Source organism: Streptomyces sp. 8N616 (genome assembly GCF_052246385.1).
Taxonomy (GTDB): Bacteria; Actinomycetota; Actinomycetes; order Streptomycetales; family Streptomycetaceae; genus Streptomyces.
Genome location: NZ_JBQQBY010000021.1, coordinates 1 through 56,302, shown reverse-complemented (window position 1 = coordinate 56,302; position 56,302 = coordinate 1). Strand labels below are relative to the sequence as shown.

The 56,302-nt window shown below is 72.6% G+C and carries 52 protein-coding genes (1 of these 52 cut by a window edge); 23 read left to right on the top strand and 29 right to left on the bottom strand.

The window, feature by feature from the left end; all coding sequences use genetic code 11:
• Both ACTWQC_RS20450 and ACTWQC_RS20445 read left to right on the top strand, forming a co-directional pair.
• On the top strand, positions 1–180 hold the final stretch of the coding sequence (locus ACTWQC_RS20450) for an amino acid ABC transporter permease (protein WP_443317189.1). Its footprint begins 726 nt before the window's first position; the window shows 180 of its 906 coding nt (coding positions 727–906); its start codon lies off the left edge, out of view; its stop codon occupies positions 178–180.
• A 92-nt stretch (positions 181–272) separates the two neighbouring features.
• Positions 273–500 (top strand): hypothetical protein, encoded by a 228-nt coding sequence (locus tag ACTWQC_RS20445; RefSeq protein ID WP_443317188.1) that lies wholly within the window; start codon positions 273–275, stop codon positions 498–500.
• 8 nt (positions 501–508) lie between these two features.
• Here ACTWQC_RS20445 and ACTWQC_RS20440 read toward each other — a convergent pair whose 3' ends face one another.
• The 5 genes from ACTWQC_RS20440 to ligD form a co-directional block, all read right to left on the bottom strand.
• A complete protein-coding gene (locus ACTWQC_RS20440; RefSeq protein ID WP_443317267.1) occupies positions 509–1,483 on the bottom strand; it encodes an MASE1 domain-containing protein in 975 nt (324 codons plus the stop codon).
• Positions 1,484–1,571: 88 nt separating this feature from the next.
• On the bottom strand, positions 1,572–3,416 hold the full coding sequence (locus ACTWQC_RS20435) for a glycoside hydrolase family 15 protein (RefSeq protein WP_443317187.1): 1,845 nt from the start codon (positions 3,414–3,416) through the stop codon (positions 1,572–1,574).
• Positions 3,417–3,470: 54 nt separating this feature from the next.
• Positions 3,471–4,235, bottom strand: coding sequence for a L,D-transpeptidase family protein (locus tag ACTWQC_RS20430; RefSeq protein WP_443317186.1), 765 nt, complete (start codon positions 4,233–4,235; stop codon positions 3,471–3,473).
• 161 nt (positions 4,236–4,396) lie between these two features.
• Positions 4,397–5,275 (bottom strand): ATP-dependent DNA ligase, encoded by an 879-nt coding sequence (locus tag ACTWQC_RS20425; protein ID WP_443317185.1) that lies wholly within the window; start codon positions 5,273–5,275, stop codon positions 4,397–4,399.
• The gene (gene ligD, locus ACTWQC_RS20420; RefSeq protein ID WP_443317184.1) at positions 5,272–6,168 is read right to left on the bottom strand and encodes a non-homologous end-joining DNA ligase; all 897 of its coding nucleotides are present in this window, start codon (positions 6,166–6,168) and stop codon (positions 5,272–5,274) included. The genes ACTWQC_RS20425 and ligD overlap by 4 nt, the downstream gene beginning before the upstream one ends.
• A 30-nt stretch (positions 6,169–6,198) precedes the next feature.
• Between ligD and ku the strand changes: the two genes are divergently transcribed.
• Together ku and ACTWQC_RS20410 are read left to right on the top strand one after the other, a co-directional pair.
• On the top strand, positions 6,199–7,170 hold the full coding sequence (ku, locus tag ACTWQC_RS20415) for a non-homologous end joining protein Ku (RefSeq protein ID WP_443317183.1): 972 nt from the start codon (positions 6,199–6,201) through the stop codon (positions 7,168–7,170).
• 36 nt (positions 7,171–7,206) lie between these two features.
• The gene (locus ACTWQC_RS20410; RefSeq protein WP_443317182.1) at positions 7,207–7,452 is read left to right on the top strand and encodes a hypothetical protein; all 246 of its coding nucleotides are present in this window, start codon (positions 7,207–7,209) and stop codon (positions 7,450–7,452) included.
• A 37-nt stretch (positions 7,453–7,489) separates the two neighbouring features.
• Here ACTWQC_RS20410 and ACTWQC_RS20405 read toward each other — a convergent pair whose 3' ends face one another.
• The 4 genes from ACTWQC_RS20405 to ACTWQC_RS20390 all read right to left on the bottom strand — a co-directional run bounded on the left by ACTWQC_RS20405 (position 7,490) and on the right by ACTWQC_RS20390 (position 12,953).
• A complete protein-coding gene (locus tag ACTWQC_RS20405) occupies positions 7,490–8,146 on the bottom strand; it encodes a DedA family protein (RefSeq protein ID WP_443317181.1) in 657 nt (218 codons plus the stop codon).
• A gap of 233 nt (positions 8,147–8,379) precedes the next feature.
• Positions 8,380–10,359, bottom strand: coding sequence for an FAD/NAD(P)-binding protein (locus tag ACTWQC_RS20400; RefSeq protein WP_443317180.1), 1,980 nt, complete (start codon positions 10,357–10,359; stop codon positions 8,380–8,382).
• Positions 10,360–10,508: 149 nt separating this feature from the next.
• Entirely contained in the window at positions 10,509–12,209 is a 1,701-nt protein-coding gene (locus ACTWQC_RS20395) for an alkaline phosphatase D family protein (protein WP_443317179.1), read from the bottom strand.
• Positions 12,210–12,311: 102 nt separating this feature from the next.
• Positions 12,312–12,953 (bottom strand): HNH endonuclease family protein, encoded by a 642-nt coding sequence (locus ACTWQC_RS20390; protein ID WP_443317178.1) that lies wholly within the window; start codon positions 12,951–12,953, stop codon positions 12,312–12,314.
• A gap of 190 nt (positions 12,954–13,143) precedes the next feature.
• Here ACTWQC_RS20390 and ACTWQC_RS20385 point away from each other — a divergent pair, with 190 nt between their 5' ends.
• Both ACTWQC_RS20385 and ACTWQC_RS20380 read left to right on the top strand, forming a co-directional pair.
• The gene (locus ACTWQC_RS20385; protein ID WP_443317177.1) at positions 13,144–13,983 is read left to right on the top strand and encodes an ABC transporter permease; all 840 of its coding nucleotides are present in this window, start codon (positions 13,144–13,146) and stop codon (positions 13,981–13,983) included.
• A 273-nt stretch (positions 13,984–14,256) separates the two neighbouring features.
• Positions 14,257–14,838 (top strand): TMEM165/GDT1 family protein, encoded by a 582-nt coding sequence (locus ACTWQC_RS20380; RefSeq protein ID WP_443317176.1) that lies wholly within the window; start codon positions 14,257–14,259, stop codon positions 14,836–14,838.
• 475 nt (positions 14,839–15,313) lie between these two features.
• Here ACTWQC_RS20380 and ACTWQC_RS20375 read toward each other — a convergent pair whose 3' ends face one another.
• A complete protein-coding gene (locus tag ACTWQC_RS20375) occupies positions 15,314–15,982 on the bottom strand; it encodes an HAD-IA family hydrolase (protein WP_443317175.1) in 669 nt (222 codons plus the stop codon).
• Between the two features lie 201 nt (positions 15,983–16,183).
• Positions 16,184–16,969 carry a peptidoglycan-binding domain-containing protein gene (locus ACTWQC_RS20370; RefSeq protein ID WP_443317174.1) on the bottom strand — a complete coding sequence of 262 codons (786 nt, stop codon included), beginning with the start codon at positions 16,967–16,969 and terminating at the stop codon, positions 16,184–16,186.
• A 294-nt stretch (positions 16,970–17,263) separates the two neighbouring features.
• On the opposite strand from ACTWQC_RS20370, the gene ACTWQC_RS20365 reads away from it, so the two are divergent.
• Positions 17,264–19,387, top strand: coding sequence for a DHA2 family efflux MFS transporter permease subunit (locus tag ACTWQC_RS20365; protein ID WP_443317173.1), 2,124 nt, complete (start codon positions 17,264–17,266; stop codon positions 19,385–19,387).
• A 17-nt stretch (positions 19,388–19,404) separates the two neighbouring features.
• On the opposite strand, the gene ACTWQC_RS20360 is transcribed toward ACTWQC_RS20365, so the two are convergent.
• On the bottom strand, positions 19,405–19,737 hold the full coding sequence (locus ACTWQC_RS20360) for an antibiotic biosynthesis monooxygenase family protein (protein WP_443317172.1): 333 nt from the start codon (positions 19,735–19,737) through the stop codon (positions 19,405–19,407).
• 473 nt (positions 19,738–20,210) lie between these two features.
• Between ACTWQC_RS20360 and ACTWQC_RS20355 the strand changes: the two genes are divergently transcribed.
• Positions 20,211–22,304 (top strand): bifunctional glycosyltransferase 87/phosphatase PAP2 family protein, encoded by a 2,094-nt coding sequence (locus ACTWQC_RS20355; protein WP_443317171.1) that lies wholly within the window; start codon positions 20,211–20,213, stop codon positions 22,302–22,304.
• A 72-nt stretch (positions 22,305–22,376) separates the two neighbouring features.
• Here the strand turns inward: ACTWQC_RS20355 and ACTWQC_RS20350 are convergent, their stop codons facing one another.
• Positions 22,377–22,826, bottom strand: a complete 450-nt coding sequence (locus tag ACTWQC_RS20350; RefSeq protein WP_443317170.1) for an ATP-binding protein — start codon at positions 22,824–22,826, stop codon at positions 22,377–22,379.
• A gap of 106 nt (positions 22,827–22,932) precedes the next feature.
• Here ACTWQC_RS20350 and ACTWQC_RS20345 point away from each other — a divergent pair, with 106 nt between their 5' ends.
• Together ACTWQC_RS20345 and ACTWQC_RS20340 are read left to right on the top strand one after the other, a co-directional pair.
• Entirely contained in the window at positions 22,933–23,757 is an 825-nt protein-coding gene (locus ACTWQC_RS20345) for a helix-turn-helix domain-containing protein (RefSeq protein WP_443317169.1), read from the top strand.
• Positions 23,741–23,956, top strand: a complete 216-nt coding sequence (locus ACTWQC_RS20340) for a DUF397 domain-containing protein (protein WP_443317168.1) — start codon at positions 23,741–23,743, stop codon at positions 23,954–23,956. The genes ACTWQC_RS20345 and ACTWQC_RS20340 overlap by 17 nt, the downstream gene beginning before the upstream one ends.
• A 269-nt stretch (positions 23,957–24,225) precedes the next feature.
• On the opposite strand, the gene ACTWQC_RS20335 is transcribed toward ACTWQC_RS20340, so the two are convergent.
• Positions 24,226–25,461: a cytochrome P450 gene (locus ACTWQC_RS20335; protein WP_443317167.1), complete on the bottom strand. Its 1,236-nt coding sequence runs from the start codon at positions 25,459–25,461 to the stop codon at positions 24,226–24,228.
• A gap of 275 nt (positions 25,462–25,736) precedes the next feature.
• Here ACTWQC_RS20335 and ACTWQC_RS20330 point away from each other — a divergent pair, with 275 nt between their 5' ends.
• Positions 25,737–26,909: a steroid 3-ketoacyl-CoA thiolase gene (locus ACTWQC_RS20330; protein WP_443317166.1), complete on the top strand. Its 1,173-nt coding sequence runs from the start codon at positions 25,737–25,739 to the stop codon at positions 26,907–26,909.
• Here the strand turns inward: ACTWQC_RS20330 and ACTWQC_RS20325 are convergent.
• The 6 genes from ACTWQC_RS20325 to ACTWQC_RS20300 form a co-directional block, all read right to left on the bottom strand.
• Positions 26,906–27,871, bottom strand: a complete 966-nt coding sequence (locus ACTWQC_RS20325; RefSeq protein ID WP_443317165.1) for an ECF transporter S component — start codon at positions 27,869–27,871, stop codon at positions 26,906–26,908. The two genes, ACTWQC_RS20330 and ACTWQC_RS20325, sit on opposite strands and share 4 nt — an antisense overlap.
• Positions 27,868–29,622, bottom strand: a complete 1,755-nt coding sequence (locus ACTWQC_RS20320) for an ABC transporter ATP-binding protein (protein ID WP_443317164.1) — start codon at positions 29,620–29,622, stop codon at positions 27,868–27,870. Before ACTWQC_RS20320 ends, ACTWQC_RS20325 begins: the two co-directional genes overlap by 4 nt.
• Entirely contained in the window at positions 29,619–31,049 is a 1,431-nt protein-coding gene (locus ACTWQC_RS20315) for a CbiQ family ECF transporter T component (RefSeq protein ID WP_443317163.1), read from the bottom strand. The genes ACTWQC_RS20320 and ACTWQC_RS20315 overlap by 4 nt, the downstream gene beginning before the upstream one ends.
• On the bottom strand, positions 31,046–31,825 hold the full coding sequence (locus ACTWQC_RS20310) for an SCO2322 family protein (RefSeq protein ID WP_443317162.1): 780 nt from the start codon (positions 31,823–31,825) through the stop codon (positions 31,046–31,048). The genes ACTWQC_RS20315 and ACTWQC_RS20310 overlap by 4 nt, the downstream gene beginning before the upstream one ends.
• 142 nt (positions 31,826–31,967) lie before the next feature.
• On the bottom strand, positions 31,968–33,230 hold the full coding sequence (locus ACTWQC_RS20305) for a prenyltransferase/squalene oxidase repeat-containing protein (protein WP_443317161.1): 1,263 nt from the start codon (positions 33,228–33,230) through the stop codon (positions 31,968–31,970).
• A 298-nt stretch (positions 33,231–33,528) separates the two neighbouring features.
• On the bottom strand, positions 33,529–34,584 hold the full coding sequence (locus ACTWQC_RS20300; RefSeq protein WP_443317160.1) for an MBL fold metallo-hydrolase: 1,056 nt from the start codon (positions 34,582–34,584) through the stop codon (positions 33,529–33,531).
• 160 nt (positions 34,585–34,744) lie between these two features.
• On the opposite strand from ACTWQC_RS20300, the gene ACTWQC_RS20295 reads away from it, so the two are divergent.
• The gene (locus tag ACTWQC_RS20295; RefSeq protein ID WP_443317159.1) at positions 34,745–36,235 is read left to right on the top strand and encodes an aldehyde dehydrogenase; all 1,491 of its coding nucleotides are present in this window, start codon (positions 34,745–34,747) and stop codon (positions 36,233–36,235) included.
• On the top strand, positions 36,235–36,468 hold the full coding sequence (locus ACTWQC_RS20290) for a ferredoxin (RefSeq protein ID WP_443317158.1): 234 nt from the start codon (positions 36,235–36,237) through the stop codon (positions 36,466–36,468). Before ACTWQC_RS20295 ends, ACTWQC_RS20290 begins: the two co-directional genes overlap by 1 nt.
• Before the next feature lie 93 nt (positions 36,469–36,561).
• On the opposite strand, the gene ACTWQC_RS20285 is transcribed toward ACTWQC_RS20290, so the two are convergent.
• Positions 36,562–37,167 (bottom strand): TetR family transcriptional regulator, encoded by a 606-nt coding sequence (locus tag ACTWQC_RS20285; RefSeq protein ID WP_443317157.1) that lies wholly within the window; start codon positions 37,165–37,167, stop codon positions 36,562–36,564.
• A gap of 230 nt (positions 37,168–37,397) precedes the next feature.
• Here ACTWQC_RS20285 and ACTWQC_RS20280 point away from each other — a divergent pair, with 230 nt between their 5' ends.
• The 3 genes from ACTWQC_RS20280 to ACTWQC_RS20270 all read left to right on the top strand — a co-directional run bounded on the left by ACTWQC_RS20280 (position 37,398) and on the right by ACTWQC_RS20270 (position 40,822).
• A complete protein-coding gene (locus tag ACTWQC_RS20280; RefSeq protein WP_443317156.1) occupies positions 37,398–38,774 on the top strand; it encodes a glycosyltransferase family 4 protein in 1,377 nt (458 codons plus the stop codon).
• 252 nt (positions 38,775–39,026) lie between these two features.
• On the top strand, positions 39,027–39,758 hold the full coding sequence (locus tag ACTWQC_RS20275; protein ID WP_443317155.1) for a methyltransferase domain-containing protein: 732 nt from the start codon (positions 39,027–39,029) through the stop codon (positions 39,756–39,758).
• Positions 39,755–40,822, top strand: a complete 1,068-nt coding sequence (locus ACTWQC_RS20270) for a prenyltransferase (protein ID WP_443317154.1) — start codon at positions 39,755–39,757, stop codon at positions 40,820–40,822. Before ACTWQC_RS20275 ends, ACTWQC_RS20270 begins: the two co-directional genes overlap by 4 nt.
• Positions 40,823–40,879: 57 nt before the next feature.
• Here ACTWQC_RS20270 and ACTWQC_RS20265 read toward each other — a convergent pair whose 3' ends face one another.
• The 6 genes from ACTWQC_RS20265 to ACTWQC_RS20240 all read right to left on the bottom strand — a co-directional run bounded on the left by ACTWQC_RS20265 (position 40,880) and on the right by ACTWQC_RS20240 (position 46,562).
• Entirely contained in the window at positions 40,880–41,173 is a 294-nt protein-coding gene (locus tag ACTWQC_RS20265; protein WP_443317153.1) for a hypothetical protein, read from the bottom strand.
• Between the two features lie 71 nt (positions 41,174–41,244).
• A complete protein-coding gene (locus tag ACTWQC_RS20260; RefSeq protein ID WP_443317152.1) occupies positions 41,245–42,279 on the bottom strand; it encodes an LLM class F420-dependent oxidoreductase in 1,035 nt (344 codons plus the stop codon).
• Positions 42,280–42,402: 123 nt separating this feature from the next.
• Entirely contained in the window at positions 42,403–43,233 is an 831-nt protein-coding gene (locus ACTWQC_RS20255; protein WP_443317151.1) for a hypothetical protein, read from the bottom strand.
• A 213-nt stretch (positions 43,234–43,446) separates the two neighbouring features.
• Complete coding sequence (locus tag ACTWQC_RS20250) at positions 43,447–44,391, bottom strand: N-acetylmuramoyl-L-alanine amidase (protein WP_443317150.1); 945 nt, start codon at positions 44,389–44,391, stop codon at positions 43,447–43,449.
• A gap of 23 nt (positions 44,392–44,414) precedes the next feature.
• Positions 44,415–45,065, bottom strand: coding sequence for a class I SAM-dependent methyltransferase (locus ACTWQC_RS20245; RefSeq protein WP_443317149.1), 651 nt, complete (start codon positions 45,063–45,065; stop codon positions 44,415–44,417).
• A gap of 891 nt (positions 45,066–45,956) precedes the next feature.
• Positions 45,957–46,562, bottom strand: coding sequence for a response regulator (locus tag ACTWQC_RS20240; protein ID WP_443317148.1), 606 nt, complete (start codon positions 46,560–46,562; stop codon positions 45,957–45,959).
• A gap of 561 nt (positions 46,563–47,123) precedes the next feature.
• Here ACTWQC_RS20240 and ACTWQC_RS20235 point away from each other — a divergent pair.
• The 3 genes from ACTWQC_RS20235 to ACTWQC_RS20225 all read left to right on the top strand — a co-directional run bounded on the left by ACTWQC_RS20235 (position 47,124) and on the right by ACTWQC_RS20225 (position 50,146).
• Positions 47,124–48,017 (top strand): MaoC/PaaZ C-terminal domain-containing protein, encoded by an 894-nt coding sequence (locus ACTWQC_RS20235; protein WP_443317147.1) that lies wholly within the window; start codon positions 47,124–47,126, stop codon positions 48,015–48,017.
• Positions 48,018–48,116: 99 nt separating this feature from the next.
• Positions 48,117–49,193 carry a Zn-dependent alcohol dehydrogenase gene (locus tag ACTWQC_RS20230; protein WP_443317146.1) on the top strand — a complete coding sequence of 359 codons (1,077 nt, stop codon included), beginning with the start codon at positions 48,117–48,119 and terminating at the stop codon, positions 49,191–49,193.
• An 11-nt stretch (positions 49,194–49,204) separates the two neighbouring features.
• Complete coding sequence (locus ACTWQC_RS20225; RefSeq protein ID WP_443317145.1) at positions 49,205–50,146, top strand: 3-oxoacyl-ACP reductase; 942 nt, start codon at positions 49,205–49,207, stop codon at positions 50,144–50,146.
• Positions 50,147–50,219: 73 nt separating this feature from the next.
• On the opposite strand, the gene ACTWQC_RS20220 is transcribed toward ACTWQC_RS20225, so the two are convergent.
• Positions 50,220–50,384, bottom strand: a complete 165-nt coding sequence (locus ACTWQC_RS20220; protein WP_443317144.1) for a hypothetical protein — start codon at positions 50,382–50,384, stop codon at positions 50,220–50,222.
• Between the two features lie 585 nt (positions 50,385–50,969).
• Entirely contained in the window at positions 50,970–52,127 is a 1,158-nt protein-coding gene (locus tag ACTWQC_RS20215) for a hypothetical protein (RefSeq protein ID WP_443317143.1), read from the bottom strand.
• A gap of 231 nt (positions 52,128–52,358) precedes the next feature.
• Here ACTWQC_RS20215 and ACTWQC_RS20210 point away from each other — a divergent pair, with 231 nt between their 5' ends.
• Genes ACTWQC_RS20210 through ACTWQC_RS20195 form a run of 4 tightly spaced genes read left to right on the top strand, consistent with a single transcriptional unit; the run spans position 52,359 to position 56,259 of the window.
• Positions 52,359–53,399 (top strand): ABC transporter substrate-binding protein, encoded by a 1,041-nt coding sequence (locus ACTWQC_RS20210; RefSeq protein ID WP_443317142.1) that lies wholly within the window; start codon positions 52,359–52,361, stop codon positions 53,397–53,399.
• A 42-nt stretch (positions 53,400–53,441) separates the two neighbouring features.
• Entirely contained in the window at positions 53,442–54,308 is an 867-nt protein-coding gene (locus tag ACTWQC_RS20205; RefSeq protein WP_443317141.1) for a Nif3-like dinuclear metal center hexameric protein, read from the top strand.
• Positions 54,305–55,048 carry a zinc ribbon domain-containing protein gene (locus ACTWQC_RS20200; protein WP_443317266.1) on the top strand — a complete coding sequence of 248 codons (744 nt, stop codon included), beginning with the start codon at positions 54,305–54,307 and terminating at the stop codon, positions 55,046–55,048. The genes ACTWQC_RS20205 and ACTWQC_RS20200 overlap by 4 nt, the downstream gene beginning before the upstream one ends.
• 5 nt (positions 55,049–55,053) lie before the next feature.
• Positions 55,054–56,259: a bifunctional RNase H/acid phosphatase gene (locus ACTWQC_RS20195; RefSeq protein ID WP_443317140.1), complete on the top strand. Its 1,206-nt coding sequence runs from the start codon at positions 55,054–55,056 to the stop codon at positions 56,257–56,259.
• The last annotated feature ends 43 nt before the right edge of the window (positions 56,260–56,302 follow it).

Below are 56,302 nucleotides of genomic sequence, written 5' to 3'. Positions count from 1 at the left end.
TTCACCGTCGTCGCCGTCATGTTCGTCCTGCTGAACTTCGCGCTCACCACCTTCGCGACCTGGCTGGAGGGCAGGCTGCGTCGCGGCAGGAAGTCCACTGGGGCGGTGGTCACCGCAGGGGCGGTCGAGGAACTCGCGACGCCGGGCGAGCACATCGGCCCGGCCGACGAGAAGAAGTGAGGTGACAACGAGGCGAACGAGGTCGTGGGGCCATCGCAGGCGGCAGCGCATCGGCGTAACACTGGACTCGTAGTCCGAAGAAGATGATCCGGATGGACGCCACGACGTACGACCAGCTCGCCGCTGCGACAGCGCTCACGCGGGCTCTGCTCGCGGATGACGACGACGGGGCCAGGGCGATCCTGGAGACGAGTTCCGACGACGACCTGGTCGCCGGGCTCGGTCTGCTCGCCCAGATCCTGGCGCACGCCGCCTTCGGGCCGGAGGCGGACGCGGCGCTGGGCCGCTGCCTGGATGCGATACAGCAGCGCATCGACTAGCGGGGGCCTCAGGCCCGCTTGTCCTCGCCCGGCGAGAGGCGGACCACCACCTCGGCGAGCTGAACGCAGACCGCCTCGATCCTCTCGCGGGTCCGGTCCCGCTCGGTGACGATGGCGGCGAGCAGGAGGGCGGTCAGCGCCGCCGAGCCGTTGAGTGCCTGCAACGTCACCATCTGGGAGAGGAGATCGTGCCCGGAGAACGGGCCCGAGTTGTTCCCCGCCGCGACGATCGCGAGCAGGGAGACGATCAGGACACACGGCGCGGCCCCAGGGAGCTGGAGCCGGAGGGCGGCCCAGATCAGGAACGGGAAGACGAGGAAGAGCACGTCGAGCGTGCCGGTCAGCGCCACGAGCTCCACCGCCGCCGCACCCGCGAGCAGCACCGCCGCCTCCGCCCACCGCCAGGCGGGGACGCGCCCCGGCCGCGCCGTGCGCAGGACGAACAGCAGGGGGGCCACGACCAGCACACCCATCGCGTCGCCCGTCCACCACACCGACCACGCGGGCCAGAACTCGTCCGCCGGCAGCGCCCCGGAGATCACCAGCACGCTGCTGCCGAGGGTCGAGCTGACCAGCATGCCGAGCAGGGCGCCGAGGAAGACCAGCGCCAGCGCGTCCCGCAGCTGGTCCAGCTCGATGCGGAAACCGGCGCGGCGGAGCAGTGCGTACGAGGCGAGGGGCGCGAGCGTGTTGCCCGCTGCGATCGCGAACACCCATCCCGCCGGGCCGAGCGGCACATTGACCAGGAGGGCGCCGATCACGATCCCCGGCCAGCAGCGCAGACCGAAGATCAGCAGGCAGGCGAGGGCGATGCCGGTCGGCGGCCAGAAGGGGGTGACCTGCCCGCGGACGAGCTCCTGCAGCAGTCCGACTTTGGCGGACCCGTAGTACACGCCCGCGACGGCGAGGATCAGCAGGCCGTCGCGCGCATACCGCCGGAGCCCCTGATCCCCCGCCTCAGATGTTCCAGCTGTCCCGGGGATCCCAGCTGTCGCGGGCTTCTCAGGCTGTGCCACGGAGACATCAGACCCCGCCGCCGCACCGTACGCGGGCAGGACACACGGAGGGTGCTCAGCCCAGCGCCCGGTCCAGGTTGAAGGCCGCGCTGATCAGTGCCAGGTGGGTGAAGGCCTGCGGGAAGTTGCCGTGCTGCTCGCCGGTGCGGCCGATCTCCTCCGCGTAGAGGCCGAGGTGGTTGGCGTACGTGAGCATCTTCTCGAAGGCGAGCCGCGCCTCGTCCCGGCGGCCGGCCCGGGCCAGGGCCTCGACGTACCAGAAGGAGCAGATCGAGAACGTGCCCTCCTCGCCGCGCAGCCCGTCCGGACTGGCCTGCGGGTCGTAGCGGTAGACCAGGGAGTCGGAGACCAGCACCTCGCCGAGCGTGTCCAGCGTGGACAGCCACTTCGGGTCGGTGGGCGAGATGAACTTCGCGAGCGGCATCATCAGCACGGACGCGTCGAGCACGTCGTCGTCCTCGTGCTGGACGAACGCATTCCGCTCCACCGACCAGCCCTTGCTCATGATCTGCCGGTAGATCATGTCGCGGTTCCGGGGCCAGCGCTGCATGTCGGCGGGCAGGCCGCGGCGGTTGGCCATCCGGATGGCCCGCTCGATCGCCACCCAGCACATCAGCCGCGAGTAGAGGAAGTTCTTCCGCCCGCCGCGGGTCTCCCAGATGCCCTCGTCCGGCTGGTCCCAGTGGTCGCAGACCCAGTCGACCAGCTCGCAGACGGTGTCCCAGAGGTCGCTGGAGATCGGCTGGCCCCACTTGTCGTAGAGGTAGAGCGAGTCGACGAGGGCGCCGTAGATGTCCAGCTGGAGCTGGTTGACGGCGTCGTTGCCCACCCGTACGGGGGCCGAGCCTAGGTAGCCCTCGAGGTGGCTCAGCTCGCGCTCGGGCAGCTCGCTCCGCCCGTCGATGCCGTACATGATCTGCAGCGGACCGCCCGACGGGCAGGGGCGCAGGCCCACCCGGTCGGACAGGAAGTGCGTGAAGGCCTCGGCCTCGTCGGTGAAACCGAGCCTGAGCAGCGCGTACACGCAGAAGGCCGCGTCCCGGACCCAGACGTACCGGTAGTCCCAGTTGCGCTCGCCGCCGATCTGCTCGGGCAGGCTGGTGGTCGGGGCCGCGACGATCGCGCCGGTCGGCGCGTAGGTGAGCAGCTTCAGGGTGAGGGCGGACCGGTGCACCATCTCGCGCCAGCGCCCGCGGTACTTCGACGCCGACAGCCAGCCCCGCCAGTACCGCACCGTGGCCTCGAACAGCTCCTCCGCCTCGCGCTTCGGGCACGAGCGGATCGTGACGTCCCCGCCCACCCGGTCGAGGGCGAACACCGCCTGCTCGCCCTCGTGCAGCTTGAACAGCGCCCACGCGTCCGGTCCTTGAGTCTCGAGCGGCACGCTGGACGTCAGGGCGAGCGAGAGGGAGCGGGATTCGAAGACGGCCTGGCCCTCCTCCGTGACGCGTACGGTGTGCTGCTGCTCCCCGTAGTCGAAGCGGGGCGCCACCCGCGCCCGGAACGGCAGGGAGCCGCGGACGCACACCACGCGCCGGATCAGGCGGTGCCGGTCGGTCTCGCGCGAGTCGACGGCGTCGGCGATCGGCATGAAGTCCTGGATCTCGCCCACCCCGTCTTCGGCGAAGAAGCGGGTGATCAGGACGTTGGTGTCGGGGAAGTAGAACTGCTTCGTACGGGCCGGCACATCCGCGGCCAGCTCGAAGGAGCCGCCGCGTTCGGTGTCCAGGATCGAGGCGAAGACGCTGGGCGCGTCGAAGCGGGGGCAGCAGTACCAGTCGATGGTGCCGTTCGTACCGACCAGCGCGGCGGTGCGCAGGTCGCCGATCAGTCCGTGCTCGGCGATGGGGAGGTAACGGGGGCTGCCCGTTCTGTAGACCTCACTGGCCACAGGAGTCACATCGGCCTCCCTCCCGCCGGAGTACAGCCACCTGCTCAGCTTATGACGGTTCTGTCAGTACCGGCTGATCGCCGTGGGTCCCGACCGCGTGCCGATCGCGATGTGCGGCCAGGCCGCCGGATCGGCCCAGGCCAGGATCGCGTCCATCGCCGGGCGGGGCACCGACACGCATCCGGCCGTCGCGCCCCGCCCGTTCACATGCAGGAAGATCCCCGCGCCGCGCCCCCTGACCGGCCGCGTGTAGTTGAAGCCGATCACCAGCGCCCGGGCGTACTGGGCGGGGTACGAGGCCAGGCGCTCGGCGTCCTTCGCGGCGCAGTCGCGCGGCAGTGGCTCGACCCACCGGTTGTACGAGGCCGAGCCGGCGTCCTGGCACCACCAGGACCGTCCGGTGACCCTCCGGTACGGGACGGAGGTCCCGCCCGGGGCCTCCTCCGTGCCGAAGGCGAAGGGCAGGTCGTACAGCCCGGTGGGCGTGGTCGAGGTGCCCTGCCTCCTGCTCCCGCCCTCGACCAGGCCGCCCGCTCCGAACCGCGCGGCGGACGACCCGGCCTGCCGCCATCCCCCGTCCCGCTTCTGCCACCAGGTCACCGTGCCGGTCGTGGAGTCCGGGCCGGGGGCCTCGGCGGTGATCAGCTGGGTGCCGCCCCCGGTGTCGGCCATCCGCTCCGGCAGCGGCACGCCGGGCCGGGCGTCGGGCCGGGCGTCGGGCCGGGCGCCGGGCGGGGCGCCCGCGGCGCCGGTCCCGCCGAGCAGAAAAGCCGCGGCGAGTGCGCAGGCGAGGGCGATACGGGCTGTACGGGTGGGTGTCCCCGCCATGTCGGCCTCCCGGGAGACGGAGATGAAACAGACCTCGTGTCCTGGCCTCCTATGTCTCCCGATATATCGCCCGGTGCCCCCGGGCCACAGGCGACGACCCCACGATTCAGCCGTGCGGGCGGGAGTTCCACCCCGGTGGCCCGGCCCGCACCACAACACCGCTACTCCGGACCGCGCAGCCGGACCACCGTCGTGACGGGCGTGCGGGTGGCTGTCTGGGACACCTCTACCGTCAGGTCCGGGGAGACCGGGGTGTAGATCGTGCCGTCGGGCGTGGTCTCCGTACCGCCGTCCCCGCCCAGCAACTCCGCGAGCCTGGCCTGAAGCCCGGGCGGCAGGCGGCCGGAGACGGCGGGGGTGTCGTCGCCTGGCAGCACCAGGACGAGGTTCCTGGGGCGGGCGCGTGGGCCGGTGTAGCCGACGACCACGGCGTCGCGCGTCTCGGAGTGCCGCAGCTTCTGCCAGTCGCGGCGGCCGCCGCGGTAGGGGTGGTCGAGCCGCTTCATCACGAGCCCCTCGACGCCGGCCGCGCGCAGCGACTCGTACCAGGTGGCCGCCGTCTCCGGGTCCGTGGTCATCGGCACGGGCTGCAGCGGCGGCCCCAGCGGTGCGAGCAGCTCGACCAGGGCGGCGCGCCGCCGCTCGTACGGCAGCCGCCGCAGATCCGAGGAACCGGTGCCGAGCAGGTCGAAGGCCGCGTAGGAGGCGGGGAGTTCACGGGCGAGGGCGGCAGCGCGGGTGCGGCCCGCCAGCGCGCGCTTCTGGACGGCGGCGAAGTCGATCCGCCCGCCCGTCCAGACGACCACCTCGCCGTCGAGGACCGTACCGGCCGGGAGCGCCTCCGCCGCCCGCGCGAGGTCGGGGAAGGAGTCGGTGACCACCCGCCCGGAGCGGGCCTGGAGCTGTACGCCTTGCTCGGTGCGGAAGACGACGAGCCGGTGGCCGTCGAACTTCGGCTCGTACGCGTAGTTCCCGCGCGGCAGCGCGTTCACCGAGCGGGCCAGAGCGACCCGTACGGGCGGCCGGAGCTGAGGGCTCACCCGGGCGCGTCCGGCAGCGGGCGGGCGTGTGCGGGATCGACGAGCGGGGCGAGCAGGTCGCCGTACTCCTCGAGGCGCGGCAGGATGTCACCGGCCACGAAGACCAGTTCACCGGCGTCCGTGCAGGCCTCGACCTCGTCCCAGGTCACGGGCGCGGACACGGTCGGTTCTGGGCGGGCCCGCAGCGTGTAGGGGGCGGCCGTGGTCTTGGCGGCCGTGTTCTGGCTCCAGTCGACGAAGACCTTCCCGGGGCGCAGATGGCGGGCCATGCGGTGGATGGCCAGGCCCCGCAGCTGGCGCTCCGCCTCGACCGCGAGCGCCTTCGCGTAGGCCGTGACCCGCTCGGACGGTACGGGTTCCAGCGCGGCCAGGATGTGCAGGCCCTTGGCTCCGCTGGACTTCGCGAAGACCTCGAGGCCGTCGGCCGCGAGCCGGTCGCGCAGCCACCGGGCCACCGCGCAGCACTCGACGATCGTCGCGGGCGCCCCCGGGTCGAGGTCGAAGACGAGCCGGTCCGCCATCCCGGGCGCCTGCGCCTTCCACTGCGGGGTGTGGAACTCGGTGACCAGGTTGGCCGCCCACATCAGTGTCGGCAGGTCCTGGACCAGGACGTGCCGGCCGGTTTCGCCCGCGCCCGAGCGCGGCACGACGGCGGTCTTCACCCAGTCGGGCGTGCCGAGCGGCAGGTTTTTCGCGAAGAAGTGCTCGCCCTCCGCGCCGTCCGGATAGCGGAGGAAGGACAGTGGACGGTCGCGGAGGTGGGGGAGGTGGGCGTCGGCGGTGGTGGCGTAGTAATGCAGGACTTCGGCCTTGGTGAAGCCGGTCGGATAGAGCACTTTGTCCAGGTTGCTCAGGGACAGCCGCCGCCCCTCCACCTCCGTCATCTGCGACATACCATGAGAATCCCATGAAAGGGATGAATCATGCGATCTATATGGAAAGGTTCCATATCCTTCGGCCTGGTCAACATCCCCATCAAGGTGTTCGGGGCCACGGAGAGCCACTCCGTCTCCTTCCGCCAGGTGCACGCCTCCGACGGCGGGCGGATCCGCTATCGCAAGGTCTGCGAGCTGGAGGAGACGGAGGTGCCGAACGAGGAGATCACCAAGGCTTTCGAGGCTCCGGACGGCACCACCGTGCCGCTCTCCGACGAAGAACTCGAGTCACTGCCGCTGCCCACCGCCAAGACCGTCGACATCCTGGCCTTCGTCCCGGGTGACACCATCGACCCGCTCCAGCTCGACCGCTCGTACTACCTCGCCGCCGACGGCGCGGGGGCGGCCAAGCCGTACGTGCTGCTGCGCGAGGCCCTCAACCGCAGCCAGAAGGTGGCCATCGCCAAGCTCGCGCTGCGGGGGCGCGAGACGCTCGGCATGATCCGGGTGATCGAGGACGCGCTCGTGCTGCACACCATGCTGTGGCCGGACGAGATCCGGCAGCCGACCGGCATAGCCCCCGATGCGAAGGTGAAGGTCAGGGACGCGGAGCTGGACCTCGCCGACACCCTCATGGCCACCCTGGGCGAGCTGGAGATCGAGGAGCTGCACGACGAGTACCGGGAGGCCGTCGAGGCGCTGGTCACGGCGAAGCTGGAGGGGACCGAGCCGGAGCCGGTCGGCGCGCCGGCCGAGGGCAGGGGCAAGGTGATCGACCTGATGGCCGCTCTGGAGAAGAGCGTCAAGGCGGTTCAGGAGGGGCGGGGCGAGGGGGAGGAGGCGGCGGCGAAGAAGGCGCCCGCCAAGAAGACGGCGAAGACGGCCCGGACGGCGAAGGAGACGACGGCGAAGACGACCGCGGAGAAGAAGCCGGCCGGTACGAAGTCGACCGCGAAGAAGACCGCCGCGAAGAAGGCCCCCGCCAAGAAGACCGCGGCGAAGAAGCGCGCCTCGGCGTAATTCCGTGTAGGCGCGTACGAAGGGAAGGGTGGGTGGATGGCTGTGGCCGCTGTCCATGCCTCGCACGAACTGCGGGCGGAGTACGGGGCGCGCGGCTCCGGCGAGTCGTCAGGCCTCGGCCCCGTGAAGGTCTGGCACATGGTCCGGGGCACCGGTACGACGGCCATGTGCGGGCGTGAGCTCGACCCGCGGGCGGCGACCCGCCCGGAGGACGCCTGGGGCAGAACCCGTGAGATCTGCTGCCACACCTGCGGTGCGCTCTATCTGCGCGAAGTGCCGTGACGGAAGCGCGATCCGTGGTTGGCCGCCCGCTCCGGAATTACGCGCCGCGCTGCTGCGCGGCCGCCGGGCGGCGCAGCGCGTACGCCGCGGCCGCGCCCGCCGCGAAGAGGGCGAAAAGCGACACCGCCGTAGCGAGCCAGGTGGCGCCGAGCCACTGCCCGCCGAAGTAGCCGAGGCTGACGCTGTATCCGGCCCAGGCGAGACCGGCGAGCGCCGACCAGGGCAGGAATTCGACCGCCCTGCGGTGCATGGCCCCGGCCCCGAGGCTGACCACCGAGCGGCCGGCCGGGGCGAAGCGGGCGATGAGGACGAGCATGCCGCCGCCGCGCATCAAGGCCGTACTGAGCCGGTCCTGAGCGCGGGTCAGCCGGCGGGAGCGCGCGATGGCCCGGTCGAGCCGGTCGCCGCCGCGCCAGGCCAGCCGGTACGCGACCAGGTCGCCGAGGCAGGAGGCCGTAGCGGCGCACAGCATCAGGGCCATGATGTCCGGGACTTCGGCTTCGGCGCCGTTCGTCGCGCCGACTGCGTCCGCGGCGGTCTGCGTCCCGGCGGCGGCCGTTGCCGCGGCGATCACGAGCACACCGCTGGGCAGCACGGGGAGAAAGACGTCCAGCAGGACGGAGGTCCCGACGATCACATAGATCCACGGGGCGGCCAAAGCCCCCAGGCTCTCGAACTCCAGACTCTCCAGCAACGTTTCTCCCTGTCCGTCCGGTCCCCCGCCGCGACGTCGCAGGGAAGCGGCAGGGGCGGCACTTGACAGCCATACAGCGTACGCCTGGGGGGACCGGGGGGTTCTGCCGGGGTGCGTGATGTTGTTCGAATCACTCTCACGCTGCAGATTCCCAACCCGCCCCGCCCACAAGGCGGGTCAGGGGGCGTCCGGCGCCACGAGCTCGGGTCAGGCCGATGCCACCGCCCGGGCGGTCAGGCCGGCGCCACCACCCGGCGCAGCGTCGCATGCAGGCCCCCCTGTCGCACCGCCGCTCTCAGCGCGGCCCGCGCCACCGCGTCGGCGTCCGCCAGCGTCACCGAGTTGACCCCCGGCCGGGCGCCCGCCGCCGTCACCCAGTGCACGCCCTCCGTGGGCACCCCGACCGCGAACCGCCGTGGATGGGCCCGCCCTTGCGCGTTGATCAGCCGGTACGGGCTGCGGGTCACGTCCAGCCCGCCCGTCTCGTAGCCGTCGGCCACATGGGGCCGGCAGGCCCCGGCCCTGAGCAGCCCCGCCAGCAGCGGGTCGCTGGTCCTGCGCACGTCGGGCTCGGGCAGCCGGGCCTCGATCAGCGTCGTCACCGTGACCACGGAACCCGGGACGTCGGGGGAGTACGCGGTGAAGCCGCGGCCGCCGCCGGGCGCGGCGAGGCGCACCTGGAGCCGGGGCCCGAGCACGTCCAGGACGCCCGCCTCGATCAGCGCGGCCAGCTCCTCGATCCGGTGGCGCGGCGGGCCGATCGAGAGAAAGGCGTTGAGCGGCGTGTACCAGCGGTCGAGGTGATCGCGGCGCGACGGGCCGGAGAGACCGGCGTGGTCCACGATCTGGCGCAGCTCGTTGCGCAGATCGCGCAGCACGTCGAGGGCCGCCTTGACAGGTCCTGCGACATTCCCGAGCCGGGCGTGCTCCGCGTCCCGTCGCAGATGCCCCACCAGCCAGCGGCGGAAGTCCGCGGCCCCGCCGAAGACCCGGTCGCCGTACGGCCACGCGGTCTCCTCCCACGACCACCGCTCGTCCGGCGTGATCCCGAACTCGTCCAGCACGGCGGCCTCTTCGGCGCTCCGGCGCGGGGCGGCGAGGAACCTCTCGCGGAACCGCGCCGGGCCGCGCCCGGCCAGCAGCGCCTCGCCGCGCCCGGTCAACAGCGCCTCGTAGTAGACCGTCTCGACCTCCTTCGCGACCAGCGGCCACACCTCGGCCAGGAAATCGGGAAAGTCCCCCGCCTCCGCGCGGATGCGGAAACCCGCGATCACCGCGGAGGTCAGCAGCAGCGGCTCGTGCCGGCCGCGCGCGCCCTTCTCGTTGTCACCGCGCGCGTGGTACGGAACGCCGCGCCGCGAACCCGCGTACAGCCGGGGCTCCCGTCCCGACGGGCGGTAGCGCAGCGAGCCGCCGGGCCCGGTGGTGAACAGGCCGCCGCGGCCCGTCGTCAGCAGGGCGAGGTGGTCGAAGAAGTTGAGGCCGAGGCCGCGCAGCAGCACCGGCTCGCCCGGGGCGATCCGGGTCAGGTCGACGTCCGCCGGATTCGCGGGTGCGTAGTACCGCAGCCCGTGCCCCGCCGCGTACGAGGAGAGGCGCTCCTCCTCCTCGCCCGGTATCACCGGGAGGTGCCCCTGCGCGAGCACGACCGCGGTGAGGCCCGGCAGTTCACCACCGTCCTCCAGGACCAGCAGCTGCTCGCCCCCGGCCCGCTCCTCCAGCCGTACGGCACGGGCCGCGTGCACCTCAACCGCCACCCGTTCCGGCGCGCCGCCCACCACCCGCCGGAACACCCACTCCAGATAGCGGCCGTAGAAGGCGCGGGTCGGATAGTCGTCGGGGCCGAGGCCGTCCGCGGTGCCCAGCGCCGTCGCCCACTCGTACAGGCTGGGCCCGGGACGTATCGGGCCCTCGCACTCCACGCTGTCGTCGGTGAACAGGGTCACCTGCGAGGCCACCGTGTTCATCAGCAGCTCGCGCGGCTGAGCGGTGTGCCACACCCGGCCCGCGCCCGGAGGTGCCGGGTCCACCATGTGCACGGTCAGCCGGGCGCCTTCGGGCAGGAGCTCGGGGACCGAGGCACAGATCCGCTCCAGCACGCTCGTGCCGCGGGGACCCGCGCCGACCACGGCTATCGCTGCGTTCCCAGCCGCTGAAGCTGTCGTTCCCGGGGCGGCCGCAGAGGCCGCTATGGCGGGGTGCTCTCCGGCCAAGACTGTTTCTCCCGGGGCAGGTGGGGCACGTGCGACGCCTCATCATGCCGTTCGTCGGGCCGGAGTCGAACCCCGGGATCGGAATGATCCGCTCCGGTGTGGCATGGATCACGAAGAGCCGGCCACGGTGGCGCGGCTTCAGCGCCCGGTCACGGCCCCGCGGGCGTGCCGACTTCGGTGTTGATCTCCGTGTCGAGCGCGGGCTCCAGCCGTGGCTCGCCGTCCGCGCCCCGCCGCGCCTGGTCCAGCCGTACGCTCGCTCCGCGCCCGCGCAGCGTCAGCGTCATCAGCTGGTTGCCGAACCACGGCCCGCCCGTCTTCCGCCAGTCGATCGACGCGGGCTCGATCCGCCCCTGCCGTCCTACGCGCCCGTGCCGCGCGAACCAGCGCCCCATCCTGCGCCCGGCCCCGCTCCAGCCGAAGCGGAAGCCGAGCTTGATCGACGCGGGCACGCTGTTGTGCACCGGCGAGCAGGTCAGCTGGAGCACGCGCGCGTCCGGCTGCTGCCCGCCCTCCGGCCACAACGGCTCCGCGACGTACGCATGGTGCACATCGCCCGACAGCACGCACACCGTCGCCGGAGCGTCAGGACCGGCCCCCGCCTCCGCGACCAGCTCCGTCAGCGCCTCGAAGGACTGCGGGAAGGCCGACCAGTGCTCCAGGTCCCCGAGCTGCCGCAGCTTCTCGGCGATCCGCGCCCAGCGCGGCCCGCGCTCCCCGGCGCACAGCGCCGCGTTCCACCGTTCCACGTCGTCGATGGCGTGCGGCAGCAGCCACGGCAGGGAGGCGCCGATCAGCAGGTGGTCGTACCCGCCGGGGCCGTCCTGTGCCTGCTTGCGCAGCCAGGCCCACTCCCGCTCGTCGAGCATCGCCCGCCGGTCCTCCGGCAGCACCCGGGAGGCCCGTGTGTCGACCATCAGCAGCCGCACCCGGCCGAGGTCGCGGCGGTAGCTCCAGCGCGTGAACGCGGGGTCGGCGTCGGCCTGCGCCACGAACTCCCGGAGCAGCGCGGTCCCGTCGCCCGCCTTCCGCACCTGCGCGAAGAGCGGGTCGGCCATCAGCTCGGCGGGGGAGAGGTTCCCCAGGTGCTGGTACACCCAGTACGACATCAGCCCGGCGAGCACCCGCTCCTCCCACCACGGCGTGGCCCGCATCATCTCCTGCCACGCCTCGCTGGTGTTCCAGTCGTCGATCACATCGTGGTCGTCGAAGATCATGCAGCTGGGGACGTTGGAGAGCAGCCAGCGGACGTCGGGGTCGAGCCAGGACTCGTAGTACAGACGGGTGTACTCCTCGAAGTCCGCGACCTGGCCGCCGGGCGGCTGGCGGAGGTCCCTGCGGGCGGCCAGCCACCGGCGGATCGCCTCCGAGGTGTGGTCGGCGTACACCTGGTCGCCCAGCAGCAGGAGGACGTCGGGCCGCTCGCCGCCCGGGTCGGCGGCGATGCGGGTGGCGAGCGTGTCGAGCGCGTCGGGGCCCACGGGGTCGTGCGAAGCGTCGGACGGCGGGGCCGCCCAGCGGCAGGAGCCGAAGGCGACCTGCAGCGGGGCGTCGTTCCCGGGGGCCGGGAGGGTGCGGATCGAGCTGGGCGGGTAGCGGTCGTCGGGCGACGGCCAGACCTGACGGCCGTCGAGCAGCACGCGGTACGGGACGGTGGCGCCGGGACGCAGTCCGACGAGGGTGACCAGCGCGTAGTGGTGCCCGGCGATCTGCCAGGTGTGCGCCGTGCCGCGGCCCGCGCCGCCCTCGCAGACGACCTCGACCACGCAGGGCCGTCCCGTCTCGACCCATACGGTCGCGCTGTCCTCGTCCACGTACCGCACGAGCGGTCCCAGGAGCAGTCCGGCCATCGGCCACCGCCCTCCCTCCGTCGCCCCGTACGGTACGGAACGACGGAGGGTTACGGCGAGTTTCCAGCCGTCAGTTCGGCTGGGCTTTGCCCAGCCGTTCGCTCAGCAGCCGTTCAGGACGCCACTCAATGCGGACTTCTCGGCCGAGTCGACCGTCAGGCCGTAGTAGTGCTTCACCTGCACCCACATGCGCGCGTACATGCAGTGGTAGCCGCTCACCGGCGGCAGCCACTCCGACGGGTCCTGGTCGCCCTTGGACTGGTTGACGTTGTCGGTGACGGCGATCAGCTGGGCCCGGGTCAGGTCGTTGGCGAAGCCCTGGCGCTTGGAGGTCGTCCAGTTGTCGGCGCCGGAGCGCCACGCCTCGGCGAGCGGGACGACGTGGTCGATGTCGACGTCGGCGGCGGCCTGCCAGGTGGCGTTGTCGTAGGGGGAGAACCAGGAGCCGCTGACGGCGGCACAGCTGGAGTCCTGGACGACGTTCGTGCCGTCGCGCTTGAGTACGACCTCGCGGGTGTTGCAGGTGCCGCTCTGGGTGATCCAGTGCGGGAACTTGTCGCGGCTGTAGCCGGTCAGCGAGCCCTCCGCGCTGACGGTCAGCTCGCTCAGGTAGGTCCGGGCGGTGGCGGCGCTCGGAGGGGTGGGCGGGGCGGCCTGGGCGGCCGGGCCGCTCAGAAATGCGGTGCCGGCCAGGGCGGTCAGCCCGGCGATCAGGCCTATTCGACGCGCGTAGACACGGAACATGTGGACTCCCTCTGAGTGAAGGGGTATTGGCCGCTGGAGCCCGGCCATCGTCGCGGCGCCAGGTTTCGGTGGGGTGGGCGCCAGGTAACAGCGTGACGACATGCCCACGTCAGATTCAAGGGGGCGGCAGGCGGGCTTCCCGACCTGACGGAGCGCCAACCGGCCCTGCCGTGCGCCGTATCGTGACCGCGTGCCCGCCGCCGCCGTTACCGCCGCCGTCGCCCTCCCGCAGACTGCCGCTGACACGTTGCTGCCGGTCGACGCCACGCTCGGGGTTGTGCTCGCCGCGCTCCTCGTCGCCGCGGCCGGTATCGCCGCACTCGCGCGGCTCGCCGACAGCGACGGCCGCGGCTATCCCCGCGCCATCGTCGTCGCCGGACTCCGCGCCACCGTCCAGCTCGCCGCGGTTTCGTATCTGATCGGCTGGGTGATGCGCGCCGTCCCCCTCCTGCTGTCCTTCATCGCGCTGATGTTCGCCGTGGCCGTACGCACCGCGGGCCGCCGCATCACCGCCAACCGCAGCTGGTGGTGGGCCGCGGTGCCCATCGGGGCCGGGGTGCTGCCGGTGGTGGCAGCGCTGCTGCTGACCGGGCTCGTACCGCTCAAGGGCATCGCGCTCATCCCGGTCACCGGCATCCTCATCGGCGGCGCCCTCACCGCCACCGTGCTGGCGGGACGCCGCTCGCTGGACGAGCTGCGCACGCGCCACGGCGAGGTCGAGGCGGCCCTCGCGCTCGGGATGCCCGACCGCGAGGCCCGCCTGGAGATCGCGCGCCCCGCCGCCTCCGACGCCCTGATCCCGGGCCTCGATCAGACCAGGACGGTGGGTCTTGTCACGCTGCCGGGGGCGTTCGTGGGGATGCTGCTGGGCGGGGCGTCGCCGCTGCTGGCGGGGGCGGTGCAGCTGTTCGTGCTGGTCGCGCTGATGGCGGTGCAGGCGGTGGCGACCGCGCTGGCCCTGGAGCTGGTGGCCCGCGGGCGGCTGCACCGGGACGGTACGGGTGCGAGTACGGGCGCCGGCACGGGCTGACCGTCACGGGCGCCGGCAGGGGCGCCGGTACGGGCTGACCGTCACGTACGCTGGGCGGAGCAGAAGGGGAGTAGCTCTTCGCCGGACCGTCGACATACTGCTCGGCCCCATGGGCCGGGCCGGCGCCCGGAGGCGGACCAGCAGGCCCGTCAGCGAGACCTTCGGCCGCAGTGTCCATGACGCTGCCGTGCCGAAGCGACCCCGGAATCGCTGCTCGAAGATCTCGAAGGTCTCTCGGTACGGCCAGCCCCTACCGATAGAGGAACACCCAGCGTGATCAGCCTCAGCATCGTCGCACTCGTCTTCGGCGTCGTCTTCCTCGCCGAGCTTCCCGACAAGACCGCCCTCGCCGGCCTGATGCTCGGCACCCGCTACCGCGCCTCGTATGTCTTCGCGGGCGTCGCGGCCGCCTTCGCCGTGCATGTCACGCTCGCCGTCGCGGCGGGCAGTGTGCTCACGCTGCTGCCGCACCGGCTGGTCCAGGCGGTGGTCGGCGTGCTCTTCCTCGCGGGCGCGGCGATGCTCCTGTTCAGGAGGGACGAGGCCGAGGAGACCATCCGCACCCCCGCCGACCAGGGCTTCTGGAAGGTCTCCGGCGCCGGGTTCATGCTGATCCTGGTCGCGGAGTTCGGCGACCTCACCCAGATCATGACCGCCAACCTCGCCGCCCGCTACGACGACCCGCTGTCGGTCGCGCTGGGCGCGGTGCCGGCGCTGTGGGCGGTGGCAGGACTCAGCATCCTGGGCGGCCGCACCCTCATGAAATACGTGCCGCTGCGGCTGATCACCCGGGTCGCGGCGGTGACGATGCTGGCGCTCGCGGGGTTCAGCTTGTACGAGGCGGTCTCCGCGTAGGTCGCCTGGCGGCTTGCGGGCGGGTACGCCCGCCGGCGCCCGGCTCGGCACCGCTGGTCCCCACCACGGCGGTTGCTCGCCGCCGCACGGAAATTCTCTCTGCCGCCGCGGCGCGACCGCCGGCGCCGGGCGACGGCAGCCGCCATGGCGGCCTGTGGCCCGCAGCTCGTCGTCTTGTGCCGACGCGGCCACTCAGCGCGCAGTGACAACGTGCAGACGCAGGCGCCGTTCGCCTGTGCCGGCGGTCCTCGCCGGGGGGATGTTTCTTGCCGCTGGCGCGCGGGTTCCGCCGTCGCGGCGGCCGCGGCCATGGTGGCGGTTCTGCCGGTCGGCGTGGCGCGGCCGTTCGGCACGCGGCGATGACGTGCAGACGCAGGCCGCCGTTCGTCGGGGCTATCGGTCTTCGCCGCGATGGTTGGTTGCCGTCGTGGCGGAATTCTCCGGCCGTCGTGGCGGGCCCGCGGTTCCCGGTCGCTCAGCGCGCGGCGTTGACGTGCAGGCGCAGGGTGCCGTTCGCGAGGGCTTCGAGCCGTAGGGGCTCCAGGGTCGGTACGTGGACGGTCGGGTTGTGGGCGGCCGCGCGGGGGCCGACGCCCACTACTCGCATTCCCGCCGACCGGGCCGCCGCGATGCCGACTTCGGAGTCCTCGAAGGCCAGGCAGTCCTCGGGTTCGAAGCCCAGCTCGGCGGCGCCCTTGAGGAAGCCCTCGGGGTCCGGCTTGCTGGCCCCCACGCGTTCCGCCGTGACCCGGACCTCCGGCACCGGTAGTCCCGCGGCGCCCATACGAGCCTGGGCGAGGGCCTCGTCGGCCGAGGTGACCAAGGCGTGCGGCAGACCGGCGAGCGCTGCCATGAGCGCCGGCGCGCCCGGAACCGGCACGACGCCGTCGGTGTCCGCGGTCTCCTGCGCGAGCATCCGCCGGTTGTCGGCGAGGTTCAGCTCGGCCGGGCGGTCGGGCAGGAGCACCGCCATGGTGGCGTGCCCCTGCCGCCCGTGGACGTTGCCGAGTACGTACTCCGGGTCGAGCCCCTGCTCCTCGGCCCAGCGCCGCCAGCAGCGCTCCACGACGGCGTCCGAGTTGACGAGGGTGCCGTCCATGTCGAGCAGTACGGCGTGAGCTGTGAGCGTGGTGGTGGCCGTCATCGGCTGGCTCCTGGGCTCGGGAACGCGGACGGTGCGCAGGACGCGTAGAGAGCAAGCGGCCCCGCCCGCAGGTCAGGGAGTACGGGCGGAACCACTTTGTTTCTCAACGATACAAAGCCCGGCGCCCCAGGGCCAGCCCGCTTGGGTAACGGCTTCGGAAACACCCGCCCCCGTACTCCCCACATGCCCTTCACGGCACGGTCACGGCTCGGTCGTCCGCGACTCCAGCATGCGCCGGGTGTTCGGGCCGTACGTGCCCACCGGGTCCCCCGGCACGTCGTGGTTGCGCTGGTAGCGCGCCACCGCGCTCTGCACGTCCGAGTCGTACACGCCGTCCGCCTTCGGGGCGTACGCGTGCTCCTGCTTGAGCCGCAGCTGCAGCTCGAGGACTTCGGCGCCGCTCTCGCCGGGTCCGATCACCACGGAGGCCGCGACCACGGGGCCGGACGACTCGCCCGCATTCCTATCCCGGGCGGCCGTGACCGTCGGGCGGGAGGAGGCCGGCTTGGAAGCGGAGGCCGACCGCCCGGGGTCCGCCGTGCCCGGTGAGCCGGTGGGCTTTCCGGTCTGGGACAGGGGAGGGCCCGTGGGAAGGGCACCGTCCCCCGTAGGCAGGACCGCGGTCGGTCTTACGCGTTCGTCCGGCGCTGCGCGGTCGTCGTCCCCTCCGGAATCGCCGCCCGACAGGAGCTGCATGCCGAGCAGCACGGCGCCGACCGACGCCACCACGGCGGCGGCCGCCGCGGTCGGTCCCCCCGTGATCCGGCTCCGCTCCCGCCACCGGTATCCGCTCCGCCCGTTCCGTCCGTCGTCCCTGTCCCCGCCATCCCCGCCGTCCGGGTCCTGCGTCCACCGTGGTGGCGGTGCGTACTCGAACAGGCCCAGGTCCTCCGGCAGCGGGCTGGTCGTCGGCGGATCCATCGGCCGGGGCAGCTGCGCCGCGCCGTTCCGGCGCCGGTGGCGCGGCGGCGGCGCAGTCTCGTCCACCGGCTGAGACAGCGGCCTCACCAACGCCGTCACATCGACCGTGTGCAGCAGCGGAGTTATGTCCTCGGGACGCGGCAGTGGCCTCCCGCACGCGCAGCCGGGTCTGCCGTCCACCCCCGCATCGCCCCCGCACCGCGGGCATGCCCGTTCCGTCACCGCAGGACCCCTCCCTCAGATGGCAGCAGCGATTATGCACCGCACCGGTGCGCGGAGGACCTCGGCGGGCCATACGCCTCCGAACCCCACACGATGGGAATCACCTACCGCTGCGTGCAGCCACCCGAGGAGGCGCCCATGGGCCGGGGCTCTCAGGACTCTCAGGACGCGGGCGCACCCGACGGCACCGCCCCCGAGGACGCGGCATCCGCCCCCGAGGACGCGCTCCCCGCCCCCGGCGAAGGCCAGCCCAGGCGCACCATCCTCGTAGCGATCGGTGCGCTGCTCCTCGGACTGCTGCTCGCGGCCCTCGACCAGACCATCGTCTCGACCGCCCTCCCCACGATCGTCAGCGACCTCGGCGGCCTGAACCACATCTCATGGGTGGTCACGGCCTACTTGCTCGCCTCCACCGCGGGCACCCCCCTCTGGGGCAAGCTCGGCGACCAGTACGGCCGCAAAAGGCTCTACCAGGGCGCCATCGCCATCTTCCTCGTCGGTTCCGCCCTCTGCGGCGTCGCCCAGAGCATGGCGGAACTCATCGCCTTCCGCGCCCTCCAGGGCCTCGGCGGCGGCGGGCTCATCGTGCTGTCCATGGCGATCGTCGGCGACATCGTGCCGCCCCGCGACCGCGGCCGCTACCAGGGCCTGTTCGGCGCGGTGTTCGGCGCGAGCAGCGTCCTCGGCCCGCTGATCGGCGGCCTGTTCACCGAGCACCTCAGCTGGCGCTGGGTCTTCTACGTCAACCTCCCCATCGGCGTCGTCGCCCTCCTCGTCATCGCCTCCGTCCTGCGCATTCCGGCCCGCCCGACCCGCCACACCATCGACTACCTCGGCACCTTCCTCATCGCCTCCCTCGCCACCTGCCTGGTCCTCATGGCCTCGCTCGGCGGCTCCACCTGGGCCTGGGGCTCCTGGCGGATCGTCGGACTCGGCGTCCTCGGCGCCGTGCTTCTCGCCGCCTTCGTCGCCGCCGAGCGACGGGCCGTCGAACCCGTCCTTCCGCTGGGGCTCTTCCGCATCCGCACGTTCGCGCTGTGTTCGGTCATCAGCTTCGTCATCGGCTTCGCGATGTTCGGCGCCATGACCTACCTGCCGACGTTCCTCCAGGTCGTCCAGGGGGTTTCGCCGACCCAGTCCGGCGTGTACATGCTGCCGCTCGTCGCGGGCATGCTGGTCGCCTCCACCGGCTCCGGCCAGCTCGTCAGCCGTACGGGCCGCTGGAAGGTCTTCCCGATCGCCGGCACCGGCGTCACCACCGTCGGCCTGCTCCTCCTCCACCAGCTGGATGAGAACAGCGGCACCGCCGAGATGAGCGGCTACTTCGCGGTCTTCGGCTTCGGCCTCGGCCTCGTCATGCAGGTCCTCGTGCTCGCCGTGCAGAACGCCGTCCGCTACGAGGACCTGGGCGTCGCGACCTCCGGAGCCACCTTCTCCCGCTCCATCGGGGCGTCCTTCGGCGTCGCCATCTTCGGCACGATCTTCACGGGGCGGCTCGGCGAAAAGCTCTCCGCCGAGCTGGCCGGACAGCAACTGCCGCCCGGCGTGAGCGTCGGCACTCTGGAGTCCGACGCCCGCGCGATCGCGGGGCTGCCCGCCGCCCTCAGGACCGGCGCGCTGCGCGCGTACGCGTCGGCCATCACCGACGTCTTCCTCTACGCGGCGCCCGTCGTGGCCATCGCCTTCGTCCTCGCCTGGTTCCTCAGGGAGGACCGGCTGCGCGCCTCCGTCACCTCGCCCGACATCAGCGAGACCCTCGCCAGCAACCCCGTCGAGCGCTCCTCGCAGGACGAGGTGTGCCGCGCGCTCTCCGCCCTCGGCAGCCGCGAGGGCCGCCGCGACGCCTACATCAAGATCACCGAACGGGCGGGGTACGACCTCAAGCCCGCCGCCGCCTGGCTGGTGCTGCGCATCAACCGCTACGGCTCCGCCGAGCCCGCCCTCCTCGCCGAGCGCAGCACCGTCCCGCTGGGCGTCGTCTCCGCCGCCGCCCGCCAGCTCGAGGAGCGCGGTCTGGCCGTACGGGACGGGCTGCCGCTGGTCCTCACGGACAGGGGGCGGGAAGTGGCGGCCAGGCTCGCCGAGGCGCGCGAGGAATCCCTCGCGGAGCTGCTCGGCGACTGGTGGGGGCCGGGCAGGCCGAGGGACCTCGTCGAGCTGGTCAAGGAGTTGAACGCGGAGCTGTGCGGCTCGGACCGGGAACGCCCGCACGAGCCGGATGTGCGCCGTACGCCGGGCCCGCACCGCCCGGACCACTACTGAGCGCCGGCTGCCCCGGCTTACTTCGGCGCGGCCTGCTGGACGACCTCGAACGACCACAGCGTCGAACCGGCCGCCGCGGGCTTCCGCTGCGCCGCGCCCTCACCGCCACGCTCGCCGCCGCCCTGATGCGCCGCCTTCATGGGTCCCTCCATCCACGCCTGGAACGCGGCCTCGTCCCGCCACCTCGTATACACCAGGTACTGGTCCGTCCCCTCGAGCGGGCGCAGCAGCTCGAACCACTCGAAGCCGTCCGAGCTCTCCACCGCCCCCGCACGCGCCGCGAAGCGCTGCTCCAGCACCTCGCGCTGCTCCTCGGGGACCGTCAGCACATTGATCTTCACGATGCTCATGTGCCCATCCTGTCGTACGGGCTGCAGCGCGACGATGCGGCGCCGCTCACGCCGGGCCCGATGTAGCGCCTGTGAAGAGGGGATACGCGGTGCTCCGGCGCGCCCGGAAGCCCGAGTTCCTTGAACGCGGGGGTGAGCCGCTCGGCCAGAAAGCGTCCCAGGCAGCTCAGGAGGGGCCATCCGCGCCGGATGGGGCCGTGCGCCGGCTCCGGCTGGCGGCCGAGCCGCGGCGTCGTGAGCCGCGGGAAGGCGCGCAGCCACTCCAGGGTCCCGTCAGGTGTCGTTGGACCGCACCCGGCCGCGCAGCGACTGCGTATCACCCGCTCTGACGCGGCCCCCAGAGGTGCGGATCTCCACCGCCCCCCTTAATGTTCGAGCCAATACACAGCGGCTGTCAGGTAACGGGAGGGTTCCTGCGTCTGCGGCAGGGAGCCCTCGGAGGTCTGTTCGAAGCGGAGGGGGAGCGGCGGGGCGTGGCGAACGCACAGAGGCGCGGACTGGCGACGGCGGAGGTATCGGGGTCCCAGGAGCCGCGCATCCGCGTGGGGTTGGGCGCTCTCTGGCTCCTCGCGGGCCTGCTGGCGATGCGTCAAGCGGCGGCCGTGCTGCGGCAGCCACCCGGTGAGCGGCTCACCGATCTCGAGACGTGGATAGGACCGAACGGCGTCCTGCGCGTGCCCGGACCGCTCTACGAGAACGGTACGTTCACCGGCACGCCGTTCGCCGGGCTCGTCCTCAAGCCGCTGACCCGCGCCGCCGAGCAAAGCCTCGGCCTCTTCTGGACGTTCGGCACGCTGCTGCTCGTCGTGGTCCTCGGCTTCGTCGCGGCCCGCGCCCTGCCGCGTCCGGTTTCCCGGCGTACGGCGCTGTTCGCCGCGCCCGTGGCGATCAGCCTGATGGTGCTCTCGCTGCCGGTCCGCAACACCTTCACCCTCGGCCAGACCAGCATCCTGCCCGTCCTGCTGGTCCTGGTCGGGCTGCTGGCGCACGCCTCGGCCCGCCGATCCGGGGTCGTGATCGGGCTGGCCGCAGCGCTCCAGCCGACCGTGCTGCTCTTCGCGCCCCTGCTGTGGATGACGGGCAGGCGGCGGGCGGCCGCGACGGCGGCGGGCACGTTCGCCGGGTGCTCCGCGCTGGCCTGGGCGGTGCTGCCGCACGACTCCGCGACGTACTGGGTCTACCACATCGCCGGAGCCGGTCTCGGGCAGCCCGCGGACAGCCTCCACAACCAGTCCCTGCACGGCCTGCTGCTACGGCTCGGGCTGAGCGGGCTGCCCGAACTCGCGCTCTTCGGAGTCCTCGCGGGCGCCGTCGCGGTCCTCGGTCTGCGGCGGGCCGCGCACTACGCGGGCGACGGCCAGTTGCTGCTCGCCGCCGCGGTCACCGGCTGCGTCGCCGTGGCCGTCTCGCCCACCGCCTGGCTGCACCAGCAGCTGTGGATCCTCCTCGCCGTCGTCGGGCGTGTGGGCCGCCGCCAGGCGGACCGGGTGGTGTGGCCGGTCCTCGTCGTGATGGTGATGACGCTCAGCAGCGCCGCCGTCGTGCCCACTACCAGGGGCATCCACCTCGTCGGCGAGAACGCGCCGCTGCTGGTCGCCCTCGCCGCGGCCTGCGCCGTACCGTTCCTGGACCGCGGCTCGCCGCACTGGGACCGCCCGGTCCCGACGCGATACGCGGAGCGGGAGCCCGCCGCGCCCGGCCGCCGCCCCTGGATCCCTTCGATCCCGCTGCTGGGCTTCCTGCGACGGCCGTTGAGCCGCCCGAACCTGCTGCTCGAGCTGCTGCTGATCCGGGCCGGCTACTTCTGCTACGCGTATATCCGCGGCTCCGCGCCCGAGACCCGCGGCGTCGCGGAGGACCACGCCCGCCAGATCCTCGACATGGAAGTCGCGCTGCACATCGACATCGAGCGCTGGTTCAACCACCTGGTGGCGGGCTCGTGGATCGAGGGCGGCATGAACCGCTACTACACGACCTTCCACTTCCTGGTGCCGCTGAGCCTGCTCGGCTGGATGTACCTGCGCCGCCCCGTCGCCTACCGGTGGGCCCGTACCGCCCTGGCCATAGCGACGCTGCTCGCCCTGGTCGGCTTCTGGCTCTATCCGCTGGCTCCGCCGCGCCTGATGCCGGGCCTCGGCTACATCGACACCGCCAACGGCCCCCAGGACCTCGCCAAACCCGACTTCGGCCCGCTCACCGAGCTGTCCAACCAGTACGCGGCCATGCCGTCCCTGCATGTGGGCTGGTCGCTGTGGTGCGCCGTGGTGTGCGTGCTGCTGGCGCCGAAGGTGTGGCTGAAGCTGCTCGGCGTGCTGTATCCGGTCCTGACCACGGCCGTCATCGTCGGCACCGCGAATCACTACGTGCTGGACGCGGTGGGCGGGGCGGTGGTGGTGGCGTGCGGCTTCGGCCTGCAGTCCGTGCTGCTGGGGCGCACCAGGGACCCGGACCCGGCCGCAGGACCGGCCGCAGGACCGGCCATGGGACCGGCCGTGGGGCCGGGCGATCCGGCGGAGCCCGGCGATGCCTCGCGCGTTCACGGGACAGCGGAGGTCAGACGGGGCTGAACTCCGCCGCCCCGTCGGATCGCCGCGTCTTTCAGCATCCGCCGGATCGCGCCACACCGCCACTCGTACGGCTTACGTGCAGGTCGGGGCGGTTGTCGCCGTGCACTCGAACCAGACGGTCTTCCCGCCGTCGGCCGTAGGCAGCACACCCCACGCGTCCACCACCGCCGCCAGCAGTGCCAGCCCTCTCCCGCCCGCGTCCAGTGCCTCGACGGCGCTGTCAGCGCACCTGACGACCGGCTTCTCGGGCGAGCCGTCCGACACCTCGACGCGCAGGCCGCCGGGGCGGCGCAGTACGAGCACGGTGCAGCGCCGGTCCGGTACATGCCGGATGACGTTGGCGAGCAGCTCGGTCACGGCCAACTCGGCCGCGTCCGCCAGTTCCTTCATGTTCCAGAGGCTGAGGTACGAGCGGACGATGCGGCGTACGTCGCGGGCGGAGTGCTCGCCGACAGTGCAGCGCATGCGGTACTGCCGGTGCGGGTTGACGTCGGGCGTGAGGAGGTCAGTTGTCCATTTCACGCCACAAGCGTGGGAGCGCTTCACTACGCTCGGCTACTGACTGAACACAACGTGCCCGGTTGGTGGGTTGGCGGGTGAGTGAGCTGAGCGAGGGGGACGGAAACAGGTGGTGAACATCCGAGCCTTGGACCCGAGCGCGTCTCCATTGGCCTACCTCGGTGCCGAGTTGCGGCGACTGCGGGAGGAGGCCGGTCTCAGCCAGAAGCAGCTCGGCGCCATCGTCTTCTGCACGGGGTCGCTGATCGGCCAGATCGAAACAGCGCGCAAGATCCCGACCCCGCAGTTCACACAGCGGGTGGACGCTGCGCTGACCACGGGCGGGGCGCTGTCGCGGCTGCTGAAGTTGGTGCTGCGGAGCCAACTGCCGCCGTGGTTCCAGCCGTACGCGGAGATGGAGGCGAAGGCCACCCACATCCACGCCTTCCAAGCGCAGTTGGTGTACGGCTTGCTGCAGACCGAGGAGTACGCGCGTGTGGTGCTGGGCGTCCTGGATCAGGAGCGGCTCGACGACCGGGTGGCGGCCCGGATGGAGCGCCAGCGCATCCTGGAGAGTGAGAACCCGCCACTGTTGTGGGTGGTCCTGAGCGAGGCGGTGCTCTACCAGGAGATCGGTGGCCGAGAGATCATGCGGAACCAACTGGCCCACCTGTTGAGCTTCCGCGACCGGGAGTGGGTGCAGATCCAGGTGCTGCCGTTCGCGGCCGGGGCCCATGCCGGATTGCCGGGCTCGTTCAACATCCTCCGCTTCGACGACGACCCGGACATCGTGTACGACGAGAGCTACGGGCCGGGCCACATGACGGCCGATCCGCGCGAGTTCAAGTCGCGTTCGCTCCGTTACGATCACCTGCAGGCCGCCGCGCTGTCCGTAGAGGACTCGGCGGAGTTGATCGCCCACGTGATGGAGGAGCGCTATGGGGAGCAGCCTTGACCTGACCGCCGCGCAGTGGCGTAAGTCCAGCTACAGCTCGGACACCGGCGGCGACTGCGTCGAGGTCGCCGCCATGCCCCACGCCATCGCCATCCGCGACTCCAAGAACCCCGATGGCCCGGCGCTCACCTTCACCCCGGCCGCCTTCGCCGCCTTCGTCACCGCCGCCGCGACCGGCGAATTCCGCGCACCCAACTAACGCTTCCCGCCTGCGGATCCGCGCCGCTGGGCGGCATTCAGCCCACCGCGCAAAGTGGGCGTCTGCGCCAGCGGGTGTGTGCTGGACGGCACTGAAACGGGCTCGGTCGGCTTGCTGTCGCCGGGAGTACAGCGGATGGCCGCCCCGGAGGGCAACCGGTTTTCGCGCGGCCTGAAGGGCGACGGCGCTCGGCGGGCGGCAGGGGCGGGGCGTGGTTCGGAAGGGGTGCCCCTGCCGCCCGGGAGCGTGGGGGGTGCTGGGTCACCGGGTCAGGCGTAGCTGACCCGGAGTTCCTTGATGCCGTTCAGCCAGGCCGAGCGCAGGCGGCGCGGGTCGCCCGCGAGGGTGATGCCGGGGACGGTGTCCGCGATGGCGTTGAAGATGAGGTCGATCTCCAGGGCGGCGAGGCTCTTGCCGAGGCAGAAGTGCGGGCCTCCGCCGCCGAAGCCGAGGTGCGGGTTCGGGTCGCGGGTGATGTCGAAGACCTCCGGCCGGTCGAAGACCTCGGGGTCGTTGTTGGCGGAGGAGTAGAAGAGGCCGACGCGGTCGCCCTGCTTGATGTGCGCGCCGCCGAGCTCGGTGTCCTGGGTGGCGGTGCGCTGGAAGGACTGGACGGGGGTCGCCCAGCGGACGATCTCCTCGGCCGCGGCGGAGGGGCGTTCGCGCTTGTAGAGATCCCACTGATCGGGGTGGGTGAGGAAGGCGTGCATGCCGTGGCTGATGGCGTTGCGCGTGGTCTCGTTGCCGGCGACCGCGAGCAGCAGCACGAAGAAGCCGAACTCGTCGGAGCCCAGGTTGCCTTCGTCTTCGGCGGCCACCAGCGCGGTGACGATGTCCTTGGCGGGGCACTCCTTGCGGGCTGCGGCGAGGTTCATCGCGTACGAGATCAGCTCCATGGCCGCCTCGGTGCCGATCTCCTCGGTGATGGCGAGCTCCGGGTCGTCGTAGGCGATCATCTTGTTGGACCAGTCGAAGATCTTGGCCCGGTCGTCCTGCGGGACGCCGATCAGCTCCGCGATGGCCTGGAGCGGGAGTTCGCAGGCGATGTCGGTGACGAAGTCCCCGGTGCCCTCGGCCTTGGCGCTCGCGACGATACGGGTCGCGCGGTCGCGCAGGGCCGCCTCCAGCGCCCGTATCGAGCGCGGGGTGAAGCCGCGCTGCACGATCTGGCGGACCCGGGTGTGTTCGGGCGGATCCATGTTGAGCATGATCAGCCTCTGGGAGTCGATCTGCTCGCGCTGGATGTGCTCGTTGAAGCGGATGATCGCGGTGTGGGTCCTGGAGGAGAAGGTCTCGGGGTTGGTGGACACGGCCTTGACGTCCGCGTGGCGGGTCACGACCCAGTAGCCGTCGTCCTGGAAGCCGGCGAGGTTGTGCGGCTGGGCGTTCCACCACACGGGCGCGGTCTGCCGCAGCACGGCGAGTTCCGGGAGCGGGACCCGCTGCTGGTAGACGTCGGGATCGGTGAAGTCGAAACCTTCGGGCAGCGCTGGGCAGGAGGACATCGGCGGCTCCCAGGATCTAACGCACCAGAGTCTGACAAGTCAGAGTCTGACGGTCCATCAGAATGTGCCCGCAAGGTAGTAACGGGTTCTACAACTGGCAAGAGGGGTGACGCCATCCGTTGCGCGCGAGCGCCGACGTGACGCGTGCACGGCCCTTGCGTACCGGGGGTAGCACCCATGACACTTCTGGCGGAACTAGAACGCGTACTAGTTTCTGTCTGCCTGCCCGTGGGCGCCGGGACGCCCTGCGGACGCGAGGAGAGGACGAACGAGTCATGGCCGCGGAACCCGTCATCGTCGAAGCCGTACGCACCCCCATCGGCAAGCGCGGAGGCGCGCTTGCCAATCTCCACCCCGCCTACCTCCTGGGCGAGACCTACCGGGAACTCCTCGCCCGCACCGGCATCCAGCCGGACTGCGTCGAGCAGATCGTCGGCGGCACCGTCACCCACGCCGGCGAGCAGTCCATGAACCCGGCGCGCAACGCCTGGCTCGCCTGCGGTCTGCCGTACGAGACGGCCGCGACGACCGTCGACTGTCAGTGCGGCTCCTCGCAGCAGGCGAACCACATGGTGGCCAACATGATCGCGGCCGGGGTCATCGACATCGGCATCGGATGCGGCGTCGAGGCGATGTCGCGCGTACCGCTCGGCAGCGGCTCCAAGCACGGTCCCGGCAAGCCGTTCCCGGACGAGTGGAACGTGGACCTGCCCAACCAGTTCGAGGCGGCGGAACGGATCGCACGCCACCGCGGGCTGTCGCGCGAGCGCGTGGACTCGCTCGGGCTGCTCTCCCAGGAGCGGGCGGCGCAGGCGTGGGCGGAGGAGCGGTTCAAGCGCGAGACGTACGCGGTGCAGGTGCCGACGACCGAGGAGGAGCAGGCGGCAGGGCAGGGCATGTGGCGGCTCGTCGACCGCGACGAAGGGCTCCGCGACACCAGCATGGAGGCCCTCGGCGGGCTGAAGCCGATCATGCCGACGGCGGTGCACACGGCCGGGAACTCGTCGCAGATCTCGGACGGGGCCGCGGCCGTGATGTGGGGCTCCAAGCGGATGGCGCGGGCGCTGAAACTGAAGCCCAGGGCCCGTATTGTCGCCCAGGCGCTGGTCGGCGCCGACCCGCACTACCACCTCGACGGGCCGGTCGACGCGACGCGGGCCGTGCTCGGCAAGGCGGGGATGTCGATCAGGGACATCGATCTGGTCGAGATCAACGAGGCCTTCGCGTCGGTGGTCCTGTCCTGGGCGCAGGTCTTCGAGCAGGACCTGGAGAAGGTGAACGTGAACGGCGGGGCGATCGCGCTCGGTCACCCGGTGGGGGCGACGGGGGCCCGGCTCATCACGACGGCGCTGCACGAACTGGAGCGGGCCGACAAGGAGTTCGCGCTGATCACGATGTGCGCGGGCGGGGCGCTGTCGACGGCGACGATCATCCAGCGCCTGCGTTAGCCGCCTCCGCCGCGGGTCTCGGGCGTTTCGGGTGCTCCGGGTTTCCCGGGCGTTCGGGGCGCGGGTGATTCCGGTGTTCGGGGCGCGGGTGGCACGGGCGCGGGTGGCTCGGCGAACGCCGCCGGGGCGTCGAACGCCGCGCGGCGGGTCGCCCGGCGCAGCGCCCTGAGCACCGTGGAGCCGAGGGTCAGGGTGGCGACCGCCGTCAGCACGGCACGCCCGAGATCCCAGCCGAGGGAGGTCGCCAGGCAGTAGGCGGCGAAGCGGACGAGATTCTCCTGGAGCGGGTCGCCGGGGACGAAGGAGACGCCGGTGGACAGCCCGCTGATGTACGGCCAGCCCTGGAGATTCATGACCGTGCCGTAGAGGAGGGAGGCGGCCGCGCCGTACGCGGCGAGTACGAGGAGCTCGGCGCGGCCGCGCAGCCGTCCCGCGCCGGGCAGCAGCCCTGCCAGCCCTGCCCCCATGGCCACCCAGCCCATCGCCAGCATCTGGAACGGCATCCACGGCCCGACCCCGCCGGTGATCAGCGCCGACGCGAACATCGTGACCGCGCCGAGCACGAAGCCGAAGCCCGGGCCGAGAACCCGCCCGCTGAGCACCATGAGAAAGAACATCGGCTCGAGCCCCGCGGTCCCGGCCCCCAGCGGCCGCAGCGCCGCCCCTGCCGCGGCCAGCACGCCCAGCATCGCGATGGCCTTCGCGTCGAAGGTCCCGTGACCGTCGACGGTGTCGCCGATGGCCGCGACGACGACGGCGAGGAGGAGGGGCAGCAGCGCGGCGAACAGCCATGGCGCGTCCTGCGAGTGCGCTAGCCCGGAGGTGCTGTCGGCGAGCAGTGGCCACCCGAAGGCGGCGACGCCGATCGCCGAGATGAGGACGAGGGCGGTGACGGAGCGCGGGCCGAGGGGTATGGGGCGGCCGTCTCGCGCCGAAGGCGCGAGCTGCGGGGCAGGCCTCATTCGGTGGCCTCCAGGGCCCCTCGGACCTGGCTGACCGTCAACCAGGGCTGCGGCGTAAGGATCTTCGCCACCTGCGGGGCGAACGCGGGCGATGAGACGACCACGTCCGCCGTCGGGCCGTCGGCGACCACCTCTCCGTCCGCCAGGACGACCACCCGGTGGGCGAGTTCGGCCGCCAGTTCCACGTCATGGGTCGCCAGGACGATCGCGTGGCCGTCCGCCGCCCGGCCGCGCAGGATCTCCACCAGGCGGGCCTTCGCCGCGTAGTCCAGGCCGCGCGTCGGCTCGTCGAGGAGGACCAGCGGCGGCCGGGCCGTGAGGACGATGGCCAGGGCAAGGGCCAGGCGCTGGCCCTCCGACAGGTCGCGCGGGTGCGTGGAGTCCGGTACGCCGGGGAGCAGTTCGGCGACCAGTGCGCGGCAGGTGCCCGGTGCGGCCTTCGCGTCTTCGTCCGCGGCTGCGCACTCGGTCGCGACCGTGTCCGCGTACAGCAGGTCGCGTGGCTCCTGCGGGACGAGGCCGACGTGGCGGACGAGTTCGCGGGGGCTGGTGCGGTGCGGGGTCAGGCCACCGACCCGTACGGTGCCGGCCGCGGGCTCGTGCAGCCCGGCGAGCGCGCCCAGCAGCGTCGACTTGCCCGCGCCGTTGCGGCCCATGAGCGCGACGGCTTCGCCGGGTCGTACGGCCAGGTCCACTTGGCGCAGTGCCTCGATCCGGCCGCGGCGTACGGACAGGCTGGCCGTCTCGCCGACGGGGCCGGCTGCGCGGGCCGGGCGTCCGGGCACGGCAGCCTTCACGCTGGGCACCGTTGACGGGCGGGTGCGGCCCGGTGGCCGGTTTGTGCGCACCCTCCCCCAGAGCTCCGCCTGGGTGGGGGTCCCCCCGGCGAAGCCAGGGGGCGTACCCCCAGCCCCGCGGAACGAATGCCCGCAAACCGCCTCCAGCTGCTCCCGCAGAGGGCCCGCCTTGCGGCGGGCGTCCCTCACCGAGAGCGGCAGGGGCGACCAGCCCGCCAGGCGGCCGAGGGCGACGACCGGCGGCTGGACGGGGGAGACGGCCATGACCTCGGCCGGTTCGCCGGAGACCGGCGGCTCGCCGGGGGCGGGCAGCAGCACGACCTGGTCCGCGTACTGGACCACCCGCTCCAGCCGGTGCTCGGCCATCAGGACCGTCGTGCCGAGGTCGTGCACGAGCCGCTGCAGCACCGCGAGCACCTCCTCCGCCGCTCCCGGGTCGAGCGCGGACGTCGGCTCGTCGAGGACGAGGACGCGCGGATGCGGGGTGAGCACCGAGCCGATCGCCACGCGCTGCTGCTGACCGCCGGACAGGCTCGCGATCGGCCGCTCGCGCAGGCCCGCGAGGCCCAGCAGGTCGAGGGTCTCCTCCACGCGGCGGCGCATGATGCCGGGGGCGAGGCCGAGCGACTCCATGCCGTACGCGAGCTCGTCCTCGACGGTGTCGGTGACGAAGTGTGCGAGCGGGTCCTGGCCCACGGTGCCGACGACATCGGCGAGTTCGCGCGGCTTGTGCGTACGGGTGTCGCGCCCGGCGACGGTGACGCGGCCGTGCAGCGTGCCGCCGGTGAAGTGCGGTACGAGGCCGCTGACGGCGCCCAGCAGGGTCGACTTGCCGACTCCGGACGGGCCGACCAGCAGGCACAACTCGCCCTCGGGGACGGTGAGGTCGACGTCGCGGATCGCGTGTCCTGCCGCGCCGTCGTAGGCGACGGACACCTGCTCGAAGCGGATCACGGTGCCTCCTCCGGGCGGTTGGGGCGGGTGGTGCGGGGCGCGCTCGCCGCGCGGGGTTCTGCTCGGCCGGTCCGCCCGCCCGTCGCCGAGCGCGTCGGACTCGGGGCAGCCCAGGCCGGGAGCAGGCCCAGCAGGACGCCCGCGGCGGGCAACAGCGGGAGCGCGGGGGCGGTGAGCGGGACGACCGACGGATGCAGGGCCTGGGGGTCCTGTGCGGCGCACCAGATCATCACGGCCGCGGCCACCGCACCCGCCCCGGACACCAGCCAGGCCCGTACGTCCCACCGGTCGGGCCGGTACCGGGTGCGCACCGAGCGGCGGCCGCCGAGCCGGAGCCCGGCCAGGGCCGCGGTGAGTCCGGCCAGCAGCACCGGCAGTCCGAAGCCGGCGCCCTGCGCGGCCAGCAGCCCGTACGCGCCCGCGCAGACGCCGAGCAGGCCGCCGAGCGTGAGCGCGGTCGTCGTGTGCCGGACGGCGGGCGCGACCTGGGCCGTACGGCCGTAGCCGCGCGCGTCCATCGCGGCGGCCAGCGCGACGGACCGCTCCAGCGCGCCCTCCAGCACCGGCAGTCCGATCTGCAGCAGGGCTTTGAGACCCCTGTCGGGGCGGCCGCGCAGCCGCCGGGCGGCGCGCAGCCGCAGGACGTCGGCGACGAGGTTCGGCGCGAAGGTCATGGCGACGACGACGGCGACCCCGGCCTCGTACAGCGCGCCGGGGAGCGACTTGAGCAGCCGGGCGGGGTTGGCGAGGGCGTTGGCGGCGCCGAGGCAGGCGAGGAGGGTGGCGAGCTTCAACCCGTCGTACAGCGCGAAGACCAGGCCCTCGGCGGTGACCCTGCCGCCGATCCGTACACCCTGCGCCCAGTCGGGGAGCGGGACTTCGGGGAGCGCGACGAGGAGGGTCGAGCCGGGGACCGGCGAGCCGAGGAACACGGAGAAGACGAGGCGGATCGCGATCACGAGCAGGCCGAGCCTGAGGAACGCGGCGTAACTGCGCGCCCAGGGCGCGTCGGTGCGCCGGGCGGCGACGACATAGCCGGCGACGGCGAGCAGCAGCCCGAGGAGAAGGGGGTTCGTGGTTCGCGAAGCGGCGGTCGCAAGCCCGAGCGCCCACAGCCACCAGGCCCCTGCGTGCAGTTGGTTGCTGCGCGAGGCCGCGGGCGTACGCAGCGGCAGCCGCCTCCGGCGGGGTGGGCTGTCGGCTCTCGCCGAGGAAGGCTCCGTGGGGTCGACGCCCGGCGACCTGCCGGGCCGGTCGGGCGCTGCGGCCTCGCCGGGGGCGTCCCCCGCTGTCGTGCGGCCGTCGGCCTCGGGCGTTGCCGGTCGCGCCGCTGCCCGTGTGTCGCCCTCCGGCTGTCCGGCTTCGGGCGGGCGCGCGGGGGAGGGCGCGGTCTTCTGCCCGGGTGGCGGGCGGTCTTGCGGGTTCATCCGCGGCGGCGGGATCGCCACAGGGCTGCCGCGCCGAGGACGAGGACGGCCGCGAGACCCGCGAACAGGCCCGCGGACGGGCCTGTGGACGAGTCCGCGGACGAAGTGCCGTCGTCGGCGGAGGGCTCCGCTTTCGGGGCCGCGCCGCGGTCGTCGACCTGCTCGGCGCAGCCCTTCTCCGGGTAGCCGGCTATGGCGCAGAGCAGCGCGCTGGAGTCGTAGCGCAGCGGCTGCGCCACCGCGGCCAGTGCCTCCGCGGAGGTGGCGTCCTCGGGGACGCGCGCGCATTCCGTACGGGACTTGGGCGGGGTCTCGCCGCCTAGTGCGTGGGCCGCCGTGCCGAAGTCGAGGACGAGAGCGACGCGCTTGGTGCCCGGCCTCGCGGACGTACCGGCGCAGATCACGTCGAAATCGGCCGCGCCGCGCGGCTTCGTGGCGTTCCGGGAGTCCTCGCTCACGGAGAAGCGGAAGCCCTGGACGTCGCCGTCGGCGGGCCGCGAGGTGGCCGGGCCCTGCGTGGCGTAGACCCACTGCCCGCCGTCCCGCTCCCAGAACGACCAGTACCGGTACCCGTCGGCATGCGCGGTCCCGGTGCCGAGCGCGCAGAGCCCGCCGAGCGCGAACGCCGCCGTGGCGAGGAGCGCGGCCCGGCGGCGGGGCCGTCGAAGCTCCAGGCCGGGCGCGCCGGTTGCGCACGATGCGGGGGTCCCGGACCGAGACGCGGCCGTTCCGGTCCCGGCTCCGAGTGTGGTGATTCCGACCGCCGATCCGGGCATTCCGGCGTTTGCTCCAATTGCTCCATAGGTTCCGGCGCCCCGCCCGGACGTTCCGGCCGCGGGCACGGCAGCGGCTTCCGGGCGAGAGGGAGCTCCTGCGGAAGGCTTCCCTGCGAGGTAACGCACCCGCTTCATCACGTCATTACTTCTTGCGCCCGCTCAGCAGGAACCCGATGCCGATGCCCGCGACCAGGCCGACGCCGACGATCCACCAGACGGCCGGGTCGCCGTCGTCCGAGTCGCCGGCCCGGTGGTCGGACGCCGCGGCGGCCTTGGCCGGGTCGTTGGCCTCCGGCTTGGGGCCGGTGGCGTTGAGTTGCTGGACGAGGTCGTTGCCGCCGAAGTCGCGCGGGTCGGCGCCTGCCGCGTGGGCGGCGAGGACGAGGGTGCCCAGCGCCGCCGGGTTGTCCTTGGCCCAGGCGGCGGAGTTCCGCTCCAGCCACTTGAGCGGGCCCGCTGCCGCGTCCCGGTGCCCGCCCGCCGCCAGCGCGATGACGGCGTCAGCGGTGTTGGCGAGGTCGGGCGCGGGCTTGTCGGCGCCCGGTGCGAGCGCCATCAGGTGATGGTCCTTCTTCAGGGCGCCTGCCAGGTACGCGGCGGCTCCGGCCGCGGCCTCGTCCGGCTCGCGCGAATCCTTCGAGTCCGTCTCCGCGCAGTCCAGCGCCCTGACCGGCTCGTCGTCGTCGCCGAGCGGCTCGACGACCATGCCCTTGCCGAGGCCCGCCAGCGCCCCCGCCGCCGTCGCGTCCGTGTTCGCGGCGAACCTGCCCTTTTTGTCCGGCTGGTAGGCGAACGCCCCGTGCTCGTTCGTCTTCTCGTCGCAGCCGAGCTGGAAGCCGAGCAGGGCGTCGTACGCCGATTTGCCCTTCTGTGACTTCACGCCCTCCGGCTTCTCGCCCGCTGCGGCGAGCGCGCCGATCACGACGGACGTGGAGTTGGTGTCGCTCGGGCCGCCCGGGTTGTAGCCCCAGCCGCCGTCCTGGTTCTGCACCGACTTCAGCCAGCCGACAGCCTTCCCGACCTGGGCGCCCCGCCCCCCGAGCGCGGCCAGGGCCTGTACGGCGGCCGCGGTGGCGTTGCTGTCGACCGGGGTCTTCGCGTCGCACTTCTCGGCCGGGTCGGCCCGGTACATGGCGAAGCCGCCCGAGGCGCACTGCTGCCCGGCCAGCCAGTCGACGGCCTTCCTCGCCGGGGTCACCCCGGCCGTGTCCTGCGCGAGGAGGGCGAGCGACTGCCGCCACACACCGTCATACGTGGGATCCTCGGTGCCGTGGAGACCGGAGGGCAGGTTCGCCGGGGCCGGGGCCTTCGGTGACGGCGAGTCGGCGGCCGCGGCCGGGCTCGCGGCCACGCAGAGCACGGCGGACGCGGCCAGGGCAGCGGCGGCGCTGCGGCGTACGTTCACGGCGGGTGCCTTTCGGTGAGCGGGCGCAAGCCGGGGCCGTTGCGCACCGCACGGCGGGGCACCGGGCTCCGGCTCCGTATACCTCGACGGTGCCAGGTCGCCGGGCGCGGCCGCGAGGCGGCGGCCCGTACGGCGACTGGAGCCGCTCACATCCGGCAGGGCGGTCCGACTCACCGCCGTAACAGGCGGCTCACGGTTGCGGGTCAGTGCCGGAATTGCACCGGCTTTCCCCGGTCGGATGCGATATCGACGCGGCCACTCTACCGGCCGCCCGGCGGCCGTCACCCCGCCGGTCCGGTCACACCGCCCGGTACGCCACCGGCTCGCTCCCCGGCTCCGGCTCGGCGCGGCCCTGTTTCACCAGGCGGCGCAGGTGTGCCTCGGCCTCCGAGACGGCGATGTTGCGGGAGCCGTACGGGATCTGCTGCCAGGGGCGGTTCCACTCCATCTGTTCCGCGAGCTGCCAGGGGGTCAGGGGGCGGTCGACGAGCAGGTCGCGCAGGCCGCTCAGCCGGGCCTCGTGGTGGGCCAGCAACTCGCGTACCCGGCCGGGGGCGTCCGTGAAGGCGTGCTGGTGGGCGGGGAGGACCTCGGCCGGGGCGAGGCGGCCGACGCGCTCCAGCGAGTCGAGGTAGTCGCCGAGCGGGTCGGTGACCGTGTCGTCGGCGGGGTCCTCGTAGAGCCCGATGTGCGGGGTGATCTCGGGGAGGAGGTGATCGCCGGAGAAGAGGCGGCCGTTGCCCTCGCGCCCGGCGACCGGGTGGGCTTCCTCCAGGTGCAGGCAGACGTGGCCCGGGGTGTGGCCCGGGGTCCAGATCGCGCGGAGTCGTCGGCCGGGGAGGTCGAGCAGCTCGCCCGGGACGATGTCCCGGTCGGGAAGGGCGGCCCGGCTGGTGGGCAGGGTGCGCATACGGCCGGATGTCCGGGCGGCGTGCAGCGGCGCCAGGTGCTCCTCGGGGGCGCCGGCGGCGGTGAGCTTCGCGGTCAAGTAGGCGAACCAGAGCGCGGGTTCCACGCTGCGGGTGCGGCGTACGACGTGGGCGTCGGCCGCGTGCATCGCGATCCAGGCGCCGGAGGCCTCGCGCACCTGCCCGGACAGGCCGTGGTGATCGGGGTGGTGGTGGGTGACGAGGACGCCGTGGAGGTCGGTGACCGCCGCCCCGCAGGCGGCGAGGCCCGCGACGAGGGTGTCCCAGGAGTCCGGGTCGTCCCAGCCGGTGTCGATGAGGACCGGGCCGCGGTCGGTGTCGAGGAGGTGGACGAGCGTGTGGCCCAGTGGGTTGTCCGGGATGGGGACCGGGATGCTCCAGACTCCGCCGCCGTGGTCCCTGACTCGGGGTGTCGCCTGCGCCATGGGGCCCCCTCGCTCTCTGCACGGCTCGGGCAGGTGCTCCGGCACATGCTCCGGCACATAGCTTCCCCATCATAACTAGAACTGATATCAGTTCTGAAACAGCGTCAGGAACTCAGGAAGCCGGGAAATCAGCAGGCCCGATCCGCGGGAGGCATGGGCGATGACTGACCTCATCGAGCACGGACAGCTCTTCATCGGCGGAAAGCTGGTCGATCCGTTCGGCGCGGACACCATCGAGGTGGTCTCCCCACACACCGAGCAGGTCATCGGCCGGGTGCCGCACGCGACCCCCGCGGACGTGGACCGGGCCGTGGCGGCCGCCCGCAAGGCCTTCGACGAGGGGCCGTGGGCACGCAGCAGCCTCGAGGAGCGGATCGAGGTGGTGACCCGGATCAAGGACGCCATCGCCGTACGCCACGAGGAGATCGCCCGGGTCATCAGCGCGCAGAACGGCTCCCCGTACTCCTGGAGCGTCCTGGCGCAGGCGCTGGGCGCGATGATGGTGTGGGATGCGGCGATAGCGGTGGCGCGGGGTTACGGGGGCCGGCCCCCGGGAGACAGCGGCGTCTTCGAGGAGTCGCGGCAGGGCGTACTCGGGCCGATTCTCGTACGGCGCGAGCCGGTCGGCGTGGTCGCGGCCGTCGTGCCGTGGAACGTGCCGCAGTTCGTGGCCGCCGCGAAGCTCGCCCCGGCCCTGCTCGCGGGCTGCACGGTGGTCCTCAAGCCGTCGCCGGAGACCCCGCTCGACGCGTATCTGCTGGCGGAGATCGCCACCGAGGCGGGGCTCCCCGAGGGCGTGCTGAGCATCCTTCCGGCGGACCGCGAGGTGAGTGAGTACCTGGTCGGCCACCGCGGCGTCGACAAGGTGTCCTTCACCGGCTCCGTCGCGGCGGGCAAGCGCGTCATGGAGGTCGCGTCCCGGAATCTGACGAGGGTCACCCTGGAGCTGGGCGGCAAGTCGGCTGCCGTGATCCTGCCGGACGCCGACCTGGACGCGGCGGTCGCCGGCATCGTCCCCAACGCCTGGATGAACAACGGCCAGGCATGCGTCGCCCAGACCCGTATCCTCGCCCCGCGCAGCCATTACGACGAACTCGCGGAGCGCTTCGCGGCAGCGGCCAGGGCCCTGGTCGTCGGGGACCCGCTGGACGCCGCGACCCAGGTCGGGCCACTGGTTGCGCGCCGCCAGCAGCAGCGGTCGCTGGACTACATCGCGATCGGCCAGGACGAGGGGGCCAAGGTGCTGACGGGCGGCGGGCGCCCGGCCGGTCTCGAGCGCGGCTGGTACGTGGAGCCGACGCTCTTCGGCGACGTCTCCAACTCCATGCGGATCGCCCGCGAGGAGATCTTCGGCCCGGTGATCTGCCTGCTGCCGTACGAGGACGAGGCGGAGGCGGTACGGATCGCCAACGACTCGGACTACGGCCTGTCCGGCAGCGTCTGGACGGCGGACGTGGAGCACGGCATCGACATCGCACGGCAGGTGCGCACCGGCACGTACTCCGTGAACACCTTCAGTCTGGACATGCTCGGCCCGTTCGGCGGCTACAAGAACTCCGGGCTGGGGCGGGAGTTCGGGCCCGAGGGATTCGGCGAGTACCTGGAGCACAAGATGATCCACCTGCCTGCGGGGCACGGGGAGGCGGGCTGATGGGAGACCGCTGGCATGTCGAGGTGGACCGGGCGGTCTGCATCGGTTCCGGGCTGTGCGTGAGCAGCGCGCCGGGCGGCTTCCGGCTCGACTCCGCCCGCCAGTCGCACCCGGTGGAGGCGGATGCGGACGCGTCCGAGGCGCTGCTGGCGGCGGCGGAGGGCTGCCCTGTGGAGGCCATTGCGCTCACGCTGGTGGAGAGCGGGGAGGCGGTGTTCCCGCCGGAGGAGTGAGGGCGGGTTCCATCCGGTGGCCGCGACGGGCCGCGGTGAGTTCGGCACCGCCGAGCTCCGCCGTCGTGGCTGCTCGCCGTCGCGGCGGACCAGCTAATTCGGCGCGGTCACGTCGATCAACCGGCAGACCGTCTCGATGTCGATCTTCACCTGGGCGATGGACGCCCGCCCCGAGAGCCAGGTGATCAGGGCCGAGTGCCAGGTGTGCTCGATGACCCGGACCGCCGACAGCTGCTCCGGCGTGGGCGGGCCCTCCAGCCCCATGGCGTCCAGGATGATCGCGGTGGTGAGCCTCGAGACGGTGTCCACCTCGGGGCTCACCGAGCGGTCGGCGAAGTTCAGCGCGCGGATCATGGCGTCCGCCAGGTGCGGCTCCCGCTGCATGGCGCGGAAGGCGCGCATCAGGGTCTGGGCGACCCGCGCGGACGGCTCCTCCTCGGTCGGCGGGCGCTTGCGCAGCGTCTCGTGCATGTGCCCGAGCTGGTCCTGCATGGTGGCCACGAGCAGGTGCACCTTGGACGGGAAGTAGCGGTAGAGCGTGCCGAGCGCGACGCTCGAGAGCTCGGCGACCTCGCGCATCTGCACGGCGTCGAAACCGCCGCGGCTGGCCAGCTGCGCGCTGGCGTGCAGGATCCGACGGCGGCGCGCCTCCTGGCGTTCTGTCAGAGGTGGGGAGGACGGCTTGGGTTCCGTGGCCATTTGTCCCATTTCGTGGCTTTCGTGATGTTCGTCGAAACCTGTGGCGGGTGGGGTCGGACCGCCCAGCATTGCAGGGGGTGCGCCGTGGCGCGAATCACCTGTTCCGGCTCTTCCGGCTCGGCTACCGGCCGGTATCTTCGAAGCTCCTCGAGCGATCAAGTCTGAAACTTGTTCTAGATTAGCGCGAGCGGTTACGCTCCGGCAGAACTGCAGTGAGAAGGGGGCCGTGAGTGACCGCTGAGGCCATACGGGCAACCGCGCCTCGCCCCCGTGCCGCGACGCCTGCGCGTGCGGGCGCAGTCGGCGCGGCCGACCCCGACCGCCCCCTCCGCATCGCGCTGCTCACCTACAAGGGGAACCCGTTCTGCGGCGGCCAGGGTGTGTACGTCCGTCACCTCTCCCGCGAACTCGCCCGGCTCGGTCACACGGTGGAGGTCATCGGCGCCCAGCCGTACCCCGTCGTGGACGGCGGAGTCACGCTCACCGAGCTGCCCAGCCTCGACCTCTACCGCCAGCCCGACCCGTTCCGCACCCCCAGGCACGGCGAGTACCGGGACTGGATCGACGCCCTCGAGGTGGCCACCATGTGGACCGGCGGCTTCCCGGAGCCGCTCACCTTCAGCCTTCGCGCCCGCCGTCATCTCGCGGCCCGGCGCGGCGAGTTCGACGTCGTCCACGACAACCAGACGCTCGGCTACGGGCTGCTGGGCCTGGACCGGCTCGGCTTTCCGCTCGTCACCACGATCCACCATCCGATCACCGTCGACCGGCAGCTGGATCTGGACGCGGCGACCGGCTGGAGGCGGCGTGCCTCCGTCCGCCGCTGGTACGGCTTCACGCGTATGCAGGGGCGCGTCGCGCGGCGGATGCCGTCCGTGCTCACCGTCTCCGGCTCGTCGCGGCAGGAGATCGCCGAGCACCTGGGCGTCCGGCAGGACCGCATCCACGTCGTGCACATCGGCGCCGACACCGACCTCTTCTCACCGGACCCGGCCGTGGCCCGGATACCCGGCCGGATCGTCACCACCTCCAGCGCGGACGTACCGCTCAAGGGCCTGATCCACCTGGTCGAGGCGCTGGCCAAGCTCCGTACGGAGAACCCGGGCGCCCACCTCGTCGTCGTCGGCAAGCGCGCCGACGACGGGCCCGTGGCCGCCGCGATCGAGCGGTACGGCCTCGAAGGGGCCGTGGAGTTCGTCAAGGGCATCAGCGACCCCGAGCTGGTCGACCTGGTGCGCAGCGCCCAAGTCGCGTGCGTGCCCTCGCTCTACGAAGGCTTCTCGCTGCCCGCCGCCGAGGCCATGGCCACCGGCACGCCGCTCGTCGCCACGACCGGCGGCGCCATCCCCGAGGTCGCGGGGACCGACGGCGAGACCTGTCTGGCCGTACCGCCCGCGGACGCGGGGGCGCTGGCCGCCGCACTCGGCAGACTCCTCGGCGACCCCGACCTCCGGCGCCGCCTGGGCGCGGCGGGGCGCGACCGCGTCCTGCGCCGCTTCACCTGGCGGCAGGCCGCGATCGGCACGGCGGAGCGCTACCGCGAGGCCATGGCGTCCACGGCCCGCGGCCGGGCCGCGGCAGCGCCGAGCCCTGGCGGTCGGGCATAGTGCGCGCGCACCCTGCGCGGGGCCGCACGGCGCGTTCCTTCCCGCCGCAACGGCGAGCGACCGCGGGGGTGGTGTCCGACGACGCCGAACCGTCTGTGCCCCGTACGGGGCCGCCGGTCCGCGGCGATCGCCGTCTCGCCGTCGCGCCGGCGCATTCTTCCCCGTGCGGCCGCTCCTCACCGGCGGAAGGCCGGGGACGGGCGAGGGCCGCCACCGCTACCGATCTGTCCCGCCGGACGAAAGCAGAACTCCTTGCTGACCGTTGATTTTTCCCGCTTCCCGCTCGCCGCAGGCGACCGCGTGCTGGACCTGGGCTGCGGCGCAGGGCGCCACGCCTTCGAGTGCTACCGGCGCGGAGCGCAGGTCGTGGCGCTCGACCGCAACGGTGAGGAGATCCGCGAGGTCGCCAAGTGGTTCGCGGCCATGAAGGAGGCCGGTGAGGCCCCGGCCGGGGCCACCGCCACCGCCATGGAGGGCGACGCGCTCGACCTGCCCTTCCCCGACGACAGCTTCGACGTCGTGATCATCTCCGAGGTCATGGAGCACATCCCGGATGACAAGGGCGTACTCGCCGAGATGGTGCGGGTGCTCAGGCCGGGCGGGCGGATCGCGGTGACCGTGCCGCGCTACGGCCCCGAGAAGGTCTGCTGGGCGCTCTCCGACGCGTACCACGAGGTCGAGGGCGGCCACATCCGCATCTACCGCGCCGACGAGCTGCTGCGGAAGATGCGCGAGGCGGGCCTGCGCCCGTACGGCACGCACCACGCCCACGCGCTGCACTCGCCGTACTGGTGGCTCAAGTGCGCCTTCGGCGTGGACAACGACCGGGCCCTGCCGGTGAAGGCGTACCACAAGCTGCTGGTCTGGGACATCATGAAGAAGCCGCTCGCCACCCGGGTCGCCGAGCGGGCCCTCAACCCGCTGATCGGCAAGAGCTTCGTGGCGTACGCGACCAAGCCGCACGCGCCGAAGGTGGACATGTGACGTCACCGGGGCGCACCGAGCGGCTGGTCCTGCCCGGAGTTCTCACGGCCGAGCAGGCAGGCAGGACCGTGGCGGGGATTCTCGCGGAGCAGCGCGCGGACGGCGCCATACCGTGGTTCCGCGGGCACCACCTCGACCCGTGGGACCACGTCGAGGCGGCGATGGCGCTGGACGCGGCGGGCGAGCACGAGCGCGCCGAGGCCGCGTACCGCTGGCTGGCTCGGCATCAGAATCCGGATGGCTCCTGGTACGCCGGCTACGCGGACGGGGCCGCCGACGCCCCCACCGACCGCGGCCGCGAGACCAACTTCGTCGCCTACATCGCCGTCGGCGCCTGGCACCACTACCTCTCCACCGGCGACGACGCCTTCCTCGACGGCCTGTGGCCCACGGTGCGCTCCGCCGTGGAATTCGTGCTGGACCTGCAGCAGCCCGGAGGGCAGATCGGCTGGAAGCGCGAGGACGACGGATCGCCGGTGACAGAGGCGCTGCTCACCGGCTGCTCCTCCATCCACCAGGCCCTGCGCTGCGCCTTGGCCATCGCGGAACAGCGCGACGAGCCGCAGCCCGACTGGGAGCTGGCGGCCGGCTGGCTCGGGCACGCGATACGCCGCCACCCCGAGCGCTTCCTCGACAAGGACCGCTTCTCGATGGACTGGTACTACCCGGTCCTCGGCGGCGCCGTCACCGGCGCGCAGGCCAAGGAGCGCATCGACGCGGACTGGGACCGCTTCGTCGTACCGGGGCTCGGCGTGCGCTGCGTGGCGGACCGGCCGTGGGTGACGGGCGGGGAGAGCGCGGAACTCGCCCTCGCGCTCTGGGCGATGGGCGAATCGGACCGCGCGGTGGACATCCTCCGCTGGATCCAGCACCTGCGCGCCGACAACGGCATGTACTGGACGGGGTACGTCTTCGAGGACGACGCGGTGTGGCCGGAGGAGCTCACCACGTGGACCGCGGGGTCGCTGCTGCTCGCCGTGGCCGCGCTCGGCGGCGACGAGGCGACGACGGCGGTCTTCGGCGGCGAGCGTCTGCCGTCGGGCCTGGACCCGGACTGCTGCTGACGCGGCGTCCCGGGCCCGGGGCTGGCGTCCCGGGCCCGGGGCCCTGGCAGGCAGGCGTCAGACCTGGCGCATCCGGGAAGCCAGGGCGTGGCCGGCGAGCAGGTATACGACGGCGGGCGTGCCGTAGTTGAGCAGCGTCCGCAGCCAGTCGGTTTCCATCGTGAACAGGTCGTACGACCACCCGGCCAGCCACCGGGCGGCGTCCTGGACGAAGCTGACCAGGTTGTTCGACCGGTTGGCGTCGAGCACGTACATCAGGATCCACAGTCCGAGGATCACGGCGGCGACATCCGCGGCGGTGGCGACGACCTTGGCCGCGGCGTTGGTCCCTGATCGATAACTTATGGACATATCAAGCGTCTTGCCGCTCTGAGGTGAGGGAAACCCGCACCGTGTGTGCCCGGCGGGGTGGGGCGGCGCTGTCAGGCGTTCAGCTCGGCGAGCGTTCGTAGCGTCGGCAGGTCGGGGGCGGTGATGAGGAGGTCGGTCACCGGGCCCTTGCGCCAGAGGGTGAGGCGTTCCGCGATGCGTTCGCGGGGGCCGACGAGGGAGATCTCGTCCGCGAACGCGTCCGGTACGGCGTCGATCGCCTCCGCGCGGCGGCCCTCCAGGAAGAGCTGCTGGATGCGGCGCGCCTCGGCTTCGAAGCCCATGCGCGCCATGAGTTCGGCGTGGAAGTTGCGGACCGCGTGGCCCATTCCGCCGATGTAGAATCCGAGCATCGCCTTCACCGGCAGCAGCCCCTCCGCGACGTCCTCGCACACCTGCGCCCGCGCCATCGGCGCGATCATGAAGTGAGATCGGCCCGTACCCCCGCGGGCTTCCGGGACTTCCGTGAGCGAGGCCTCGTAGACGTCGGTGCGCAGCGGAGACCAGTAGAGGGGGAGCCAGCCGTCGGCGATGCGGGTCGTCTGGGCGATGTTCTTGGGGCCCTCGGCGCCGAGGAGGACCGGGAGGCCGGGGCGGAGCGGGTGGGTGATCGGCTTGAGGGGCTTGCCGAGGCCCGTGCCGTCCTGGCCGCTGTACGGGTGGGAGTGGAAGCGGCCGTCCAGTTCCACCGGGCCCTCGCGGCGCAGGACTTGCCGGATCACCTCGACGTACTCGCGCGTCGCCGTCAGCGGGCTCTTCGGGAACGGCCGCCCGTACCAGCCCTCGACCACCTGCGGCCCCGACAGGCCGAGGCCCAGCATCATCCGGCCGCCGGAGAGATGGTCGAGGGTCAGCGCGTGCATGGCGGTGGCGGTCGGCGTGCGGGCGGCCATCTGGGCCACAGCGGTGCCGAGTTGGATACGGGACGTGCGGGCGGCGATCCAGGTCAGGGGTGTGAAGGCGTCGGAGCCCCAGGCTTCGGCCGTCCAGACCGAGTCGTAGCCGAGTCGCTCGGCCTCGACGGCGAGTTCGACGTGCCGGGGGTCGGGGCCGCGCCCCCAGTAGCCGAGCGCGAGGCCGAGTCGCATGCGAGTACCTCCGATCGCGCAACTTCTTCTGACGCATCGTCAGGAACGTTACGGTGTATGCGCGCGCAAGACAACGGCCCTCCGCCCACGACGGGCGAAGGGCCGGTGGCGTGCTCCCAGCCGCTAGCCGCGCTGGATGCCCGACGTGTCCTGAAGGACGCCCCTGCGGCCGTCCTGCGTCTGGGCGACGAGGGCCGGGCCGCGCTGCTCGACCGCGAGGTACCACGTGCCGGGCGCCAGCTCGGCGATCGGCCTCGGCGAGCCGTCCTCCGCGTACAGCGGCCGCGCGACCGGCACGGCGAACCAGAACGGCGCGAAGTCACCGGCGGGCCCCGCCGCGGGACCGGGCTGCTGAACCTGCTGCTGGCCGCCGTAGGGCTGCGGCTGCTGGCCGCCCGGCTGGCCCTGCTGCGCACCGTACGGGGACGGGCCGCCCTGCTGGCCCGGGTAGCCGTAGCCCGGGTTCGGTCCGGCGCCGTACGGGGACGGGGCCGGCTGGCCCGGAGTGCCCAGCAGCGGGGCCTGGAGCGCCGGGATACGGGTGCTGAGCACGGCGCCCGCGGCGAGCGCGAGGGCGGCGAGCAGCCCCAGGATCTGGCCGATGCCGGGGCCGACGCTGTCGACGTCGGGGCCACCGAGGATCGTCCACAGCGCGGTCCAGGCCGCGAACGCCGAGAGCGCCATGCCCCACTGCTCCAGGCCGAGTCCGGCGAGCTTGCGACCCGCGGGCTGGAAGCGGGCGGCGACGATCAGTCCGGCGGCGATCAGGCCGGCGAGGTAGATCGAGGGGAGCACCGGGAAGAGTTCGGATTCCCACGTGCTGGGAACGCTGCTGTCGTTGCAGAACTCGCCGCTGCAGTCGACGGAGTAGAAGTCGAGGAACGAGGCGATGAAGAGCAACACCGCTGCTCCGATCACCACGCCGTCGCCTCGAGTGAGGGAGCGGATATTCACGTGAAGTCCTTAGTCAATCTCGTCTGTGCCGTCGCTGTCGCCGGAACGCGCGGGGCGTGGCGCGAGGGTGGCCCCCCATCGTACGGATGAATCTATCGGTCGGTCGCGTGGGGTGTCCCGCCGGTTACAGAGGTCACGAGACGTCGTGGGACTGCACGAGAGGTCACGAGAGGTCACGACACATCACGGGGCATCACGTGAGAGCGTGACAGGTCACGATTTGAGGTAGCCCTCGATGCCGTCCGCGATGCCCTGCGCCGCGCGCTGCCGCCACTTCGCGCTCGTCAGCCGCGCGGCGTCCTGCGCGTCGCGCATGTTGCCGCACTCGATGAACACCTTCGGGACCGTGGAGAGGTTGAGCCCGCCGAGGTCGGAGCGCACGTCCAGGCCCGTGCCGTCGCCGATGTAGTTGGACGGGATGCTGCTCGTCTCGCGGACGAAGTTGCCCGCGATCCGCTCGCCGAGCTCGCGCGAAGGCCTGACGATCGGCGCGGTGTCGGCGTCTCCGTGGCTGACCTTCGCCGGGAGGATGACGTGGAAGCCGCGGTTGCCGGTCGCGGAGCCGTCCGCGTGGACGGAGACGACGGCGTCCGCGTGCTCCTTGTTCCCGATCCGGGCGCGCTCGTCGACGCAGGGGCCGTACGGCCGGTCGCCGTCCTGCGTGAACGTCACCGTCGCGCCCTGCGCCTCGAGGAGCTTACGGATGCGACGCGAGACGTCGAGGGTGAAGGTCGCCTCGGTGTAACCGCCGTTGGTGGACGTGCCGCTGGTGTCGCACTCCTTGCGGCCGGTGCCGATGTCGACCGTGCGGGCGATCTCGCGGGGGTGGTCGCGGTTGCCTGGGTTGTGGCCCGGGTCGATGACGACGACCTTGCCGGAGAGCGGGCCGCTCCGCCCGCGGTCCGGTGAACTGCTCGGTGAGCTGTGCGGCGGGCTGCCCGGGCGGGACGGGGCGGCGGTGCGCGGGCGGCTGGTCGAGGTCGCGGCAGGCGCCCCCGGCTTGCCCGCGCCTCTCGCCGACGGCTCGCCCTCGGCCTTCGGCGGCGACGGCTGCTGCGCGCTGCAGGACACGGCGAGCGCGCCGAATGCGGCGAGGGCTGCGAGGAGGGCGCCGCGGCCGATGCGGCGCAGCGCGGGGGATGGGCTGCCGTTCGACACGTCCGCGATGCTAGTCGGCCACCTCAGACGCCCGCGCCCGTACGCCGCAGGACATGGAGGGACCGGGTCGCGGAGACCTCGGTGAAGGCGCCGGACTCGAGGGCGCGGCGGTAGATACGGAACGGTGCCTGGCCGCCGTCCGCGGGGTCCGCGAAGACGTCGTGGATGACGAGGAAGCCGTCGGCCGCCACGTGCGGTGCCCAGCCCTCGTAGTCGGCCGTGGCGTGCTCGTCGGTGTGGCCGCCGTCGATGAAGACGAGGCCGAGCGGCCTGCCCCAGAGCGCCGCGACCCGGGGGGACCGGCCGACGACGGCGACGACGTGGTCCTCGAGGCCCGCCTTGAAGAGCGTGCGGCGGAAGGTGGGGAGGGTGTCCATCCGGGAGACCGCGGGGTCCGGGTCGACCACGGCCGGGTCGTGGTACTCCCAGCCCGGCTGCTGCTCCTCCGAGCCGCGGTGATGGTCGACGGTGACGGCGACCGTCCCGCCCTCGCGGGCCGCGTCGGCGAGGAGAATCGTGGAGCGGCCGCAGTACGTGCCGACCTCGAGGAGGGGGAGCCCGAGCCCGGCCGCTTCGGTCGCCGCGGCGTGCAGCGCGAGGCCCTCGTCGACCGGCATGAAGCCCTTCGCCGCTTCAAAAGCGGCCAATATGTCAGGTTTGGGGCCCGGTCCCATGGGCTTCCTCCTGGTCGTACGGGTACGGATGCGCGTGAGGAGGTCTCGCTGCGCCGTCGCCGGCTCGGCTGCCCATGCTGCCGGATGCCCGCCGACGGGCCGCGGGCGGGGGGCCGGGGTCCGCTTGCGAACCCGTCGAAAGCCAGGAAATTGATTGTGATGTGGATCACGGGACAAATGGCAAGTCGCCCGTGACGTAGGCCACTTGGGGCTACCCGTGTTGAGCGGGAGTGCGTCTCGTGCTTGTAATCTGAGCGGGCTTCACCAGCTCCTCCCTACAGCTTCGTTGGGCACTGATAACGCCCGCGGAGGCCCTGTCCTCCAGGGCCTGTTGGAGGAGTCAGGAGGAAGCGGTGGCAGATCCGCGTATGAGGAAGCCCGGCAGGCGATGGACCGGCCCTGAGAAGTGGCAGGTCGTCATCGGGGTGTTAGGGCTTCTCGTGGCGATCGCCACGGGTGTGGGGCAGTTTGTCCGGTAGTTGCCGGATGCCGCACGTGAGGACGGCTGAGGCCTGGAGCTCATGCAGTGAGCCCGGCCGAGTCTAGGGCGGCCGGGCTCATCAACTGCAACCGCGAGGGTCTGGCTCTGGATGCCCCCAGGGTCAGGCCCTCTGCGTGTGCTCCGCAATTACTCTACAGTTTTCTGGCGGCTCGTAACCCCGCCATTGGCGGTCTGACCTGCAGTGCCATGCGGAGTGCCAGGCGGCTGGGCCGAGTGAACGCAGAGGCGCCCAGGCCGCAAGCAGGGACGATGTTCGGTGTCATGCACCCGACGACAGGTGCTGACAGGCCGGAGTGCCATGTGGAGTGCCACCTTGGCTTCGGCCCGTGGCTCCGGCCCGGCCTCGCCGGATGAACCGGCTTGCGCCGGGGGGCGGCATCGCGTGGTGGTCAGAGCCAGCCGTGCAGGCGGGCGGCGCGTGCGGCCTCCATGCGGGTGCGGGTACCGGTCTTGCCGATCGCGGAGGACATTTCGTCGCGGACCGTGTCCTCGGAGAGGTGCAACTTCGCCGCGATGTCGGCGACCGCCGCGCCGTCCGCCACCGCCGCGAGGACATCGCGCTCGCGCACCGTGAGCGGATTCGGGCCCGCACTCAGTGCGGCCGCGGCCAGGGCAGGGTCGATGACCGACTCGCCCGACAGGACGCGGCGGATCGCCTCGGCCAGCTCCTCGACCGGGCCGTCCTTGACCAGGAAACCCGCAGCCCCGGCCTCCATGGCGCGGCGCAGGTGACCGGGCCGGCCGAAGGTGGCCAGGATGAGAACGCGGCAGTCCGGAATCTCGTCGCGGAGGTCGGCGGCCGCGTCGAGTCCGCTGCGGCCACGGAGTTCGACGTCCAGGAGCGCGACGTCGGGGCGGGCGTTCAGGGCGGCGGCCACGACCTCGTCCCCGCGGCCGACCTGCGCCACGACCTCGATGTCCTGCTCGAGACCGAGCAGCAGGGCCAGCGCGCCGCGCATCATGCCCTGGTCCTCGGCCAGCAGGACTCTGATCATGGCGTGCGCTCCGACAGACCCTTCGGGCCGGTGCCGGCCGTATCGCCGGTGCCGCGCGTGTCGTTCATACCGCTCATTCCCCCCATGTCGCCCGTATTCTGACCTGTTCGGTCCGAGCTTACGCCGCGGCCGTCATGGCCGATATCCAGCCGGACCCGCTCAGCGGCGTCGCGCACCTCGATGAGCGCCCGGGGCGATCACACGGCCGCATCTGACGTGCCGTCAGCAGTCTTCCCATGTGCTGAGGGGTGCGTTATACATGGGTGCCATCGGCTAGAACGCGTTCTAGAACATGCCTGGCGGATCACGCCACTGCGGCGGCTTCTTCCCCTGACCCGCCCTTTCCCGAAACTGAGGCTCCCCCCGGATCCGGGTCACGGGAAAGGGCGGGACAGCGGAGACGACGCCGGACACGCCCCAGGCCGGGAGCGCGGGCGCGTTCCGGCCGACCGGATACGGCCCCGGTGCGACTGACGGTGCGGACGGCCGCGCCGGGGTCTCCGCCTTCGGCACCCGCACCCGTACCCCGCACACTCACGTGGCGAAGGAGCAGCACCGAGCATGCCCATCGACGTCGCACAAGCCCTCTCGGCCGAGCCCCGCAGGACAGACCTCGCCTGGGACCACAAGGACGTCCTGCTCTACCACCTCGGCGTGGGCGCCGGAATCCCGGCCACCGACCCCGACGAGCTGCGCTACACCCTGGAGAGCAGGCTCCACGTACTCCCCAGCTTCGCCACCGTCGCGGGTGGCGCCCTCGCCGCGGCCGGTGGGCTCGCCTCGCCCGGCGTCGACATCGACCTGGCCGCCGTCCTGCACGGCGGCCAGCACATCGAACTGCACCGGCCGCTGCCGGTGAAGGGCCGGGCGGCCCACTCGTCGCGGATCGCCGCCGTGTACGACAAGGGCAAGGCGGCCGTCATCGTGCTGCGCTCGAAGGCCGAGGACGAGAGCGGGCCGCTGTGGACCAGCGACACCCGGATCTTCGTACGCGGCGAGGGCGGCTTCGGCGGGGAGCGCGGCCCCTCCGAGCGCCTCGAACTCCCCGCCCGCGCGCCCGACATCACCGTCGAGCGCCCGATCCGCGAGGACCAGGCGCTGCTCTACCGGCTCTCCGGCGACTGGAACCCGCTGCACGCCGACCCCGACTTCGCCAAACGCGCGGGCTTCGACCGGCCGATCCTGCACGGCCTGTGCAGCTACGGGATCACGCTCAAGGCCGTGGTGGACACGGCACTCGGCGGTGACGTGACCCGCGTCCGCTCGTACACCACCCGCTTCGCCGGGGTCGTCTTCCCGGGCGAGACCCTGCGCGTCCGGATGTGGCGGGACGGCGCCGCACCCGGCCGCATCCAGGTGTCGGTGACGGCCGTCGAGCGCGACGACGCACCGGTTCTCGCCGACACGACCGTTGAGCATGCATCACCGCACGGCCCGCACCGACAGCGCCCCTGAAGAGAGGCGGACGGGCGGGCCCTGCGACGTCAGCCGCTGATGTGAGAGCATCCCCGGCCCTTTGGGGTTGGGGATGGGGACTGCGAAGGGAGTCGTACCATGCGCGCCGCCATACTGCACGAGACAGGGCAGGACAAGCTCGAGGTCCTCGACGACGTCGAGGCGGTCGGCTTCGGCCCGGGGAAGGTGAAGCTGCGCATCCGGGCCACCGGGCTGTGCCACTCCGACATGTCCGCGATGAACGGCGTGCTGCCGCAGCCCGCCCCCTTCGTTCCGGGCCACGAGGGCGCGGGCGAGGTTCTCGACGTCGGCGACGGCGTCACCGGGCTCAGCCCGGGGGACCGCGTGCTGGTGTGCTGGCTGCCGGCCTGCGGCGGCTGTCCGTCCTGCAAGCGCGGCCAGAGCCACCTCTGCCTCGCCGGCTTCCTGAGCGCCGGGACCCCCAACTTCAAGCGCCCGGACGGCGAGGTCTTCGGCTTCGCGGGCACCGGCACCTTCGCCGAGGAGGTCGTGATCGGGGCCGGATGCGCCGTACCGATCCCGGACGACGTGCCATACGACATCGCGGCGCTGATCGGCTGTGGCGTCACCACCGGGCTCGGCGCCGCGCTCAACACCGCGAAGGTAGAGGCCGGTTCCTCGGTCGCCGTGATCGGCTGCGGCGGCGTCGGCATCAGCGTCATCCAGGGCGCGCGGGCGTCGGGCGCCGCGCAGATCGTGGCCGTCGACCCGGTCGCCGGCCGGCGCGAGTCCGCGCTGCGCTTCGGTGCCACCGAGGTCGTGGCACCGGAAGGACTCGAGGACGCCAAGGCCCGTATCACCGGCGGCGAGGGCTTCGACTACGTCTTCGAGGTCGTCGGCAAGTCCGCCACGGCCCGCACGGCGTACGACTGCACCCGCCGCGGCGGGACGCTGTGCGTCGTCGGCGCCGGCGCGATGGACGACTTCCTGCAGGTCAACATGTTCGAGTTGTTCTTCGACGAGAAGCGCATCCTGCCCTCGTTGTACGGCGGCGGCGACGTGCTCAGGTCGTACGAGCGGACCGTCGCGCTGTGGCGGGCGGGCCGTATCGACCTGGAAGGGCTCATCACCCACCGCGTCCAGCTCGCCGAGGTCAACGATGCCCTCGACCAGATGCGGACGGGCGAGGCGCTGCGCACCTGCATCGAGATCTGATGGGAGCCCGCATGACTCTGGACGGGAAGACCGCGATCGTCACGGGCGCCGGACGCGGACTCGGGCGGGCCGAGGCCCTCGAACTCGCCCGCCTCGGCGCCCGCGTGGTGGTCAACGACTTCGGGCAGCCGGGGCGGGACGGCTCGGGCGAGGCGTCCGCGGCCCCCGCGGAACAGGTCGTCGCGGAGATACGCGCCGAGGGCGGGCAGGCCGTGGCCCACGTGGGCGACGTGGCCGACCACGAGCAGGCGCGCGGGCTGATCCGGCTCGCCGTCGACACGTACGGTTCGCTCGACATCCTGGTCAACAACGCGGGCATCCTGCGGGACCGGATGATCTTCTCGATGACCGAGGATGAATGGGACTCGGTGATCCGGGTGCACCTCAAGGGGCACTTCAATACGACGCACTTCGCGGCCGCGCACTGGCGCGAACGGTCGAAGGCGGCGGGCGGGCCGGTCTACGGGAGGATCGTGAACACCTCGTCCGAGGCTTTCCTCGCCGGGTCGGCGGGGCAGCCCAACTACGCGGCGGCCAAGGGCGGCATCGTGGGTCTCACCACGTCGACGGCGCTGGCGCTCGCGAAGTACGGCGTGACGGCCAACGCCATCTGCCCGCGCGCCAGGACGCGTATGACCGAGGACGTGTTCGCGGGCGCGGGTCTCGGCGGACCGGAGGACGGCGGTCTGGACGCGCTCGCGCCCGAGCACGTCTCGCCGCTCGTCGGCTATCTCGCCGCGCCGGCCGCCGCGAAGGTCAACGGCCAGGTGTTCGTGGTCCACGGCGGCATGGTCGCGCTCCTTGAACGCCCCAGGGTGGTCGCCAAATTCGACACGGCCAAAGAGGTCTTCAGCCACGAGGAGCTCGACGAGCTGCTGACCCCGTACTTCGCGGACCGCCCGCGGAGCGAGACCTTCGCGGCGGCGGAGGTGCTCGGGCTCAGGAAGGGATAGGGGAGGGGAGGGGACAGTGCCCCTGTCCCGCCACGCGTGGCAGGGCGGGACAGGGGAGAATCCGCGGCCCGCCCTACGTCCGCGGGTCCTGGGCCGGGCGGCGGTGCCGGCCCTGGGCCGGAGCCTGGCGGTCCTCGGATGCGGCCTGGCCGCGGTGCTTGCCGGGGCCGGCTGCCGCCTGGGCGGCGGAGGGGCCGTGCGGACGTGGCTGAGTCGTGTCGGTCCGTGCTTCGGACATGTGGAAAGTCACCCCGTGGATCGTTGTGCGTCGTGCCGTGCGAGGGGCCGACCGCAGTGGCGGCGGCATCGCGCCAACGCCCATCCGGAGCAGGCCGAGTGACGAGGTGTCAGCAACGGGCCCCGGGAGCTGCGTAACCCCGGATCGAGTCTAACCAGCCAGATGATCGTGAAACCACCGGGTGGGGAGGGGCGGCGCGGATGCGCGTGCCCGCTGCGGGCTGGGGTTCGTACGCGGCTGCGGGCCGGTGGCCGGTTCGGCTCCCGGCTGCGCCGGGCGGGGCAGCGCGTGCCTGGTTGCGCGCCGTTGCCAACTGCGGCCCGGTGGCCGGTTTGTGCCCACCCTCCCCCATAGCCTGAACGGCATGGGGGTACCCCCATCGCCCTCGCGGAACGCATGCCCACAAACCGGTGGCCGCGGACGGCGGGGAGGGGGCGTGCAGGGGTGTCCCCGCAGGGCGGCCAACGAACACGGCGGGGAAGCCGAAGGACGGTGCCGCACGTTGGCCGACCGAGGAGTCACCCCGGAGGGCCCTCGGAACCACGCAGCCACAGAGCGCTTGGCCGCATCCACAACCCGCAGCAGCTACTGAGCCTTCGCCAGCGGGGCTTCCTGCAGGGGCACCGGCCGCGCAGGAGCCGGCGCGCCCGCGCCCGCGCCCGCCCCCGCGCCCCTGCCCGCGGCCCCGGAGCGGACGGCGCCGGCCGGGGCCTCCGCGTCGGGCACGGCGACACGCGCCACCCCGCACCGCACGTCCACCGTCGCGTACGGCAGCCGCAGTTCGCCCTCCCGCGTCCACAGCCCCGTCCCCGCCAGCCAGCCCTCCGGCGTGGCCAGCTGGTGCAACTGCCGCCCCGATGGCCGCCACACGCCGATCCGGCTGCCTCCCGCCCCGTCGATCCGCAGCGCCACCGCACAGCTCTCCGGCATCAGCACCTGCCCCGGCTGTACGGCGAAGGGCGTCACCGCCGCGTCCGCGAGTCGCAGCACCTCGGGGAAGCGCACCGGCCGCGTACTGCCGAGCACGCCCCAGCCGAGCCGGTCGTGCCCCGCCGCGTCGGACCGTACGAGCAGCAGCCCGCTGCCCGGATCGGCCAGCAGCAGGCGGTCGTTGCTCTCCTCCGTGATCTGCAGCAGCGGGCTCGTCTCGCCGCCTCGCGCCAGGTCCACGGCCACGGCCTTCACCCGGCCGTCGTCGGCCGACTCCCGGTCGAGCGCGAGAAGTTGGCCCGTACGGTCCAGCCACGCCCCGCCGGTGCACAGCCCCGGCAGCTCGGTGATGCGCTCCGGGCCGCCGGACGGGCCGCCGGACGAGCCGCCGTGCACCCGCCACAGCTCCGTGGTCCCGTCGCCGGGCGCGAGGGCGTACGCGGCGGAGCCGCAGGGCGAGGGCGGGAGCAGGGTGAGCCGCTCGCGCTCGACGGTGCCGAGCGGCAGCTCGCCGGTGCCGGGGCCGGTCGGATAGAGCAGGGCGATGTTGTGGCGGTCGGCGACGCGGCGGCGGATCAGCACCCGCCCGTCGGCGAAGGGCAGCAGATCGCTGTCCGGCTCCTCGGGCTGGGAGAGGGGGAGCGGCACGGCGTACGGCTCCGGGCCGCCGAGGGTCCAGCGCTCGGGGTACCAGCTCCCTGGCTCCGCGCCCGTCACCAGCCGCGCCGCGTAACCGCCGTCCGCGCTGATCGTCATCGGCGCCGGCCGAGCGGTGCCGCCGTCCATGGTGGTCTCGAGGACACAGGCCGTCATCAGGGGGTCACCTCCGGCCACCGAAGGTAGTTTTCGCACGCCCAGCCGACTGACGTAAGTCGTAAGCGCTTCACACATACGGGTGTCGATGGGCCGGTTCGGCTGAGGTGTGGGGGCGGTTGTGCTCCATGTGGAGCGCTTGCTTAAGGTAAGGCACGCCTAAGTCGGCGGCGGCCCCGTGCCGTGTGCCACACGAGGGCACCCCTTCGTTCGACCCGTCTGGAGCCCGTCATGCCACTGCGCCGCCGCGGTACCGCCGCCGTCACCCTCGCCCTCGCCACCGCGCTGTCCCTCACGGCCTGCGGCGGTGGGAACTCCGGCGGAGGTGGCAACGGCAAGGCGGACCAGAAGAAGGCGGTGGCTCAGGGCGGCGAGGACTTCGCCAAGGCCGCCGAGGACACGGCGAGGATGGGCACCGACGCCAAGGCGGGCCAGTTCCCGCGGACCGTCGAGCACGCGATGGGCGAGACCGAGATCGAGGCCAGGCCGAAGCGGGTCGTGGTCCTGGATGTCGGCGAGCTGGACAACGTCGTCTCGCTCGGCGTCAAGCCCGTCGGCTACAGCCCGACCGAGGGCGACGACGCGATCCCCGAGTACCTGAAGAAGGACGCGGGCAGCCCGCAGAGCGTCGGGACCATCAACAACCTCAACCTCGAGGCGATCCACCACCTCAAGCCCGACCTGATCCTGGGCAGCCAGCTGCGCGCGGCCGACAAGTACGACGAGCTCTCCAAGATCGCGCCGACCGTGTTCTCCATCCGTCCAGGCTTCACCTGGAAGGAGAACTACCTCCTCAACGCCGCCGCCCTCGACAGGACCGAGCAGGCGAAGAGGAACCTCGCGTCGTACGAGGCCAAGGCCAGGAAGCTGGGCCACGACCTCGGCGCGCAGGGCGGGAAGAAGCCCACGATCACCATGCTCCGCTACATGCCGGACATGATCCGCCTCTACGCCAAGGCGTCCTTCATCGGCACCATCCTCGAGGACACCGGCCTGCCGCGGCCCAGGAACCAGCAGATCAACGACCTGGCGGCGGAGATCAGCCCGGAGAGGATCGACGAGGCCGACGCCGACTGGATCTTCACCGGCGTCTACGGCGACCCCGGCGACACGCAGCGTGCGAAGGCCGAGGACAACCCGCTGTGGAAGAAGCTCGGCGCGGTGAAGGCGGGCCAGGCCAAGGACGTGCCGGACGAGACCTGGTACCTGGGTCTCGGCGTGACGGCCGCGAACAGCGTCCTCGACGACCTCCGCGGCCACCTCGTCAAGTAGCGGCAACGCGTACGGGCACGGGTCGGAGGTAACCTCTCACCCGTGCCCGCACTGTTCGAAGTCATCGCCGCGCTCGACGCCCTCTGGCCGCCGGAGCAGGCGGAGGAGTGGGACGCCGTCGGCACCGTATGCGGTGATCCGGACGCCGGTGTGCAGCGCGTCCTCTTCGCCGTCGACCCCGTCCAGGACGTCGCCGACGAGGCCGTGAAGCTCGGCGCCGACCTGCTGATCACGCACCACCCGCTCTATCTGCGCGGTACGACGACGGTCGCAGCCTCCACCTTCAAGGGCCGCGTCGTGCACACCCTCATCAAGAACGACATCGCGCTGCACGTCGCGCACACCAACGCCGACCGCGCCGACCCCGGTGTCTCCGACGCGCTCGCCGGCGCGCTCGACCTGCGGATCACCGGGCCGCTCGTCCCCGACCCGACCGACCCGGCGGGCCGCCGCGGCCTCGGCCGGATCTGCGAACTCGACGAGCCCGTGACGCTGGGGGCCTTCGCCGAGCGCGCCGCCGCCCGGCTCCCCGCCACCGCGCAGGGCATCCGCATCGCCGGCGACCCGGGCCGTACGGTCTCCAGGGTCGCGGTCTGCGGTGGCTCGGGCGACAGCCTCTTCGACGACGTACGGCGCGCGGGCGCGGATGTGTATCTCACCGCGGACCTGCGCCACCACCCCGCGTCCGAGGCCCAGCAGGAGGCCCGGCAGCAGAGCCCGCCGGCCCTGGTGGACGCGGCGCACTGGGCCACCGAGTGGCCCTGGATCGAGCAGGCGGCCGCCCAGCTCGACGAGATCTCCGACCGGCACGGCTGGAATCTGCGCACGCACATCTCCCGTACGGTCACCGACCCCTGGAGCGCCCACGCGGCGTCCCACCCCAACGCCACCACAGGAGCCCCCAACTGAACGCCGCGCCCGCCGACCAGATCCGCCTGCTCGACGTCCAGGCACTCGACCTCCGTCTGTCGCAGCTCGCGCACAAGCGCAGGAGCCTGCCGGAACACGCGGAGATCGAGACCCTGAACGCCGACCTCGCCCAGCTGCGCGACCTGCTGGTCGCCGCCCAGACCGAGGAGAGCGACACCGCCCGCGAGCAGACGAAGGCGGAGCAGGACGTGGAGCAAGTGCGCCAGCGCTCCGCCCGCGACCAGCAGCGGCTGGACTCCGGGGCCATCACGTCCCCGAAGGACCTGGAGAACCTGCAGCACGAGATCGCCTCGCTCGCCAAGCGGCAGGGCGACCTGGAGGACGTCGTCCTCGAGGTGATGGAGCGCCGCGAGTCCGCGCAGGAGCGGGTCGTGGAGCTGACCGGGCGGGTCGAGTCCGTCGAGGCCAAGGCCGCCGACGCGAAGGCCCGGCGGGACGCGGCCGAGGAGGAGCTCGACGGCGAGGCCGCGGCGGTGTCGAAGGAGCGCGAGCTCGCCGCCGCCGCCGTACCCGCCGACCTGCTGAAGCTGTACGAGAAGCTGCGCACGCAGCAGGGCGGCGTCGGCGCGGCGCGGCTCTACCAGCGGCGCTGCGAGGGTTGCCGCCAGGAACTGGCCATCACCGAGATGAACGAGGTGCGGGCCGCGGCCCCGGACGAGGTCCTGCGGTGCGAGAACTGCCGCCGCATCCTGGTCCGTACGCCCGAATCGGGGCTGTAGGCCCGATGAGCGCAGGGAGTCGAGGGGGGCGGCGGTTCGTCGTCGAGGCGGACGGCGGCTCCCGGGGCAACCCGGGTCCCGCGGGGTACGGCGCGGTCGTCCGTGATGCGGCGACGGGCGAGCCGCTCGCCGAGGCCGCGGAGTTCATCGGCACGGCGACCAACAACGTCGCCGAGTACCGGGGTTTGATCGCCGGGCTCCGGGCGGCCCACGCGCTCGACCCGGACGCCGAGGTGCAGGTGCGGATGGACTCCAAGCTCGTCGTCGAGCAGATGACGGGCCGCTGGAAGATCAAGCACCCGGGCATGCGACCGCTCGCGGCCGAGGCGAAGACGGTGTTCCCGCCGGAGCAGGTCTCGTACGAGTGGATTCCGCGGGAGCGGAACAAGCATGCGGACCGGCTCGCGAACGAGGCGATGGACGCGGGCAAGCGCGGCGAGCAGTGGGAGCCGTCGCGGTCGACGGCGGCGCTGGATGTGGGAGGCGCGGCGGAGGCCGCCGGGGCAGCGGCCGTCGAGGTACCTGTTGCGGAGCCGCTCGCCGCGCCCAGGGCGGCCGCTGTCGGCTGGGCGGCGCCCGCGGACCTGGGCACCCCGACCACCCTCGTCCTGCTGCGGCATGGCGAGACCCCCCTGACACCGCAGAAGCGCTTCTCCGGCAGCGGCGGCACCGACCCCGGACTGTCGCCCGCCGGGCGCCGCCAGGCCGAGCAGGTCGCGGCGGTCCTCGCCGCCCGCGGCACGATCCAGGCGGTCGTCAGCTCACCGCTGCGCCGCTGCCACGAGACGGCGGAGCTCGTGGCCCGCAGGCTCGGGCTCGACGTCCGCACCGACGAAGGGCTGCGAGAGACGGACTTCGGGGCCTGGGAGGGGCTGACCTTCGCGGAGGTACGGGACCGCTACCCGGTGGACCTCGACGCCTGGCTGGCCTCGCCCAAGGCGGCCCCGACGGGCGGCGGCGAGAGCTTCGCGCACGTCTCGCGCCGCGTCGCGCTCTCCCGCGACAAGCTCCTCGCGCGCTACGCGGGCCGTACGGTCTTGCTGGTCACCCACGTCACGCCGGTCAAGACGCTCGTACGGCTGGCGCTCGGGGCCCCGCCGGAGTCCCTGTTCCGGATGGAGCTCTCGGCGGCGTCGCTGTCGGCGGTGGCGTACTACGGGGACGGCAACGCGTCGGTGCGCCTGCTCAACGACACGAGCCACCTGCGGTGAGCTCGGCGTGAACGGGCTTGGCCCCGCGACCCATGGGTCGCGG

Bases quoted from the DNA above. Each gene is read 5' to 3' on its own strand.
- ACTWQC_RS20335 (WP_443317167.1), bottom strand. From the start codon at position 25,461: ATGTCCTCCTGCCCAGCGCTGCCCGAAGGTTTCGACTTCACCGATCCC.
- ACTWQC_RS20195 (WP_443317140.1), top strand. From the start codon at position 55,054: ATGAGCGCAGGGAGTCGAGGGGGGCGGCGGTTCGTCGTCGAGGCGGAC.
- ACTWQC_RS20410 (WP_443317182.1), top strand. From the start codon at position 7,207: ATGGCTGTGGCCGCTGTCCATGCCTCGCACGAACTGCGGGCGGAGTAC.
- ACTWQC_RS20360 (WP_443317172.1), bottom strand. From the start codon at position 19,737: ATGAGCATCGTGAAGATCAATGTGCTGACGGTCCCCGAGGAGCAGCGC.
- ACTWQC_RS20375 (WP_443317175.1), bottom strand. From the start codon at position 15,982: ATGACGGCCACCACCACGCTCACAGCTCACGCCGTACTGCTCGACATG.
- ACTWQC_RS20215 (WP_443317143.1), bottom strand. From the start codon at position 52,127: ATGACGGCCTGTGTCCTCGAGACCACCATGGACGGCGGCACCGCTCGG.
- ACTWQC_RS20245 (WP_443317149.1), bottom strand. From the start codon at position 45,065: ATGGGACCGGGCCCCAAACCTGACATATTGGCCGCTTTTGAAGCGGCG.
- ACTWQC_RS20235 (WP_443317147.1), top strand. From the start codon at position 47,124: ATGCCCATCGACGTCGCACAAGCCCTCTCGGCCGAGCCCCGCAGGACA.
- ACTWQC_RS20265 (WP_443317153.1), bottom strand. From the start codon at position 41,173: ATGTCCATAAGTTATCGATCAGGGACCAACGCCGCGGCCAAGGTCGTC.
- ACTWQC_RS20315 (WP_443317163.1), bottom strand. From the start codon at position 31,049: ATGAACCCGCAAGACCGCCCGCCACCCGGGCAGAAGACCGCGCCCTCC.
- ACTWQC_RS20260 (WP_443317152.1), bottom strand. From the start codon at position 42,279: ATGCGACTCGGCCTCGCGCTCGGCTACTGGGGGCGCGGCCCCGACCCC.
- ku (WP_443317183.1), top strand. From the start codon at position 6,199: ATGCGATCTATATGGAAAGGTTCCATATCCTTCGGCCTGGTCAACATC.
- ACTWQC_RS20240 (WP_443317148.1), bottom strand. From the start codon at position 46,562: ATGATCAGAGTCCTGCTGGCCGAGGACCAGGGCATGATGCGCGGCGCG.
- ACTWQC_RS20210 (WP_443317142.1), top strand. From the start codon at position 52,359: ATGCCACTGCGCCGCCGCGGTACCGCCGCCGTCACCCTCGCCCTCGCC.
- ACTWQC_RS20395 (WP_443317179.1), bottom strand. From the start codon at position 12,209: ATGGCCGGACTGCTCCTGGGACCGCTCGTGCGGTACGTGGACGAGGAC.
- ACTWQC_RS20230 (WP_443317146.1), top strand. From the start codon at position 48,117: ATGCGCGCCGCCATACTGCACGAGACAGGGCAGGACAAGCTCGAGGTC.
- ACTWQC_RS20295 (WP_443317159.1), top strand. From the start codon at position 34,745: ATGACTGACCTCATCGAGCACGGACAGCTCTTCATCGGCGGAAAGCTG.
- ACTWQC_RS20290 (WP_443317158.1), top strand. From the start codon at position 36,235: ATGGGAGACCGCTGGCATGTCGAGGTGGACCGGGCGGTCTGCATCGGT.
- ACTWQC_RS20390 (WP_443317178.1), bottom strand. From the start codon at position 12,953: ATGTTCCGTGTCTACGCGCGTCGAATAGGCCTGATCGCCGGGCTGACC.
- ACTWQC_RS20330 (WP_443317166.1), top strand. From the start codon at position 25,737: ATGGCCGCGGAACCCGTCATCGTCGAAGCCGTACGCACCCCCATCGGC.
- ACTWQC_RS20300 (WP_443317160.1), bottom strand. From the start codon at position 34,584: ATGGCGCAGGCGACACCCCGAGTCAGGGACCACGGCGGCGGAGTCTGG.
- ligD (WP_443317184.1), bottom strand. From the start codon at position 6,168: ATGTCGCAGATGACGGAGGTGGAGGGGCGGCGGCTGTCCCTGAGCAAC.
- ACTWQC_RS20340 (WP_443317168.1), top strand. From the start codon at position 23,741: ATGGGGAGCAGCCTTGACCTGACCGCCGCGCAGTGGCGTAAGTCCAGC.
- ACTWQC_RS20365 (WP_443317173.1), top strand. From the start codon at position 17,264: ATGGGCCGGGGCTCTCAGGACTCTCAGGACGCGGGCGCACCCGACGGC.
- ACTWQC_RS20220 (WP_443317144.1), bottom strand. From the start codon at position 50,384: ATGTCCGAAGCACGGACCGACACGACTCAGCCACGTCCGCACGGCCCC.
- ACTWQC_RS20285 (WP_443317157.1), bottom strand. From the start codon at position 37,167: ATGGCCACGGAACCCAAGCCGTCCTCCCCACCTCTGACAGAACGCCAG.
- ACTWQC_RS20325 (WP_443317165.1), bottom strand. From the start codon at position 27,871: ATGAGGCCTGCCCCGCAGCTCGCGCCTTCGGCGCGAGACGGCCGCCCC.
- ACTWQC_RS20310 (WP_443317162.1), bottom strand. From the start codon at position 31,825: ATGCCCGGATCGGCGGTCGGAATCACCACACTCGGAGCCGGGACCGGA.
- ACTWQC_RS20430 (WP_443317186.1), bottom strand. From the start codon at position 4,235: ATGGCGGGGACACCCACCCGTACAGCCCGTATCGCCCTCGCCTGCGCA.
- ACTWQC_RS20225 (WP_443317145.1), top strand. From the start codon at position 49,205: ATGACTCTGGACGGGAAGACCGCGATCGTCACGGGCGCCGGACGCGGA.
- ACTWQC_RS20445 (WP_443317188.1), top strand. From the start codon at position 273: ATGGACGCCACGACGTACGACCAGCTCGCCGCTGCGACAGCGCTCACG.